This is a genomic window from Gulosibacter sediminis, from assembly GCF_014904065.1.
GTDB classification, from domain to species: domain Bacteria; phylum Actinomycetota; class Actinomycetes; order Actinomycetales; family Microbacteriaceae; genus Gulosibacter; species Gulosibacter sediminis.
Genome location: NZ_JACXJG010000017.1, coordinates 42,330 through 100,000, shown reverse-complemented (window position 1 = coordinate 100,000; position 57,671 = coordinate 42,330). Strand labels below are relative to the sequence as shown.

Annotated in this window: 45 protein-coding genes and 5 pseudogenes (1 of these 50 only partly in view); 30 read left to right on the top strand and 20 right to left on the bottom strand. The window is 67.0% G+C overall.

The genetic code is table 11. The features are described from left to right. Nucleotides 1-215: the beginning of a GNAT family N-acetyltransferase gene (locus ID132_RS09095; RefSeq protein ID WP_193128409.1), read on the bottom strand. It extends 865 nt beyond the left edge of the window; only the first 215 of its 1,080 coding nucleotides appear in the window; it begins with the start codon at nt 213-215; the stop codon falls past the left edge of the window. 59 nt (nt 216-274) lie between these two features. Between ID132_RS09095 and ID132_RS09090 the strand changes: the two genes are divergently transcribed. Next, the gene (locus tag ID132_RS09090) at nt 275-871 is read left to right on the top strand and encodes a TetR/AcrR family transcriptional regulator (RefSeq protein WP_311197682.1); all 597 of its coding nucleotides are present in this window, start codon (nt 275-277) and stop codon (nt 869-871) included. On the opposite strand, the gene ID132_RS09085 is transcribed toward ID132_RS09090, so the two are convergent. Together ID132_RS09085 and erm are read right to left on the bottom strand one after the other, a co-directional pair. Then, the gene (locus ID132_RS09085) at nt 852-1,331 is read right to left on the bottom strand and encodes a helix-turn-helix transcriptional regulator (RefSeq protein ID WP_235988441.1); all 480 of its coding nucleotides are present in this window, start codon (nt 1,329-1,331) and stop codon (nt 852-854) included. The two genes, ID132_RS09090 and ID132_RS09085, sit on opposite strands and share 20 nt — an antisense overlap. Then, entirely contained in the window at nt 1,328-2,155 is an 828-nt protein-coding gene (gene erm, locus ID132_RS09080; RefSeq protein ID WP_193128455.1) for a 23S ribosomal RNA methyltransferase Erm, read from the bottom strand. Before erm ends, ID132_RS09085 begins: the two co-directional genes overlap by 4 nt. Nucleotides 2,156-2,556: 401 nt before the next feature. Here erm and mobF point away from each other — a divergent pair. Then, a pseudogene (gene mobF, locus ID132_RS09075) lies at nt 2,557-6,068 on the top strand (MobF family relaxase). Nucleotides 6,069-6,206: 138 nt separating this feature from the next. On the opposite strand, the gene ID132_RS09070 reads toward mobF, so the two are convergent. Further along, a complete protein-coding gene (locus tag ID132_RS09070) occupies nt 6,207-7,889 on the bottom strand; it encodes a UvrD-helicase domain-containing protein (protein WP_193128407.1) in 1,683 nt (560 codons plus the stop codon). Further along, entirely contained in the window at nt 7,890-9,542 is a 1,653-nt protein-coding gene (locus tag ID132_RS09065) for an ATP-dependent nuclease (protein ID WP_211198357.1), read from the bottom strand. It abuts the gene before it with no gap. A 163-nt stretch (nt 9,543-9,705) separates the two neighbouring features. Here ID132_RS09065 and ID132_RS09060 point away from each other — a divergent pair, with 163 nt between their 5' ends. Genes ID132_RS09060 through ID132_RS09050 form a run of 3 tightly spaced genes read left to right on the top strand, consistent with a single transcriptional unit; the run spans nt 9,706 to nt 12,582 of the window. Beyond that, on the top strand, nt 9,706-10,359 hold the full coding sequence (locus ID132_RS09060; RefSeq protein ID WP_328744049.1) for an ATP-binding protein: 654 nt from the start codon (nt 9,706-9,708) through the stop codon (nt 10,357-10,359). A 20-nt stretch (nt 10,360-10,379) separates the two neighbouring features. Then, entirely contained in the window at nt 10,380-11,639 is a 1,260-nt protein-coding gene (gene dprA, locus ID132_RS09055) for a DNA-processing protein DprA (RefSeq protein WP_125107903.1), read from the top strand. A 37-nt stretch (nt 11,640-11,676) separates the two neighbouring features. Next, complete coding sequence (locus ID132_RS09050) at nt 11,677-12,582, top strand: tyrosine recombinase XerC (protein ID WP_125107904.1); 906 nt, start codon at nt 11,677-11,679, stop codon at nt 12,580-12,582. Between the two features lie 38 nt (nt 12,583-12,620). Here ID132_RS09050 and ID132_RS14890 read toward each other — a convergent pair whose 3' ends face one another. Together ID132_RS14890 and ID132_RS09035 are read right to left on the bottom strand one after the other, a co-directional pair. Further along, nucleotides 12,621-13,517, bottom strand: a complete 897-nt coding sequence (locus tag ID132_RS14890; protein ID WP_211198356.1) for an LPXTG cell wall anchor domain-containing protein — start codon at nt 13,515-13,517, stop codon at nt 12,621-12,623. 578 nt (nt 13,518-14,095) lie between these two features. Further along, on the bottom strand, nt 14,096-14,677 hold the full coding sequence (locus tag ID132_RS09035; RefSeq protein WP_125107906.1) for a M23 family metallopeptidase: 582 nt from the start codon (nt 14,675-14,677) through the stop codon (nt 14,096-14,098). Between the two features lie 299 nt (nt 14,678-14,976). Here ID132_RS09035 and rpsB point away from each other — a divergent pair, with 299 nt between their 5' ends. From rpsB to ID132_RS08995, 8 genes are all read left to right on the top strand, one after another. Beyond that, a complete protein-coding gene (gene rpsB / locus ID132_RS09030; RefSeq protein ID WP_125107907.1) occupies nt 14,977-15,852 on the top strand; it encodes a 30S ribosomal protein S2 in 876 nt (291 codons plus the stop codon). 19 nt (nt 15,853-15,871) lie between these two features. Further along, nucleotides 15,872-16,729: a translation elongation factor Ts gene (tsf, locus tag ID132_RS09025; RefSeq protein WP_125107908.1), complete on the top strand. Its 858-nt coding sequence runs from the start codon at nt 15,872-15,874 to the stop codon at nt 16,727-16,729. Nucleotides 16,730-16,846: 117 nt separating this feature from the next. Continuing rightward, nucleotides 16,847-17,578 (top strand): UMP kinase, encoded by a 732-nt coding sequence (gene pyrH / locus ID132_RS09020; protein WP_125107909.1) that lies wholly within the window; start codon nt 16,847-16,849, stop codon nt 17,576-17,578. A gap of 63 nt (nt 17,579-17,641) precedes the next feature. Continuing rightward, nucleotides 17,642-18,196, top strand: a complete 555-nt coding sequence (frr, locus tag ID132_RS09015) for a ribosome recycling factor (protein WP_125107910.1) — start codon at nt 17,642-17,644, stop codon at nt 18,194-18,196. After that, on the top strand, nt 18,196-19,200 hold the full coding sequence (locus ID132_RS09010) for a phosphatidate cytidylyltransferase (protein WP_193128404.1): 1,005 nt from the start codon (nt 18,196-18,198) through the stop codon (nt 19,198-19,200). Before frr ends, ID132_RS09010 begins: the two co-directional genes overlap by 1 nt. 12 nt (nt 19,201-19,212) lie before the next feature. Further along, nucleotides 19,213-19,779, top strand: a complete 567-nt coding sequence (locus ID132_RS09005; RefSeq protein ID WP_125107912.1) for a DivIVA domain-containing protein — start codon at nt 19,213-19,215, stop codon at nt 19,777-19,779. Nucleotides 19,780-19,880: 101 nt separating this feature from the next. After that, nucleotides 19,881-20,660 (top strand): aggregation-promoting factor C-terminal-like domain-containing protein, encoded by a 780-nt coding sequence (locus tag ID132_RS13175; protein WP_211198355.1) that lies wholly within the window; start codon nt 19,881-19,883, stop codon nt 20,658-20,660. A 6-nt stretch (nt 20,661-20,666) separates the two neighbouring features. After that, a complete protein-coding gene (locus tag ID132_RS08995) occupies nt 20,667-20,951 on the top strand; it encodes a hypothetical protein (protein ID WP_193128403.1) in 285 nt (94 codons plus the stop codon). A 34-nt stretch (nt 20,952-20,985) separates the two neighbouring features. Here the strand turns inward: ID132_RS08995 and ID132_RS08990 are convergent, their stop codons facing one another. Then, nucleotides 20,986-22,032: an AI-2E family transporter gene (locus ID132_RS08990; protein ID WP_125107915.1), complete on the bottom strand. Its 1,047-nt coding sequence runs from the start codon at nt 22,030-22,032 to the stop codon at nt 20,986-20,988. A 5-nt stretch (nt 22,033-22,037) separates the two neighbouring features. Next, nucleotides 22,038-23,651: a DivIVA domain-containing protein gene (locus tag ID132_RS08985; RefSeq protein ID WP_193128402.1), complete on the bottom strand. Its 1,614-nt coding sequence runs from the start codon at nt 23,649-23,651 to the stop codon at nt 22,038-22,040. Nucleotides 23,652-25,117: 1,466 nt separating this feature from the next. Between ID132_RS08985 and ID132_RS08975 the strand changes: the two genes are divergently transcribed. The 4 genes from ID132_RS08975 to ID132_RS08960 all read left to right on the top strand — a co-directional run bounded on the left by ID132_RS08975 (nt 25,118) and on the right by ID132_RS08960 (nt 29,420). Beyond that, nucleotides 25,118-26,260, top strand: a complete 1,143-nt coding sequence (locus ID132_RS08975; RefSeq protein ID WP_193128400.1) for a hypothetical protein — start codon at nt 25,118-25,120, stop codon at nt 26,258-26,260. 10 nt (nt 26,261-26,270) lie between these two features. Further along, nucleotides 26,271-27,236, top strand: coding sequence for a co-chaperone YbbN (locus tag ID132_RS08970; RefSeq protein ID WP_125107918.1), 966 nt, complete (start codon nt 26,271-26,273; stop codon nt 27,234-27,236). A gap of 190 nt (nt 27,237-27,426) precedes the next feature. After that, on the top strand, nt 27,427-28,332 hold the full coding sequence (locus ID132_RS08965) for a dihydrodipicolinate synthase family protein (protein WP_125107919.1): 906 nt from the start codon (nt 27,427-27,429) through the stop codon (nt 28,330-28,332). A gap of 116 nt (nt 28,333-28,448) precedes the next feature. Next, nucleotides 28,449-29,420, top strand: a complete 972-nt coding sequence (locus ID132_RS08960) for an ornithine cyclodeaminase family protein (RefSeq protein ID WP_193128399.1) — start codon at nt 28,449-28,451, stop codon at nt 29,418-29,420. Between the two features lie 60 nt (nt 29,421-29,480). Here the strand turns inward: ID132_RS08960 and ID132_RS08955 are convergent, their stop codons facing one another. Further along, entirely contained in the window at nt 29,481-31,058 is a 1,578-nt protein-coding gene (locus tag ID132_RS08955) for an alanine/glycine:cation symporter family protein (protein WP_125107921.1), read from the bottom strand. Between the two features lie 223 nt (nt 31,059-31,281). On the opposite strand from ID132_RS08955, the gene ID132_RS08950 reads away from it, so the two are divergent. The 4 genes from ID132_RS08950 to ID132_RS08930 all read left to right on the top strand — a co-directional run bounded on the left by ID132_RS08950 (nt 31,282) and on the right by ID132_RS08930 (nt 36,030). After that, nucleotides 31,282-31,953 (top strand): GntR family transcriptional regulator, encoded by a 672-nt coding sequence (locus ID132_RS08950; RefSeq protein ID WP_125107922.1) that lies wholly within the window; start codon nt 31,282-31,284, stop codon nt 31,951-31,953. Nucleotides 31,954-32,045: 92 nt separating this feature from the next. Then, the gene (locus ID132_RS08945) at nt 32,046-33,566 is read left to right on the top strand and encodes an FAD-dependent oxidoreductase (protein ID WP_235988439.1); all 1,521 of its coding nucleotides are present in this window, start codon (nt 32,046-32,048) and stop codon (nt 33,564-33,566) included. Continuing rightward, nucleotides 33,566-35,029, top strand: coding sequence for an NAD(P)/FAD-dependent oxidoreductase (locus ID132_RS08935; protein ID WP_125107925.1), 1,464 nt, complete (start codon nt 33,566-33,568; stop codon nt 35,027-35,029). Before ID132_RS08945 ends, ID132_RS08935 begins: the two co-directional genes overlap by 1 nt. Next, nucleotides 35,029-36,030 (top strand): proline racemase family protein, encoded by a 1,002-nt coding sequence (locus tag ID132_RS08930; protein ID WP_193128398.1) that lies wholly within the window; start codon nt 35,029-35,031, stop codon nt 36,028-36,030. Before ID132_RS08935 ends, ID132_RS08930 begins: the two co-directional genes overlap by 1 nt. Before the next feature lie 19 nt (nt 36,031-36,049). Here the strand turns inward: ID132_RS08930 and glgB are convergent, their stop codons facing one another. From glgB to ID132_RS08915, 4 genes are all read right to left on the bottom strand, one after another. Then, entirely contained in the window at nt 36,050-38,233 is a 2,184-nt protein-coding gene (glgB, locus tag ID132_RS08925) for a 1,4-alpha-glucan branching protein GlgB (protein WP_125107927.1), read from the bottom strand. 44 nt (nt 38,234-38,277) lie between these two features. After that, nucleotides 38,278-40,230 carry an alpha-1,4-glucan--maltose-1-phosphate maltosyltransferase gene (locus ID132_RS08920; RefSeq protein WP_125108053.1) on the bottom strand — a complete coding sequence of 651 codons (1,953 nt, stop codon included), beginning with the start codon at nt 40,228-40,230 and terminating at the stop codon, nt 38,278-38,280. Nucleotides 40,231-40,379: 149 nt separating this feature from the next. Further along, nucleotides 40,380-40,667, bottom strand: a complete 288-nt coding sequence (locus ID132_RS13980; RefSeq protein WP_235988438.1) for a hypothetical protein — start codon at nt 40,665-40,667, stop codon at nt 40,380-40,382. A 426-nt stretch (nt 40,668-41,093) separates the two neighbouring features. After that, on the bottom strand, nt 41,094-42,431 hold the full coding sequence (locus ID132_RS08915) for an alpha-amylase family glycosyl hydrolase (RefSeq protein WP_235988436.1): 1,338 nt from the start codon (nt 42,429-42,431) through the stop codon (nt 41,094-41,096). Between the two features lie 26 nt (nt 42,432-42,457). Here ID132_RS08915 and ID132_RS14885 point away from each other — a divergent pair. The 4 genes and pseudogenes from ID132_RS14885 to ID132_RS08900 form a co-directional block, all read left to right on the top strand. Next, nucleotides 42,458-42,637: pseudogene (locus ID132_RS14885) on the top strand (cysteine desulfurase NifS); the annotation flags it as partial. 106 nt (nt 42,638-42,743) lie between these two features. After that, nucleotides 42,744-43,673, top strand: coding sequence for a cysteine desulfurase family protein (locus tag ID132_RS08910; RefSeq protein WP_328744085.1), 930 nt, complete (start codon nt 42,744-42,746; stop codon nt 43,671-43,673). Nucleotides 43,674-43,737: 64 nt separating this feature from the next. Continuing rightward, a complete protein-coding gene (locus ID132_RS08905; protein WP_193128397.1) occupies nt 43,738-45,045 on the top strand; it encodes a uracil-xanthine permease family protein in 1,308 nt (435 codons plus the stop codon). Beyond that, complete coding sequence (locus tag ID132_RS08900) at nt 45,042-45,512, top strand: DIP1984 family protein (RefSeq protein WP_193128396.1); 471 nt, start codon at nt 45,042-45,044, stop codon at nt 45,510-45,512. The genes ID132_RS08905 and ID132_RS08900 overlap by 4 nt, the downstream gene beginning before the upstream one ends. A 228-nt stretch (nt 45,513-45,740) precedes the next feature. Here ID132_RS08900 and ID132_RS08895 read toward each other — a convergent pair whose 3' ends face one another. The 3 genes from ID132_RS08895 to ID132_RS08885 all read right to left on the bottom strand — a co-directional run bounded on the left by ID132_RS08895 (nt 45,741) and on the right by ID132_RS08885 (nt 48,331). Continuing rightward, nucleotides 45,741-46,187, bottom strand: a complete 447-nt coding sequence (locus ID132_RS08895; protein ID WP_193128395.1) for an SRPBCC family protein — start codon at nt 46,185-46,187, stop codon at nt 45,741-45,743. After that, entirely contained in the window at nt 46,184-46,537 is a 354-nt protein-coding gene (locus ID132_RS08890) for an ArsR/SmtB family transcription factor (protein WP_193128394.1), read from the bottom strand. Before ID132_RS08890 ends, ID132_RS08895 begins: the two co-directional genes overlap by 4 nt. Before the next feature lie 96 nt (nt 46,538-46,633). Beyond that, nucleotides 46,634-48,331 carry an amidase gene (locus ID132_RS08885; RefSeq protein ID WP_193128393.1) on the bottom strand — a complete coding sequence of 566 codons (1,698 nt, stop codon included), beginning with the start codon at nt 48,329-48,331 and terminating at the stop codon, nt 46,634-46,636. Between the two features lie 87 nt (nt 48,332-48,418). Between ID132_RS08885 and ID132_RS08880 the strand changes: the two are divergent. From ID132_RS08880 to ID132_RS08865, 4 genes and pseudogenes are all read left to right on the top strand, one after another. Further along, nucleotides 48,419-50,258, top strand: a pseudogene (locus ID132_RS08880) (ABC transporter ATP-binding protein). A gap of 34 nt (nt 50,259-50,292) precedes the next feature. Then, the gene (gene mnmA, locus ID132_RS08875) at nt 50,293-51,456 is read left to right on the top strand and encodes a tRNA 2-thiouridine(34) synthase MnmA (RefSeq protein WP_193128392.1); all 1,164 of its coding nucleotides are present in this window, start codon (nt 50,293-50,295) and stop codon (nt 51,454-51,456) included. A 471-nt stretch (nt 51,457-51,927) separates the two neighbouring features. Beyond that, nucleotides 51,928-54,227: pseudogene (gene ligA, locus ID132_RS08870) on the top strand (NAD-dependent DNA ligase LigA); the annotation flags it as partial. Nucleotides 54,228-54,648: 421 nt separating this feature from the next. Continuing rightward, nucleotides 54,649-55,026, top strand: coding sequence for a hypothetical protein (locus tag ID132_RS08865; protein WP_193128391.1), 378 nt, complete (start codon nt 54,649-54,651; stop codon nt 55,024-55,026). Here the strand turns inward: ID132_RS08865 and ID132_RS13170 are convergent, their stop codons facing one another. Continuing rightward, entirely contained in the window at nt 55,027-55,167 is a 141-nt protein-coding gene (locus ID132_RS13170; protein ID WP_211198354.1) for a hypothetical protein, read from the bottom strand. 1,230 nt (nt 55,168-56,397) lie between these two features. Between ID132_RS13170 and ID132_RS08855 the strand changes: the two genes are divergently transcribed. Further along, nucleotides 56,398-56,856, top strand: a complete 459-nt coding sequence (locus ID132_RS08855) for a peptidoglycan-binding domain-containing protein (protein WP_193128389.1) — start codon at nt 56,398-56,400, stop codon at nt 56,854-56,856. A 4-nt stretch (nt 56,857-56,860) separates the two neighbouring features. On the opposite strand, the gene ID132_RS08850 is transcribed toward ID132_RS08855, so the two are convergent. Further along, entirely contained in the window at nt 56,861-57,223 is a 363-nt protein-coding gene (locus ID132_RS08850; protein ID WP_193128388.1) for a hypothetical protein, read from the bottom strand. Nucleotides 57,224-57,263: 40 nt separating this feature from the next. Beyond that, a pseudogene (locus ID132_RS15575) lies at nt 57,264-57,671 on the bottom strand (transposase); the annotation flags it as partial.

Here is a 57,671-nt window from a genome sequence, read left to right as displayed (position 1 = left end):
AGGACTGCCAGCGTGCCGGACGACAGACCCTCAGCAACCTCGTCACGGATCATCCATCGCACGGACTCGGGGGTGTAGTCGGACTCGGGCAGGTGGCCGAAGCGCCGCACAGCTTCATCCTTGGTGCCGGCTGCATACGCGTCTGCGTCCAGCTCAGAGAGGGGGCGTAGGCGAGTGTTCTCAAAGGTGATCGGGAGGGTGGTGGCATCCAGCATGCGCTAAACCTAACATAGAATGGATAGCTAACTGAAGCGTGTTTGGTTAGGCTGGTGGGGTGAGCTACTGGGAACACCGCAAACCTGTGCGACGCCTCCGCGCAGTGGACATCGGGGAGGTTGCGAGGGCATCGGTGAGGCTGCTGGACGAAGGCGGGTTGAGGGCCCTCACCCTGCGATCTGTGGCGCAACAGGTGGGTGTCGCTCCAGCCAGCCTGTACTCGCGCGTCGAATCCGTCGACGATCTGTTCGACCTCGCCCTCGACACAGCGCTTGCAGACGATCCCGTGATGTCCGAGTCGATCCGCAACGCCGACCTGCCTGCCCTGATGCACGCCTTCTTCGCGCACCTCACGACCCACCGGTGGGCCGGTCAGGTCATCGGTATGCGCGCTCCCAGGGGCCCGGCGTACCTGGCCCTTTCCGAGCGGATGTGCGTCCTGCTCGAACAAGCGGGTACCCCGGATCCGCTGGGAACGGCCTACCGATTGTCCAACCTGGTGATCGGAGCCTCGCTGACCGCACCCATGGCGTCTGACGAGAAGCGCGTCGCCATCGACCCTGACCAAGCTCCTACCTATGCGCGGCTCCACGCGACGCACCACATCAGCCCACGCGAGATTCTCTCCGACGGCCTCACAGCACTCCTGTCGTGAGGGGGCCTTTTGATTCGGGGCTGCCCTGCGTTGCTGATGGCCACGGGCTGGTCTCCGTGAGAGTGCGCCCAATCGCAGTGCGCCGATATTCGGACGGGCTGATCCCGACGACGTCGGTGAACTGTCGTGCGGCATGCCCACGGCTGCGCCACCCGACTTTTGTCATGGCGACGCCGATTGGAAGATCAGTCTCGACCAAAAGGTGAGCCAGCCGATGGGCCCGAATGTGAGCCAGGTACCGCATGGGCGGCATCCCGAATCGTTGTGTGAACGCTCTGCCCAGCTGTGACACCGAGAGGTGAACCAGCGCGGCAAGGTCACGGAGTCGCCAATCCCGTTGAGGTGCTTCTGCGAGCAGCCGCGCTGCCAGTTCTGTGGAAGTTTCACCGGAACGGTGCTCCGTGGCACTCCTAGCTGTTGACGTGTAGCGGCAGGCCTGGCGCCGCGCTGCGATGGTCATCGACGGCGTCTCCTTGACTTCACCTGCTGCGTCTGCGCACGGTGTGCAGGCGGTGAAGAACCGGTGGTCTTGAACAAGTCCACCCATGCCTCGACGGGCAGGTCCTTCGGGAGTCCTGCAGCGGTCATGCCGTGGCGTGTCAGCCACGCCTGTGCGGTCTGTGGTGACCCGAGTGAGGTGGTGCGCGCGAGGATTTGGGCAAGCCCGCGGCCGGGGCCGGTGTAGACGCGGTGGACCAGGGCATGGAAGTGGCGTCGCCGTGTCGGGGACAGCAGCGGATGTTCGCGACGGTGGATGGTGAGGATTCCGCCGTCGACTCCCGGACGCGGGGTGAACGCGCGAGCGGGAACACGACTGTGCAGCGTGAACTCGAACCAAGGCGCCCATTGCGCGGTCATCATCGTGGCACCGCCGACGCCCGCTCTGCGCCGCGCGACTTCCCATTGCACGAGCACGATTGCATCGGTCCATGCCGGGGAGTGCAGGATGCGGCGCAGTATGGCCGTGGTCTGGTGAAACGGCAGGTTGCCGACGAGCACATGCGCAGATGTTGGAAGCCGGTAGGTCAGGAAGTCGTCGGCGACGACCTCCACGTGCGACGGGAGCCGTTGGGCCAAGCGTCGGGCGAGCCGGGTGTCGATCTCGACGGCTGTGACCGGTCGCCCGAGCTGGGCCAGCGGGGTGGTGAGTGCTCCATCACCGGGGCCGATCTCGATGATCGGGCCATCGGTGGCGGTCACGAGCCGTGTGATCGTGGCGATGGTGGATGGGTCAGTCAGGAAGTTCTGGCCGTGCTCATGACGGCCACCTTGATAGGTAGGCACTGTTTGCTCCGTGGTTGTTGCGGAGCCGGGCACGCTGAAAGAGCCGCCCGGCCGTGATCACCGGGGCGGGAGCAACAACCTGTGGAGGGTGCTCGCCGCTGTTAGCAGCTGCGCAGACGCAGCGAAGCAGTGCCGTAGAACAACATGCCCACCAGCGTAGGTGACCCCGCTGCCGGTCAGCGACTCAATATCCCGTCTCTGCTCAAAGACGCGGAGATCCGTATCAATGCTGGCCAGTACGAATCCCGAGCTAACCCACGGCCGCAGAGCCTCGGCATCATCGAGATTCGTTTCATGAGAGACCTCGACAGATCTGCCACGCGTCTTGCAGATCGAGGTTGGGAGGCTGCCAGCTCACCTGTGTGACGAGCAGGTGAGGGGTGGTTTGGGTGACGGTGTCGATGCGGGTGATGTCTGCTGGTGACGGCTACAAGTACCTGCTGCGCACCGTGGCGGCTGGCGATGGTGACCGGTCGCTGTCGACGCCGTTGACCCGCTACTACGCCGAGGCTGGAACCCCACCCGGACACTGGCTCGGCTCCGGCGTCACCGCTCTGGGGCACGGTGAACTCGCTCCGGGTGCGCAGGTGTCGGAAGCGCAGCTCCAGTTGTTGGTGGGGATGGGGCGGGATCCGATTACTGGTGTGCCGTTGGGCCGTGCTTATCCGGTGTACAGCTCGAGGGCGGAGCGTGTCGCGGACCGTGTCGCGCAGCTGGACCCTGCCCTGGGGGCGGTGGAGCGGGGGCGGGTCGTTGCGCAGATTGAGGCGGAGGAGGCTGCGCGGGGGTCGCGGCGTGCGGTGGCGGGGTTTGATTTCACGTTCAGTGTGCCGAAGTCGGCGTCGGTGTTGTGGGCGGTTGCGGACGCGGGGACGCAGGCGTTGATTGCGCAAGCCCATCATGAGGCGGTTGCGGCGGTGGTTGCGTTCGTGGAGCGCGAGGTTGCAGCCACCCGCACCGGTGCAACCGCTGGTGATGGCGCAGTTGCACAGGTCGACGTCACCGGTTTGATCGCGACGGCGTTCGATCACTTCGATTCCCGTGCCGGGGACCCGCACTTGCATTCGCATGTGGTGATCAGCAACAAGGTCCGCACGGTGTTGGATGGGAAGTGGCGGAGTTTGGATGGGCGTCCAATGCATGCCGCGGTGGTCGCGTTGTCGGAGCTGCACGAGGCCGTGTTCGCCGATCACATGACCCGCACCTTCGGCGTGAGCTGGGAGCCGCGGGAGATGGGCCGCGACCGCAACCCGTCCTGGGCAATCACCGACGTCCCCGAACAGCTGGTGGCGGAGTTCTCCACGCGGGCGCGGCAGATCGAGGTGGAGAAGGACCGGCTGGTGGCCGAGTACGTGGCCACCCACGGACGGCAGCCATCCGATGCCACCGTGATCCGGTTGCGCGCCCAGGCCACGCTCGCGACCCGCCCAGAGAAGCAGGTCCGATCCTTGGCGGAGCTAACAGCCGAGTGGCGCACCCGCGCCAGCCAGCAGCTCGGCACGGATGCCACCGCGTGGGCGCGGAGCGTCACGGCGGGGGAGCGGCAGTTGCTNGGCTGATGATGTGCCGTTGGATCTGACCGGGCAGGTGGGGCGGTCGGTGGTTGAAGTGGTTGGTGAGAAGCGTTCGACGTGGCGGCGCTGGAACCTGATGGCCGAAGCCGCGCGCCAGACGATGGGGTGGCGGTTCGCCACCGTCGAGGACCGCGAAGTCATCACCGCCATGGTTGCTGACGCTGCCGAACAGGCGTCCCTGCGCCTGACCCCACCCGAGCTCGTGACCAGTCCGGTGGAGTTCCGCCGTCCCGATGGCACCTCGGTGTTTCGGCCCAAGCACTCGACCGAGTTCTCCTCCGACACCCTCCTCGCGGCAGAGGACCGCCTCCTGCAACGGGCCCGCACCACCACCGGCCCGAGCATCGACCTCGCTATCGTCGAGACCATCACGAGCAAGCCTGATGCCGAGGGGCGGGTGCTCGGTCCCGACCAGGCAGCTGCTTTGGCGTCGGTCGCGGTGTCGGGCCGGGTGGTGGATGTGTTGGTGGGGCCGGCGGGGGCCGGGAAGACGACCGCGATGAACGCCTTGCGCCGGGCGTGGGAGGCCTCGCATGGTGCTGGGTCGGTGGTGGGGCTGGCGNGTCGGCGGTGGCGGCGCAGGTGCTGGCCGATGATCTGGGGATCGCCACGGAGAATACGGCGAAGTGGTGGACCACCCACCAACACACCGGCGCTACCTTCCAGGCCGGGCAGCTGGTCATCATCGACGAAGCCTCCCTCGCCGGCACCCTGTCCTTGGATCGGATCACGCAGGCAGCCGAGGAAGCGGGGGCGAAGGTGCTGTTGGTCGGTGACTACGCACAGCTCCAGTCCGTCGACGCTGGCGGTGCGTTCAGCCTGTTGATCCACGACCGCGACGATGCCCCCGAACTGGTCGATGTCCACCGCTTCACCCACGTCTGGGAGAAGACCGCGTCCCTGGAGCTGCGGCACGGCCGCACCCCGGTCATCGACACCTACCTCGACCACCATCGCATCCATGACGGTGACGCCGAGGCCATGACCGATGCCGCCTACACCGCCTGGCACCGAGACCGACAGCAGGGTTTGGCGTCGGTGCTGATCGCCGAAACCCGCGAGAACGTCACCGCCCTCAACGTCCGCGCCCGCGCCGACCTCATCCTCGACGGCACGCTGAAGCCCGGCCCCGAAATCACCCTGTCCGACGGATCGGCAGCGGGCGTGNCACCCGCCGCAACGACCGGCGGCTGCGGAACCGGCACGGCTGGGTCCGCAACGGCCAAACCTGGACCATCACCGCCGTGCATGACGACGGGTCGGTCACGATCCGCCCACCCGGGGCCCGGTTCGGCAACAGCATCGTCCTGCCCGCCGACTACGTGGCCGAGCACGTCGACCTCGGCTACGCCGTCACCGCCCACCGCGCCCAAGGCATCACCACCGACACCGCCCACGTCCTCGTCGAACCCACCACCACGAGGGAGAACCTGTATGTCGCGATGACGCGCGGACGCGAATCGAACCATGCCTACGTCATCCTCGACCGCTCCGACGACCACGCCACCGCGCATCCGGGCGACAACCCGGACGCGACCGCCCGCACGGTCCTCTACGGCGTGCTCCAACACAGCGGTGCTGAGCTGTCGGCGCACGAGACCATCACCGCCGAGCAGGACCGGTGGGGCTCGATCGCCCAACTCGCCGCCGAATACGAAACCATCGCCGCCGCAGCCCAACACGACCGCTGGACCACCCTCGTCACGACCAGCGGCCTGACCACCGACCAAGCAGACGCCGTGATCGACTCCGACGCCTTCGGCGCGTTGACTGCGGAACTGCGCCGGGCCGAAGCCAACCACCACAACGTCGACACCCTCCTGCCACGCCTCATCAAGGCTCGCGGATTCGCCGACGCCGACGACATCGCCTCCGTCATCCACCACCGCCTCACCCACGCCACCACCCGCCCCGCCGGCTCCGGCCGCACCCGCCAGGCCCCGCGCCTCATCGCCGGGCTGATCCCCGAAGCCACCGGCCCCATGACCCCCGACATGCAACAAGCCCTGACCGAGCGCCGACACCTCATCGAAACCCGAGCAGAAGCCGTCCTCGACACCGCCCTCCACACGCAAGAGCCATGGACAACGGCACTCGGTCCGATCCCAGCCGATGGGCGGGGGCGGCAGCAGTGGCGACGCCGCGCCCTGGTCGTCGCCGCCTACCGTGACCGCTACCAGATCACCGGCACCGAGCCGCTCGGAGCCCCGCCGCAAGGCACGGCGCAGAGAATCGACCACGCCCGGGCCGAAACAGCACTACGAACACTGACCCGCCCGACCACCGAGGACGTGCGTGAGCGCCCCGCCGTCCAAGCGACTCACCAACTCGGCCTGTAATGGCAGTGCACAAAGAACCGTAGTCGCGCCATCCTCGTGGTCAGTTGGATATCGCGAGGGAGCGTTGACCAAAATTGAGGTGATTGAGAGATAATAGAGATCGAACACCGCGGCGTCCTGGGACTCCGTTCAAGATCCCTACCTCGCTGCTATTGCGTTCCAATCTGCGTCGCGTAGCCAGTCCCAAAGGTCCTGCCCGCCAAGCGGTTTAGCAGCCGACAGTTCATTAAAATAAGGCGATGCGTTCTGAGATTTGCGCCACGTCGGCGTGATCTGAACCTCGTTGGCGTATGTGACGAATACTCCATGCCGGGCGCGGGAAATCATAACCGACAAAATTCTCGCCTCTTCGGCCCGCTCCTCTGCCGTCTTTGCGAGGTAAAATGGTATTGAACCGTCCTCTGCGCCGACGATCATCACCCAGTCGAACTGCTGCCCTTTACCTACGTGTCCATTGAGCACATGCACACCAGGTTTGGTGACTAGCGTGTCGCCATTGCCAACCTTGATGCGCGCGAGAATCTCGCTTGGAGGAATTCCGTCACGGAGTAGCTCGTAACACCAACCAAGCGCCTCGCCGAGACTTTGCCGCGTAGAGGACTCCGCGATCTCCTCTAGGCCGGACGATTCCCGGAGAAAAGAGATCTTGCTTTCTGCCCGCTCGTAGGCCGTCAGGTTGAAATGGCCGAGCAGCGACCTCATCGCCCGGGCTGTGTCGGTGTCGAGCACCCCATCGTCCCAGCGCATGTAGTCGACACCTATACCGTCCAGGGCCGCCTCAACGAATTTACGCCGCTTCTCGGTTCGCGCCATGATGCCGATTCGGTGGTGCGGAACCTTCGAAGTGAGCCTCCCAGTTAGGTTTGCGATCCAGTCGGCTTCATCCTCTGCAGTTTTGAATCGAGCAGTGGCAAACAGGCCACCACCGGGCCACGAAGCTTCGTCAGCAGCTGTAAGAGGAGTGCCGCCGGTCAGCGGAATTAGCGAGTTGACCGCGGCCAAAACGGCGGGCGACGAACGATGCGACTCGGCGAATGTCACTGTTGTCGTGCATTCTTCTGCGATACGCCGATGTATCTCGGTCGGTTTCGCGCCGGTGAAACCGTAGATGCCCTGCGCAAGGTCACCCGCATAGGTGGTGCGCCTGTATCCGATTCTGTTGACGATCCGGAGTTGCTGCGGTGTTAGGTCCTGAAACTCGTCGACGATGAGGGCGCCGAAGTGCTCTCGATAGAGGTCGGCGACGCGGTCGTCTGCCAATATCAGCTCGGCGACACGGGGCAGGTCATCGTACGTCAATCGAGCATCGGCGACCCGATCCCGCTCAATTTCCAGCGCGTTGATTTCGCGGTTCTGTACTAGGTATTCTTCGATGTCTGAATCCGTGCGGGGTTCGAGTTTCGCAGCGCGGAGTGCATCTTGAGCTCGCTTAGCTGCCGGGTATTCAAGGCCTTTGCGATTGCATTCTTCTCTTACCCAGTCGCTCTCGGGGAGAGTCATGCTCGGGTTGAGACCGATGGCGTTAGCGTGCGCTTTGAATATGCGAGCTGAAAGCCCGTGGAAGTTCACAACGGTGACGTGGTCACGGAGATGCGTCGCGCCGAGATAAGCACGTAGCCGATCGCGGATGTTGTCCTTTGCGCGGTTCGAGAACGTCACTACTAGGATCTTGCGTGGCAATTCCACATCGCCTCGCCGCAGGAGGCCATCGATGCGAAGCGCGAGTGCTTCGGTTTTACCGCAGCCCGCAGGCGCAACCACGAGGAGGTCGCGGGCCATGTGGTCTCGAATCTTGATTTGGGAAGGCGTGGGCGTAATCATCTATGACGTGATTTCGCTCAGAAGGGATTCAATGCTTTCGATCGAGGATGCGTTCTCCGTCGTCAGGAGCGGAAGTACAGCAAGAGCGGAACGCACCTTGTACTTGTTCTTTCGGCAGAATTGAGCAACGTCGGCATTGGTCGGCTTTCCGTCGGTGCCGGTTGCTTTGATGTTAGCGAGCTCGTTGCGGCTGAAATGGCCGCAACCTTCCAATGCGCTGTGCACGGCGGTTGCGCCGAGCGCTGAAACGTATTCGTCTTCAAGATCGATCATTGAGACGTGCACTGAGTGCTTGTCGAGGTCTTCTTCCGGCACCTCCAGTGCATCCGCAAGCTTGGCAGTCGCATCGTTATCAATGAGGCGGGAAACAGGAATCCGGAAACCATCTGGGCCGAATAGCTTCGCGATCGGCTTGATCTCAGCGCTACCATCCGTCTCGATTACCGAGATCCCTAGGCGATCCAAGTGGCGGTCAGTCAACTCGGCGACCCGTTCGACCAGAATCCGATCAGAAAGACCTTCTACCGTCACGATCCTTCTTGACGTCAACGGCTCCAATTTGTCTCGCACCCACCAACGGACCATCGTGCGCTCATCATCGCTGAGAAAGTCGCGGTTTGACTGCACGGCCTCGCCGCCGGCGCGCATAACGACGACATCTGAAACGTCGAATGCGCCGACGATGTCGGACGAGTGTGTCGCAATAACTTTCTGACTCCTGCTTTCACGGAGGAGTCGCGCCAAGCTACGCTGCGAAGTCGGGTGGAGATGGATCTCCGGCTCGTCAATTCCAACGACGTTCGCTCCGACGCTCATCAGGTCGTACAATGCAATGGCATAAAGTGCGCGTGATCCATCTGACTGCTCCGACAGATTATGCGGGGTTCCTGCCTTGGTTACCTGCAGACGGACATCACTCAGAACGTCGTCATCGGCTTCTGCGCCGCTAACAAAGGCGAGGCTATCCGTAGCTACTTTCTGTGGCAAGGCCTTTGAGAGTTGACCGGCGAGTTGCTCTCGGAGATTCTTCAGTAGCTCTGAACCATCCAGCTTCTGTTGGAATAGCTCTGCGACGGACGCGAAGGCCTCCTGTTCGTCACCGAGTTCGAGTGCCCCGAGCATCTCGTTGACTGGGTTTCGGCGATCGTCCCGCAGGTCGCGTGTCTGCGCTGTTGCGCTGAGGAATTTCCAACCTAGTGCGGCGAGCTGGTCACGAGAGAGCTGACGCCCGGTTCCACCTTCGGGAGCCACGCGGTCAATGCTGACCGTTTCCTTCTCGTCTACGTCTACGCGAAGCTGAATCATTAGGGAGTCCGTGACGGCGTTGATCTCATCGGGGAAGAGAGCGCGGTCGTCGGCGCTAAACCCGGTCAGCTCAATCTCGACTACCATGGGCTCCGTTGTATCGCGAAGATCGTCGACCGACAGGGATGCATAAAGTTGGGCGACACTTGCCCCGAGGGTCAAATCGATGATACGAAGCAGCGACGATTTACCGACATCATTGGCGCCAACCAGGACGAGATGAGAGCGGATATCGATCTCGAAATCCTGGAGGCGCCGATAGTTTTCGACCTTCAGCCGTGAAAGTTTCAATGGCGCGCTCTCTTTCGGTGCCGGATCTGAACGACGACCTTTGGCTGCGCCGCCCAAGCCCTACTGTCCCCAGCATAGCCGCCCCGCAAGGCTCTGGGTGTGCCGAGCGGGCGTGGGCCCAGCCGTCAGTCAGAGTGTGGTGGAACCGCTCAGTCTTGCCCTCGGAGGATGCATCCTGGCTTATCTGCGCAGTTCCGTTATAATAGACCCTTCCGTAGGGGTGTGCTTTCTATCCGGCGACGAGGCCCCCGAGTTTCCCCGCCGGGTGCTCGACTCGCTGCGACAGCCGCTCGAGTCGGGGTCGATCACGATTCACCGCGTGCGCAGCACTGTGACCTACCCGGCGAACCCGCAACTCGTGCTCGCGGCGAACCCGTGCCCCTGCGGCAACGCGGGAGTGCGCGGGCTCGAGTGCCACTGCACCCCGACGATGCAGCGCAACTACTTGCAGCGGCTCAGCGGCCCGCTGCTCGACCGCATCGACCTGCAATTGCGCGTCGAACGCGTCTCGACCGCGACGGCGCGACTGGCTGCCGCTGGCGAGCGCGGCAGCGTCACTACCGAATCGGCGGCGGCCGATGTTCGCGCCGCCCGCGATAGGGCTCGGCATCGTCTCGCCGCGTTCGGCGTGCGCGCGAACGCGCAACTCGACGGCGCGCTGCTGCGGCAGGCGAGCCTGCGCTGCGAGCCGGGTGCCTCCGAGCCGCTCGACCAGGCGCTGAGCCGCGGTCAGATCACGATGCGCGGTTACGCCCGCGCGCAGCGCGTCGCGTGGACCCTCGCCGACCTCGCGGGCGTGGCCCGCCCCGACCGCGGCCATATCGCCGAGGCCCTCTTCTACCGCACCCGCGTCGCGTCGTCGGTCGACGCGTAATCGCACGTCAAGGAGCCCCTATGTCCAATGCCTATCGCCGACTTGCACCGCTCGTGCGCGAACTCCGCTCCGCGCAGAACGATGACCTCGCCGACATCACGGCACGCATCTGCTGGAGCTGCATCGTCGAGCCGGGTGACGGCGACGCCGGCGTGCTGCGCGACACCCTCGGGGTCGAGTGCATCTTCGACCTCATCGCGGGGTGGAGCGACATGGTGCTGCAGCGGATGCACGCGGCCGACCCGCTCGAGGCCCGCTCGCGCAACTGGTCGGGCGCCATCGCCCGCTGGCGACCCCGGCTTACCTACGAGCACGTCGTGCCGCTCGTGCGCGCGGCGACCAAGGTCGGCGCCCGGTTCTTGGTGCCGAGCGACCCGAGTTGGCCAACGCAGGTCGACGATCTGGGCGTGCACACGGCTGTTGGGCTCTGGACGCGCGGCCGGCTCGACGCCCTGCACCGGGATGCGCGCAACCTCGCCGTCGTCGGCTCGCGGGCGAGCACCGAGTACGGCAACAACGTCACCGGCGAACTTGTCGTCGCGGCCGCCGGCGCCGGGCTGTCGATCGTCTCGGGCGGTGCCTACGGCATCGACGCCCAGGCGCATCGCGTCGCGCTCGCGAGCGAGGCCGACACCGTCGCCGTGCTCGCGGGCGGGGTCGACCGCTTGTATCCGGCGGGCAACAGCGAACTATTTCAACGGTTGCTCGCCCAGGGCGGGCTCGTCGTCTCGGAGGCACCCTGCGGCCAGGCGCCGACCAAGTGGCGATTTTTGCAGCGTAACCGACTCATCGCGGCGCTCGCACCTGCGACCATCGTCGTCGAGGCCGGGGCGCGCTCCGGTGCACTGAACACCGCGAACCACGCGAGCGCGCTCGGCCGCGAGCTTGGTGCGGTGCCCGGCGCCATCACCTCGGCGACGTCGGTCGGCTGCCACCGCCTGATCCGCGAGGGCGCCGCCACCATGATCTGCTCGGGCGACGATGCGGTCGAGCTATGGCGCCTCGGCTGCTCCGATGGTGGGCTGTTTCCCGGCGGCGAGAACCAAGTCGGTGCGTCGGATTCCCACGTGCCGCTTCTCGAGGTAGTCGAACTCTCACCGCGGCTCAGCGACGAGGCGGTACGGGTGCTCGACGCGCTTCGGCCCCGACGCGGCAACGGCGAAGCCGAGCTCGCGGCGCTCGCTGGCCTTAGCCTCACCGACACCCGGGCCGGTCTCGCGGAACTCGAGCTGCTCGGTCGCGCCGACCTCAGTGACACCGGCTGGCGGCGCGTGTCCTAGCCCCGGGCTGCCATGCCGCCACAACTACGATGGCGGCATGGCAGAACTCCGGGAGGCGATCGAGGACTACGTCCTCGCACTTGACCGCGAGTTTGGCCGGTCGCCAAACACCTGCCGGGCCGCGCACGGCGACCTCACTCGCTTCGCTGACTCCGTCGAGGCCGCGGGGCCGGTTGACACGAGCGAACTCACGCTCGAGGACTTTCGCGACTGGCTCTGGCGCGAGAATGAGCAGGGGCACGCCGCCGCGACGATCGCGCGCCGCGCATCCGTCGCTCGTCGGTTCACCGCTTGGTGTCACTCGACTGGCCGCGGCGACGACGTGGCCCGCCGGCTGAAGTCGCCGAAGGTGGGCCGCTCGCTGCCGCGTCTCGTCAGCGAGGGACAGATGGACGACATCTTCGCGTCGCTGCGTGACCGGGCCGACTCAGACGAGCCGAGCGCGCTTCGCGACCTCGCGATCGTCGAACTGCTCTACGCGACAGGCATGCGTGTCTCTGAACTCTGCGCCCTCAATCTCGACTCGCTCACCCCGTCGGCGAGCCTCGTGCGGGTCATCGGCAAGGGCAACGTCGAACGAGTCATTCCCTACGGACAACCAGCGGCCCGGGCCATCGACGCCTGGCTCGACCGAGGACGCGCTGCGCTCGCGGTCGAGTCATCGGGTGATGCGCTCTTTCTCGGTGCCCGCGGGGGCCGCCTCAACTCGCGCAGCGTGTACGAGCTGAGCCGCCAACTCTTACAGCTCGCCCCGGGCCAGGGGCCGTCGGGGCCCCACACGTTCCGGCATACGGCGGCGACCCATCTGCTCGACGGCGGCGCTGACTTGCGCGGGGTGCAGGAGTACCTCGGCCACGCCGATCTCGGCACGACGCAGATCTACACGCACGTCTCAGCCGAGCGACTCCGCGAGACCTATAAGCGGGCGCACCCTCGCGCCTAAGCGCAGGGGATGCACCCGCCTGGGTCAGTCGAACGCTGCTACCAGCTCGTCGCCTCGCGCCGCTGCCGGTCGCGGGCGATGAACCAACCACCGAGCCCGATCAGCGCGAGCCCGGCACCGGCCACACCGAACCAGATTCCCGGCTTCGTGCCGGTCTCGGCGAGCCGCGGTGTGTCGTCTTCGGGTGCGGGCGCTGGCGTTGTCGCGTCATCGTGAACCTCGGTCGGTGACGGCATGGGCGAGCCTGTCGGTGCGTCGCTTGGCGTTGGCGTCGGGGTGGCTGTCGGTGTTGGTGTTGCCGTAGGCGTCACCGTGGGAGTTTCAGTCGGCGGCGTTGCTGGCGTCTCGACCGGCGCGGGTGGCGCCGGGGGAGCCACCGGCGTCTTCGTGGGTGTTGGAGCTGGAGTCAGAGTGGGGGTTGGGGTCGCCGTGGGCGGCTGTGTGCCCGGCGCTGCGGGGGTCGGCGCAGGCGTGGGTGTGGCGGTGGGGGTTGGGGCTACCGTGCTCGGTTTGCCAACAAGCGAGGGCTTCGTCGTCGAACCGCCTGGGGCGGGCGAGGTCGTCTCGGGCACCCTGGTCTTGTTCGTAATCACGCCGATGCCGAGGCGGTCGCTCGCTTGCGGCCACGCGGCCTGGCTCGCCTGAATCAGCAACTGCCGGCCCTCGGTGACGAGCACACGCAACTCGGAGGTCGCGTAGCCCGCGGCGGGCGCGGTGCTCACGTCGGCGATTACCTCGGGTTTGCGGGTGTCGTGCTTGACGAGGAGGTCGTGCGATCGCCCGCCATCGAGTGCGACGACCGAGGCGCCGTCGACACTTGCGGCTTCGAGCGACAGCGTCACGTGCACGCCCGTGCCCACTTTCGGCACTTGCACGTGAACACCATCATCGAGGCGCACGACCGTAACCTGCACCGCTGTGGGGCGCTCGATCACCTGCACCTTCGCGAGCTCGGNCGAAGTTGCTCGAGCTGTTCGGCGACCGCGGCAGCGGTGGCCTGTGGCATCTTCGCGTAGTAGTGCTGGTCGCCGGGATAGTGCCTGTCGTCGGCGACCGACCACACGAGCATCGCCACTGCGGTTGTCACGGTCGGGTCGCTCGAGGTGCCGGAGTTGCTGACCGCCCAGTGCAGTTGGGCACGCTCGGTGGCCGAGAGTGACGAAACCGCAGCTGGCACAGGCTCGTCGCGTCCGAGCGGGCGCGTGGGCTTGCCGACTGGCCGGGGCTTGCTGAGTTCGATGCAGTAGGCATTTTCGTCGTCGTAGCGCATCGCGCCGATGAAGGTGCCGTTCGAATTGGAATACCCGGCGCCAAGTTCGGCGGCGGAGGCGGCACGCATGCCAAGGGGAATCAGCAGTGCGACGATCGCCGCGAGCAGCACGAGCGCGAGCCCGAAGCGGAGGCGGGGCGAGGGGAATTCGGGCGGGGACACGCGGCGCGCGAGGCTGCCGGGCGGCGGGGACGGAAGAGTGGGCATGAGCGGCCTTTCGTGTCAGGTGAAGATCGGCTGGAGTTACGGCGAGATGGGCAGGAGGATCGCGCGCGGCACCTCGCCGAGCAGCGCGAGCGGGTCGAGGTAGTCGTCGCCAAGCCGGGCGCCAAGATGCAGCCCGCCCGACGGTTCGTGCGCGGGGGAGTCGGCGACGTGGCCGATGAGTTGCCCCCGCGTGACCGCGTCGCCCTCGGCGACGGCAGCATCGACCGGCTCGAACGTTGAGCGAATCCCGTTCGCGTGCTGAATCGAGAGCAGGGGGCGGTCAACGACCCAGCCGACGAAGTGCACCGTGCCGTCGTCGGGCGAGTAGACGGCGGTGCCCGCGGGCACCGCGAGGTCGATGCCGCGGTGACCCGCGCTGTACCGGTGCTCGAGGTCGAACAGCCGACTGATCTCGGGCCGAGGCTGCACCGGCCACGACCAGATCGCGTCGCCCGGCGCATCCGACTCGACCGGCGCATCCGTCTCGGCGGAACGCGCCGGCGAAACGAGCGACGAGACCGCGCTGGCGCTTGCCGGGGCTGCCGACAGCGCAGAGAACAGCAGGCAGGTCAGCGCAAGAGCGGCCAGGATGCGCGGCCCGCGGCGTCGTGAAATCATGGCCCCAGCGTCGCCGGGTTGCGCGCGCGCCGCCCGGCGAAGGGCACGACCGGTGGACAGCCGCTCATCCACAGCCGGCGCGGTAGGCGCCTCGGGGTGCCGCGCAAGGGCAAAACGCGCTAGAGTTATCGATTGCAGTCCGTCACCGGGCTGACTTCGCGTGTCCACTATGCGATCAACTTCGACGGTCTCACCTGATCGGTGAGCGGAGTTGTGACCGGACACCAGGATTGCCGCCACGCGGCAGTAGTAACCAAAACCGCACGCCTCAGGTGTGCCCTACCCAAGGAGATACGACCATGGCAGTCGTCTCGATGCGTCAGCTGCTTGACGCAGGTGTCCACTTCGGTCACCAGACCCGCCGCTGGAACCCNAAGATGAAGCGCTTCATCTTCACCGAGCGTTCGGGCATCTACATCCTCGACCTCCAGCAGTCGCTCGCCTTCATCGACAAGGCCTACGACTTCGTCAAGGAGACCGTGTCGCACGGCGGTTCGGTGCTCTTCGTCGGCACCAAGAAGCAGGCGCAGGAAGTTATCGCAGAGCAGGCGCTCCGCGTGAACCAGCCCTACGTCAACCAGCGCTGGCTCGGTGGCCTTCTCACCAACTTCCAGACCGTGCAGAAGCGCCTCAACCGCCTCAAGGAGCTCGACCTCGTCGACTTCGAGGACACCTCAACCGGGTACACCAAGAAGGAGCTCCTCATTCAGCGTCGCGAGCGCGACAAGCTGGAGAAGACCCTCGGTGGTATCCGCAACATGTCGCGGACGCCTTCGGCGCTCTGGGTGGTTGACACCAACAAGGAGCACCTCGCCATCGACGAGGCCAAGAAGCTCGGCATCCCGGTTGTCGCGATCCTCGACACCAACTGCGACCCCGACGACGTTGACTACCCGATTCCGGGCAACGACGACGCGATCCGTTCGGTCGGCCTCCTCACCCGCATCGTTGCTGACGCTGCCGCTGAGGGCCTCATGACCCGCCACCAGAAGCCCGCCGAGGGCGCTGGCGAGACCGCTGAGCCGCTGGCTGAGTGGGAGCTCGAGCTGCTTAAGCAGGGCGAGGCCAAGACTGAAGAGGCCGCCGCCCCCGCCGCTGAGGCTGTTCAGGAGCCGGCAACCGACGCCGCGCAGACTGAAGAAGCTGCGGCTACCACCGCCGACGAGACCAAGTAACCAAGAGGAGACTCAGTCAATGGCAAACTTCACCATCGCTGACGTGAAGGCGCTGCGCGAGCAGCTCGGCACCGGACTCATCGACACCAAGAAGGCCCTCGAGGAAGCCAACGGCGACCTCGAGAAGGCCGTCGAGTTGCTCCGCCTCAAGGGCGCGAAGGGCAACGCGAAGCGCGCTGACCGTTCGGCTGCCGAGGGCCTCATCGCCGCCAAGGCGAACGGCAACGGCACCGCAACCATCGTCGAGCTCAACTGCGAGACCGACTTCGTCGCCAAGGGTGAGAAGTTCATCGCGCTCGCCGACGTCGTGCTCAACGCGGCCGCTGCCGCTGGTGCGACCAACGCCGAGGAAGCGCTCAAGGCTGACGCCGACGGCGAGACCGTGGCAGAGCGCATCGACGCTGTTGCCGCGGTAATCGGTGAGAAGTTCGAGCTGCGCAACGTTCGCCTCGTCAAGGGCGAGCAGTTCGACATCTACATGCACCTCACGTCGAAGGACCTCCCGCCGCAGGTTGGCGTTGTCGTCGGTTACGCCGGTGGCGACGAGGAGACCGCGCACGGTATCGCGCAGCACATTGCGTTCGCGAACCCGTCGTACCTCAACCGCGAGGACGTCCCCCAGGAGGACATCGACAAGGAGCGCAAGGTCGTCGAGGACATCACTCGCGCCGAGGGCAAGCCCGAGGCCGCGCTGCCGAAGATCGTTGAAGGCCGCCTCGGTGCGTTCTTCAAGCAGATCGTGCTCAACGAGCAGGAGTACGCGCGCGACCCGAAGCACTCGGTCAAGCAGATCGCCGAGCAGGCCGGTCTGACGATCGTCGACTTCGCGCGCCTCAAGGTGGGCGCCGGCGTCGAAGCAAGCGACGACGCCGAGTAGTCTCGCCGCGGATACGCGCAACTCACGCCGAGGGCGGCCCATGCACAGCATGGGCCGCCCTCGGCGCACTAGTGTGGATCCTCGACCCGTATCGACCTCGCCTCCCAAAGGAGCCAGATGACCTCGTCTGTCAGCAAGCCTCGCCGCGTTCTACTCAAACTCTCCGGAGAGGCCTTCGGAGGCGGCAAGCTCGGGGTTGACTCCGAGGTACTCACGAGCATCTCGAACGAGATCGCCCGCGCTGCCGAGAAGGTCCAGATCGCCGTCGTTGTTGGTGGCGGCAACTTCTTCCGCGGTGCTCAGCTCGCCAACGCGGGCATGGACCGCTCGCGCGCCGACTACATGGGCATGCTCGGCACCGTGATGAACGCCCTCGCGCTGCAGGACTTCCTCGAGCAGGCCGGCGCGAGCGCCCGCGTGCAGTCAGCCATCGAGATGCGCCAGGTCGCCGAGCCCTATATTCCGTTGCGCGCCGAGCGCCACATGGAGAAGGGCCGTGTCGTCGTGTTCGGCGCGGGAGCCGGCCTGCCATATTTCTCGACCGACACCGTTGCTGCCCAGCGCGCCCTCGAGGTGCACGCCGACGTACTCCTCGTGGCAAAGAACGGCGTCGACGGCGTCTACACGGCCGACCCGAACCGCGACGAAACCGCAGAGATGATTCACGGCATCTCCTACCAGGATGCGCTCCGCCGCGGCCTGCGCGTGGTCGACTCGACCGCGTTCAGCCTCTGCATGGACAACGGCATGGACATGCGCGTGTTCGGCATGAGCCCCGACGGCAACATCGAGCGTGCCATCCTCGGCGACGACATCGGCACGCTCGTCTCCAATAGCTTCCGCAGCTAGCGGCATCCGCCCGCATCTCAGCCCTGCGTAGGATGGGGCTGATACGCACCGAAAGGAACCCCTGTGATCTCCGACGTCCTCGACGACACCAAAGAGAAGATGGAAAAGGCGCTCGAGCACGCCCATGAGGAGTTCGGGAACATCCGAACCGGGCGCGCAAACCCGGCGCTGTTCACCAAGCTCCTGGTCGACTACTACGGCACCCCCACCCCGCTCGGCCAGCTCGCTTCGCTCCAGCAGCCCGAAGCCCGCATGCTCCTCATTACGCCCTACGACAAGGGCGCGCTGAAGGACATCGAGAAGGCAATCGTTGCTGCCCAGCACCTCGGTGTGACCCCCTCGAACGAGGGTCAGATCATCCGTGTCACCATGCCGGAGCTCACGAAGGAGCGCCGCCAAGAATACGTGAAGATTGCTCGCGACAAGGCCGAGGAAGCGCGCGTCGCCGTGCGCAACATCCGCCGCAAGGGCATGACCGACCTTTCCGCGCTCGAGAGCGAGTTCGGTGAGGATGAGGTTGGCCGCGCCGAGAAGGAACTCGACAAGATCACGAAGGCGTACGTCGACCGCGTCGACGAGGCATTCAAGAACAAGGAAGCCGACCTGCTCGAGGTCTAGTGCCTACTACCTCCAGCGAGCACGAGGACGGGCGGGACGCGCAACAAGGCGCTACCCCGCCCGCGTCGCGCTCCCTGGAAATCGAGGCGGCACGCATCCGTCGCCAGGTGCGGCGCATCAACGATCAGGTCAACGAACGATCGGGTCGAAACCTGCTCAGCGCGATCGGCATCGCCGTTGTACTCATCGGGGCCGTGCTGCTCTCGCTGCTCATCGACAAGCGGCTGTTCATCCCGCTCGGCATGGCCATCGCCGTGCTCGTCGTCATGGAAGTCACGATCGCCATGCGGCGCGTGGGTCGTCGCGTGCCGCGCGTGCCCTCGGCCATCGTCGCGCTCGCGACCGTGCCGATTGCCTACTTCTTCCCGCCCTCGGTGTTCTGGGTCGCGTGCCTCGCCGGCGTCATGTTCGTCGTCGGCTGGCGGCTCGTCGAAGCGGGCATCCACCGCCTACAGCGCGGTCACATCGTGACCTCGAAGCGGCAACTCGCCATCGATGCGTCATCGACCGCCTTCGTGCACTTCTACGTGACGTTCCTCTCGTCGTTCACCGTGATGCTGCTCTCGCAGCCGCTCGGCGAGTTCTGGGTGCTCTCGTTCATCGCGGTCGTGGTCGCGGTCGACACGGGCGGCTATGCAGCCGGCCTGCAGTGGGGCCGCACGAAGCTCGCGCCGCGCATCAGCCCGGGCAAGACCTGGGAGGGCATCGCGGGCGGTGTTGTGCTCGGCACGCTCGTCGCCATCGCGGCCTGCGTGCTGCTGCTCGGTCTGCCGTGGTGGTTTGGCATCATCATGGGCGTCGCGCTTACCGTGACCGGTGTCTGTGGCGACCTCACCGAATCGATGATCAAGCGCGACCTCGGCGTGAAGGACATGTCGAACTGGCTCCCCGGACATGGCGGGTTTTTCGACCGGGTCGACTCGATGATCCCCTCTGGAGCCATGGCGTTTGCACTCTATTTCTGGTCAACGCCGCTAATGGAGTTTGCGCAGCGGCTCGGCTGAGGCAAAATAGCAATGATGAAGACTGAGGCGCCTTTCCCCCGAGCCCCGCGAGGGGAGTACGGTTATGACCCTGAAGAGGTCGACCGGGCTCTGCGCGTCGCCCGTGAGCGGTACGAGAACTTTGACAATGGCTCTGAGGGCAAGCGCCTGACGGCCAAGAGCATCCGCCACACCGCATTCACCATGCGCAAGCGCGGGTACTCCGCACCCCACGTCGATGCCGCGCTCGAGCGGCTCGAAGACGCCGTGGCCGTGCGCGAGCATGAGGAGCGCATCGCGCACCGCGGCCGTGACGAGTACATGGCCGAGATCAAGGACGCCGCACGCGCGGTGCTGAAGCGACTCGAGCGCCCCTCGGGTGACCGCTTCCGCCGCGTCTCGCTGCTGCAGCGGGGCTACTCGGTGGATGAAGTGGAGTCGTTCTGCAATCGCGTTGACGACTTTCTTCGCGGCAAGGCGTCGATGACGCTGCGCGAGGCCCGGGGCGTCGCGTTCACGTCGAAGCGTCGCGGCTACGAAGAGGGTCAGGTCGACCTGCTCATCGACGCCGTGGTCGATGTCATGCTCGCGATTCGCTAACGATTCCTGACCGCAAGCTGAACGCGCTATACCATTCCGTTGTCCCTTCGTAACCAATCCGTTATCGTAGACGGGTGCCAGTTACGAATGGAGAGCAGCAGATGACGGAAATCACGCGATCGGGGTCAACCCGAGCCGCCGTGCCGTGGGCAGTTCGCTCGTCGCGTCGCAACCGCAAGGTCACCTCGGTGGTCGCAGGATGCGCGCTGGCCGCAGTCGCCGCAGTGGGTATCGCGCAGCCGTTCCTCGCGGCGCCCGCTGCCACGCAGGCCGCTGAGTCGTACCAGCCTTCGCTGGCCGACATCACGAAGGCGAACCCCCAGAGCTATGTTTCGGAGCAGCCGACTTCCGGCGACTCCACCGACAAGGGCGACGACGCCGGTACCTCGACGTCGATCACCTCGGGCCGAAGCGACGTCACCGTCGAACTCGAGCCCGAGCCAGAGCCAGAGCCAGAGCCCGAGGTCGTCGAAGAAGACACGACGACCACCGACACCACGACCGAAGACACCACGACGAACGACTCGACGTCGACCGACACCTCGGGCGCAAGCGCCGACTACGTCGCGCCGTCCGCGGGTTCGATCAAGGAGACCGCCGCGTCAATGGCCTCGTCGCAGTACGGCTGGGGTTCCGACCAGTTCGCGTGCCTCGACAGCCTGTGGACCAAGGAGTCCAACTGGAACCCGAGTGCGTCGAACTCCTCGTCGGGTGCCTATGGCATTCCGCAGGCGCTGCCCGGCAACAAGATGGCGACCGCCGGTTCTGACTGGGCCACCAACCCCACCACGCAGATCGCCTGGGGCCTCGACTACATCGCGGCGCGGCACGGTACGCCGTGTGGCGCGTGGGCTCACTCGCAGTCCGTCAACTGGTACTAAGCAGACATGGGGCGCCGCAACTCCCGGCGTGACCGGGAGTTCGTCCCGCTCGACCTCGACCGCATCCGGGGCGGCCTTCGCCGCACCGAGGCGCGGCGAGGTCGTGAGTACACCGTGCAACAGGTGAGTGCCGAGCGAGCGCTCAAGGTGTACACCTGCCCCGCCTGCAACCTCGAGATCCCCATTGGCCAGGCACACGTTGTCGTGTTCAGCGCCGACAACATCATGGGTGACGATGCCGCCATCGCCGACCGCCGTCACTGGCACAGCCACTGCTGGCGCATCGCCTAGCACTAGCCCCGTCGCGGCACTGCCGCGGGCGGGGCTAGCGCTCGTTCTGGCGGGGGATGAGCACCTCTTTGATGATGATCATCAAGCTGGCCGCGACGGGGATCGCGACGAGTGCCCCGAGCAGGCCGAGGAGCGTGCCACCGGTAAGGGCGGCGATGACGACGATGGCGCCGGGGACCTGCACTGCGCGCGACATGACGCGCGGGGTAAGGATGTACGCCTCGACCTGCATGTAGACGACGTAGTAGATCGCGGCAATCCACCAGACGGGGGAGCCGGGTTCGAGCAACAGGAGCTGCGCGAGCACGATGATTGCCGAGGCCGAGATCGTACCGATCATCGGAATCATCGACCCGATGAACGCGATGACCGCGAACACCATTGGCATGGCCGCGCCGACGATCGACAAGAAGATGAACGTCAGCACGCCATTGACGAGCGCGAGTGTGACCATGCCGAGCACATACGCACCCACCGAGCCCGTGATGCGCTCTGAGAGCTCCGCGACGCGCGGCCGCGACGATGCCGGGCTGAGCTGGTAGAAGGCCCGCTTGATGCTCGGAAGGCTCGCTACAAAGTAAATCGTGAGGATCGTCACGATCATGGTGGCAAACAGACCGTTCACGATGCCGACACCGACCTGAAAGACGCCACCGGTGATGGCGCCGAGGTTGCCCTGCAGCCACGACGCGGCCTGCGCCACCATCGCCTGCACGTCGAGCGCCGGGAAAGTGACGGTGAGCCACTCGACGGCGTTCGAGTTGACGATGTCGCCGATGATCGCGCCGTACCGGGTCGAAATCTCGTTGACCTGCGCCGTGATCGAGGGCACGATCGCCCAGACCACGAGCGCGGCGACGACGATGACTCCGACGATCAGCACAAGCACCGCGGCCCAGCGGGGCCAGCGGCGACGCTCGAGCCACGAGATCGCCGGGTCAAAGCCGAGGGCGAGGAAGAGCGCCGTCGCGATGTACGTGAGCACCGTCGACAGCGACTCGACCATGCCGCCGAGCGTGAGCGCAATGAGCGCACCGAGGGTGGCGAGGAAACCGATCTTGAACGGATTCTCGATGCGCATCGTCGTTAGCCGTTCTGCGAGCGCGGGGCGCCGGTCTTCGGCGCAGAGTTCTGCTTAGTGCCAGTGCCCTGCTTCTGGGTGTTGCCCTGCGCGGGTGCCTGCGGCTCCTGGTTCTTCGACGACATGAGCGGCATGCGGCCGACGAGCTCGCGCATCTGCTCAAGGTAGGCCTCGATCTGGTCGCGCTCATCGCGCACGGCTGTGAGGCGCTGCTCAGCGGCCTGCTGCTCGGCGAGCGTGCGGGTCTCGAGCTCGCGAGCGCGCTCGCGGGCCTGCTTGTTCGAGTTCTCGAGCAGGTTGGCGGCCTGGCGCTCGGCGGCCTGCACGGTCTCTTGGGCGCGCTTGCGTGCATCCGCCGTGATCTTGCCGGCCTCGCGCCGCACCTGCTCGCTGCGCTGGTTGAGGTCGGCGAGCTGCTCAGTGGCCTCGTCGATCATGCGCTTCGCCGCGGCTTCGNGGCCGGCGACGACGAGCTGCTGCTCGAACTCGTTGCGCTTGGTCGTGAGCTCGACCTCCTGCGTGCTGCGGGCCTCGGCCAGCTCGCGCATGGTGGTTTCGCGCAGTTCGGCAAGTTCGGTAGTGATGCGCAGGCGCTCGGCCTCGAGTTCGCGTCGCTGGATGCCGGCGAGCTCGGCCGCGGCCACCTCGGCCTCGGCGCGGGTCTGCTCGAGCTCGCGGATGTGGTTCTCGCGCGCCGTCGCCAGCTCACGCTGGTGGGCCGACTTCGTCGCCTCAATCGAGTCGGCGAGTTCGGCGCGCTGACGCGCAACCTCAGCCGAGAGCGACTCGCGCTCGGCCGTCGTTTCGCGTGCGAACTTCGCCCGGGCCTCACCGAGCTCGTTCTCCTGCTCGGCGCGCTGCTTCGAAAGTTCGTTCTCGAGCGCGCCGCGGCGCTCAACCATCTCGCGCTCGAAAGCCTCGCGGCGCTCCTCGAGGTCCTGCTCGGTCGCCGAGCGGTGCGCTTCGAACTCGCGCTGCTGCTCGGTGAACTTGGCGAGCGCATCCGCCAGCTCGGTCTCTTGACGCTGGCGCTTCGTCGCGAGCTCCTGCGCGACGTCGGCGCGGTTCGCCTCGATCTCGCGGTCGACCGCGTGTCGACGCTCACGCAGCTCGCTCGTGACCTGGTCCTTCACGGAGTCGATCTCGCGCTCCTGGTTGATTCGCGTGAGCTCGGCCTCCTGCTTGGCATTCTCGACGAGCTGGTCGGCCGACGACTGCGCCTCTTGTGCGACCCGCTGCGCCGACTGGTCGGCCTCGCGGGTGACGCGCTCGGCGTAGTCGTTCGCGTCTTCGTGGATGCGCGCGGCGTTCTTGCGGGCGTCCGACACGAGCTTCTCCGACTCGCGCTGCGCATCCGAAACGATGCGCATTGCCTGCTCTTCGGCGGTCGATAGCGTCCCCGCGAGCTTGGTGCCGAGCCCGGCGTAACTCGGTGCCTCGGCTTCAGCGAGGTCGGCTTCGGTCTTCTTCAGGCGCTGCTCGAGCTCGGTGGTGCGCTGCTGGGCACGCTCGTACGCGGCCTGCGCCTGCGAAAGCTGCTGCTGGAGGTCGTTCAGCGCCTGGTCCACCTCTTCGCGCTGGTAGCCGCGCATTGCAGTGGTGAAGTTGAACGATTCCACGTGCGTGATCCTCCAAGGAGTAGTGGGTGCTGGCCCGAACCAGCAAGCATGACGTGATGAAAGTCTAGAGCGGCGCGGTTGAGAGCTCTGCAGATTCGTGCGAGTTCATGCGCGTCGCGAGCGTTCGCCCTGAACGAAGCCTGGTAACAATAGGGTCACAAATTGGTGAATGCGCTAGGCTGGACGCTTGTCCGTTTGCTGATTGCTGGTAGTTCGCGCGTGGCGTGCCCTCTCCATGCCGCCCGCGCACCTACGCTGCCGATAAGCAGTGGGCAACGAACGTTATCCGTGTATCCGAGACCCGAGGAGCCTCTCCGTGCGCTTCATCCTTGCGGCCGTAGCCTTCGTGGCGAGCGTGGTCGCGCTTGTCGTCGGAGGAATTCAATTCGTTGGCGCCGCGCAGGCGACGACCGTGACTGCCGACGGCACCACCGACAGCGGTGCTCCCGTCATCGTCATCAACGACGACGTCTTTTCGTCACGAGCCGGCCTGCAGGACATCCGGATCGAGGGCGATGGCGCGATCAACGTGATCATCGGTCGCACGAGCGACATCGAGGCCTGGGTTGGTGACGCGCGGCACGACGAGGTGACGCTCGACGAAGATTCGACTCACTCGCGCGAACACATCGGCTTGAAGTTCACCGAGTCGGGCACCGAGGAAACGGTGCCGAATCCCATCGGCAACGACCTTTGGTACGAGGAGCACGAGGGCGAGGGCTCGGTGCAGCTCAGCACGGTCGTCGCGCCCGGCTACTCGATGCTGATTACCTCTGACGGCGACAATCCTGCGCCCTCGACAGTTTCGGTGACCTGGCCCCTCGGTGGCTACGCCCCGATGTCGGGTCCGCTGCTTGTGATTGGCGCCGTACTGTTTGTGCTCGCACTCGCACTGCTGTGGTGGGCACTCGCGCACCGCCGCCGCGTCAAGCGTCAGCTCGCGTCGGCGACGCGCAAGCGTGGTCGTTCGGCAGCGGTCGCGGCCGCCGGCGCGGATGCGAATGGTGAATGGTCGGTCGTGCCCTGGGACGACGAGGTTGCCGAGGCTGCGCAGCTTCGNCCGACAACGTCGCGGCCGGCGGTGAGCTCGTCGTCGACGAGGATGCGCCGATCGAGTTCCCTGTCGAGCCCGCGACCGCGCCGGTGCCGGTATCGCCTGAGCCCGTCGTGACGGAGCCGGTTGCGTCGGAGCCGGTCGTGGAGGCTGTTGAAGAGCCCCCCGTCGAAGCGACAGCCTTCGACGAGCCGTCCGATGTAGCAGCGTCGACCGAAGAAGTCCCCGTTGTCGAGGACACTGCGGAACCCGTCGAGCCGGTTGAGCCCGAGCTGGCCGACGCGCCGAACTCGGCGTTCGCGCCGCCGAGCGAGGCATCTTCGGATACTTGGACCGCCGCCGAACTCGGCGATGCGTCGGAGCCGGTGGTTNCGAGCCCGAGCCCGAGCCCGAATCGGCGCCCGCGCCGGAAGTGCCAGCGGCGCCCGCATCCGACGACGATTCGAAGTGGCGCCGCCCGCGCGGTCGCAACCGTTCGAGCGCGCCGCGGCGGTCATTCCTCATTGCGCCCGTCGCGATGGTGGTCGGCTTGACCCTCGCCGGTTGCGCGCCGCAGTACTGGCCCGCTGAGTGGACGAACGCCGAGCTGCAGCCCACTGGCACCGCGACGTCGACGGTCGACGCGGCCCTGCTCGACGAGGGGGCACATCCGCCCGCACTCAACATGGAGCAGATTCAGAACGTTGTGACGGAGGCGGCAGACCTCGCGAACCAGGCCGACGGCGAGCTCGACGCATCGGTGCTCGAGCCTCGGTTCGAGGGCGACGCCCTCGCCGAGCGCATTGCCCTCTACAAGGCGAAGAAGGCTGACAGCGAGCTGCCCAGTCCGGCAGCGTTCCCGACCGGAGATGTCGTGTACGCCGTGCCGGAGTCGACCGACGAGTTCCCGCGCACGATCTTCGTGGTCGTCAACGCGAACGCTGACGCCTCGGAGGCGCCGTTCGGTGTCATGCTCGTCCAGGACACCGCTCGTGACAACTTCAAGGTCGCGTCACTGACGCAGCTCGCGGCCAACGTGAGCCTGCCCGAGTCTGCCCCGACGAGCATCGGCTCGGCGAGCATCCGCGATCTGCCGGGCGACCTCGTCGTTGCCCCAAGCGACCTGGCGGGCGCGTACGCCGATGTGATCGCCAACGGCAGCGACTCGCAGTACGCGTCGCTGTTCTCGGCCGAGAACGACACCCTGCGCTCGCAGGTGAACCAGGAGTACCGCGACGCGCAGACCGAGGCACTCGACCCCGAGGCGACCGACGTTGAGTTCAAGTACGAGGGCACCGACACCGCGCCTCTCGGCATGGTGAGCCTCGACGACGGCGCGATCATCGCCGTGTCGATCAACGAGATCGAGACGGTCAGCGCGGCGAACGACCGCGCACGCATCACCGTGTCGGGTGCGACTGCCGCGTTGTCGGGTATCGAGACAACCGAGTACGGTTTTACTCGCACCTACACCGATCAGCTGCTGTTCTACGTGCCTTCAGCCGAGACCGGTGGCGAGGTGCAGTTCCTTGGAGTCTCGCAGGCGATGACCAGCGCCAGCGAGCTCAGTGAGTAGGAGGATGTAAATGACCCAGCCGAACGCCGCCTCGTCGCAACCCCAGCCCGAGATTTCGCTGCAGGGTGCCGTTGATCTGTCTGGCCTCGGCCAGGCACCGGGCGCCGCGCAACCGCAGCAGCAGGCCGGCCCGCCCGCGGGCGAGGCGCTGCTCTCGCTGCCGGACGCGGTCGTGAACGGTGGCGAGGCCGACCTCGAGCAGTTTGCGGCGCTATCGCAGCGCATGCCGGTGCTCGTCGAGATGCACTCGGCATCGTCACCCGACTCGCAGGCGCTCTCGCCGGTGCTCGCGGAAATCGTGCGGTCGGCGGAAGGCCGCCTGGTCTTGCTGCGGCTCGACCTCGACGCGCATCCGACGCTCGGCAACCAGGCGCAGGTGCTTGCGCTGCTCGGTGGCCGCCCCGCGCCGTTGTTCGCGGGAAACCCGCCGAAGGACCAGCTCGTGCAGGTGATCAGCGAGGTCCTCGCGGTCGCCGCGCAGCAGGGACTCACGGGCTACGTCGAGCTCACCGGTGAGGGGGAGGACGCCGCCGAAGAGGCTGCGCCAGCCGAGCCGCCGCTGCACCCGCTGCACCAGGAGGCGAAGGATGCGCTCGAGCGCGGAGACATCGCCACCGCGAAGGCGGCGTACGAGCGCGCGCTCGCGGACTCGCCCGCCGACGACGACGCCAAGGTAGGCCTCGCGCAGGTGAGCCTGCTCGAGCGATTGCAGGGCAAGACACTCGAACAGATCCGATCGGCCGCGGCCGAGAACCCGAGCGACATCGACGCGCAGTTCGACGTCGCCGACCTCGACCTCTCGGGCGGGCACGTCGACGACGCGTTCAACCGGCTGCTCGGCCTGTTCACCAAGGTCGACGCCGATGACAAGACGCGCGTGCGGGAACGGCTCATCGAGCTCTTCGACGTCGTCGGGGCTGACGAGCCTCGCGTCGTGCGCGCTCGCCAGCGGCTCACGAGCCTGCTCTTCGCGTAGTCGAACCGACACTAAGGCAGGAGGGTGTGGCCAGGAGGTCACACCCTCCTGCTCCGTTGATCGGGCATTTTCTGCAATTTCTGGCTGTGGGTAGCGGAAAGCGGATCAGTAATATATTATTCAAAGCGTTAGGTAATATATTACTGAGCGATGGTCGCCACGCGCCTTGACAGCTCGGAAAGGAACCCACATGTCTGAGAACAAGAAGCCATGGCACGGAGTGCTCGTCGCTTCGGCGCTGCCCCTCAACGAGGACCTTTCGGTGAACTACGACAAGTTTGCCGAGCACGTCCAGTTCCTCGCCGAAAACGGTTGCGATGGCATCGCGCCGAACGGCTCGCTCGGTGAATACCAGAACCTCACCGCGGAAGAGCGCGCAAAGGTCGTCGAGGTTGCCATCGACGCCGCTCCCGAGGGATTCGTCGTCATGGCCGGCACCGGTGCCTACGGCTCCATGGAGAGCCGCCGCTGGGCCGAGCAGGCCGCTGAGGCCGGCGCCCAGGCCGTGATGCAGCTGCCCCCGAACACGTACCGCGCCAACGACGAGCAGGTCTTCGCGCACTACGAAGAGGTCGCCAAGGCTGGCCTGCCGGTCGTCGCCTACAACAACCCGCAGGACACGAAGGTCGACCTCAAGCCGGCCCTCGTGGCTCGCCTCCACGAAGCTGGCTTCATCGTCGGCATCAAGGAGTTCACTGGTGACGCGCGCCGCTCGTACGAGATCAAGGAGCTCGCGCCCGAGATGGACATCCTCATCGGCACCGACGACTCGGTGCTCGAGGTTGGCATTGCCGGCGCCGTCGGCTGGGTTGCCGGTTACCCGAACGCGATCCCGCAGAGCACCGTTGAGCTCTACCGCCTCGCGACCTCGGGTAAGCCCGAGAATTGGGCGAAGGCCCGCGAGATGTACGTCGACCTCCACCCGCTGCTGCGCTGGGACACGAAGACCGAGTTCGTCGAGTCGATCAAGCTGTCGATGGATGTTGTGGGCCGCTACGGCGGACCCAGCCGTCCGCCGCGCCTGCCGCTCGCCGACGAGGTGCGCGCGAAGATCATCGCCGACACCGAGGCCGTGCTTGCCAAGGGGTACAAGTAAGCCCTGCCGCTTGACCTTTCGGAGCCCGTCAACCGCCTCGGTTGGCGGGTTCCGTTTTGTCGTTCGGCGAGGTGTGTGATGCAGTCAGTCAGAACAACCGAAGGAGAGATTTCACGATGAGCAGCATTCCCTATGTCTCGGGGCCGGATGTGCGCGAAGCGCTTCCCTGGGACGTCGCGATCGAGGGTGTCNAAGCCGCCCTTCGCGGCGGCGTTGACCCGGAGGCGGATGGGCCCCGCATCTTTGCTCCCACGCCCAACGGCGAGTTTTTGATCATGCCCGCGATCGCCCCCGAGGTGATGGGGGTGAAGGTGCTGACGGTGTCGCCCGACAACCCGGCACGCGGGCTCGAGAAGATTCAGGGCCTTTATCTGCTCTACGACGCCGACACCTCCGCGCCCCTGTGCGTCATGGACGGCATCGAGGTGACGGCCGTACGCACGCCAGCGGTCACGCTCACCGGGCTGCGCGCACTTGCGGCCGCCGCGCCCGCGGGTGACGAATTGCCCGCGGCGCCCACGGTGCTCGTGTTCGGGGTCGGCATCCAGGGCATCAACCACATCCGTGCCGCGAAATGGGCGTGGCCCGACGCCCGATTCCAGGTCGTCGGCCGTCGACCCGAGCGTATCCAGACCGCGATCGACACTCTCGCCACCGAAGGCATCGACGTAGCCGATGCGAGCGGTGACGTCGACCCCGCGGTGCGCGCTGCCGACGTCATTATCACGGTGACGTCGTCGAGCACTCCGGTGTTCGACGGCAGCCTCGTGCGCGGGGGAGCGCTCGTCGCCTCGGTGGGGCAGCATGGGCTCGATGCCCGCGAGGTCGACGCCGAGCTCGTGCGGCGGTCTGACGTCATGCTCGAGAGCCGCGCCGGCATGTTCCGCGAGGGCGGCAACATCATTCCGGCGCGCAGCCTCGACGAGTGGGAGCAGCTGCAGCCGAGCAACATCCGGGATGCGGTGCGGGGGGAGTTCACGCGCACGACCGGCAAGCCCGCGCTCTACACCGGAGTTGGAATGTCGTGGGAGGACCTCGTGCTCGCGGGCATCGTCTACCGCGGCCAGCAGTCCGAGTTGGCTGAGTAGCCAAGTCGGATGAACAAACGTAANTGGCCAACGCATCCGAGCCCCCTAATGTTGTTGTCGCTAGCTGTCGCCTGGCTTGCGGTCAGACAAGCCGGCCTTGCCCTGCTCGAGCTCGTCTTGCAGCTCCTTGGTGAGGTGCCGACGCTCTTCGGTCGGGATGGGGGTCGTGGCGCTCGGGGCCAGCCAGAAGTCGGCGCCGGTGATGCCGTGGTCCTCGGGGTGGAAGACCGGATCCTTGCCCGCCCTGCGCTGTCGTTCATAGTCGCGGTAGACCTTCCGCACGACGGGCAGCAGCAGGACGATGCTCGCCATGTTGATGAAGCCGAGCACGACGTAGCCGATGTCGCCCGCGGCCCACATCATGTCGGCGGAGATCACGCCGCCGACGAACGAGATGACGAGCGAACCGATCTTGAGTACCCACAGGGCAGCGTTGTTCACCTTCTCCTTCGTGAGGAAGATGAGGTTCGACGAGGCGATGTAGTAGAACGCGACCTGGCTCGTGAAGGCGAACAGGAAGATTGCGACGGCGACGAATGCCGAACCGAAGCCGGGGAAGACGGTGTCAATCGCGGCCTGCGCATTCGCGCCGCCGGTCACGAGGTCGGCCGGGATGCTGCCCTGGTGGATCAGCTCGCCGGCGGGGGTGATGACGTTGAACGAGTCGGTCGCGACGATGAGCAGGCCAGTGGCCATGCAAACGAACAACACGTCGACGTAGATCGAGAAGGCCTGCACGAGGCCCTGCTTGCCGGGGTGGCTGACCTTGGCGGCGGCCGCGCCATATGTGCCCTCACCGACGCCCGCGACCGAGGTGAAGATCGCGCGGCGGATGCCCCAAGTGATTGCGAAGCCGAGGATGCCGCCGAACACTTCGTGCGCGCCGAATGCGCTCGAGAGGATCACGCCGACGGTCTCGGGGATCGCCTGGAAGTTCCAGAAGATGACGACGAGCGCGACGATGATGTAGCCGGCTGCCATGAACGGCACGATGAGCTGTGCGACGTTGACGATCCGCTTCGTGCCGCCGATGATCACGAGGCCGAGCAGCACGGTCACGATTGTCGCGGTGATCCAGGGTTCGACGCCGAAGGCGTACTCAACGCTCGACGAGATGTTGTTTGACTGGATGCCCGGCACGAGGAAGCCATAGGCGAGGAACGCGACGAGGGCCGCGACGACCGCGAGCCAGCGCAGCTTGAGGCCGTGGTAGATGTAATACGGAATGCCGCCTCGGTGCTCGCCGTCAATGCGACGCTTGTACACCTGGGCGAGGGCCGACTCAGCGTAGGAGCTGGCCGCGCCGAGCAGGCCGGTCACAGCCATCCAGAAGATGGCGCCGGGGCCGCCGGCCGCGATGGCGGTCGCGACGCCCGCGATCGCGCCGACGCCGACGCGGCTCGAGAGAGTGAGCGAGAGTGCCTGGAAAGAGGAGACGCCGCCGTCCTCGTCCTTGTTTCCGCCGCTCGTGATGAGGCGGATCATGTCGGGGAAGCGGCGGACCTGTGTGAACTTGAAAACGATGGTGAATAGCAGGCCGAGCGCGAGCGCAAGATATGCGAGCCACTCCCAGCCGATATTGCCGATGGTCTGGAGTACGCCCGTGAGCGACTCCATGAATCCTGATAGCCCGTCCATTTGGTTCCTTCACGTCGTCGTGGTGTGCCTGGAGTCGGAGCCGTCATGCCACTGGGTGAGCAGGCGGCTTGCTGATTAATATGTGACATATTACAAGTGGCTGTCAAGTTGTCGAGGGTTTTTCCGTGAATTTCTTTACGTTCGAAATTGCTCGAAGTGGGCGGTGCCGTGTCACGCGGTACCATTGGGCAGCCGCGTGGACAACCTGAAGGAGCGTGATCGCATGGCCTTTTCTATTGCTGCCGATGTTGCGAGCCGCCCGAGTCTGCGCGCGCAGGTCGAGCGAGCGCTGTCGGCCGCGATCGTCTCTGGCCAACTGGCGCCGGGGGAGTTGCTCACGGTGCCCACTCTGGCGGTAAAATTCGAGGTCTCGGCGACGCCCGTGCGCGAGGCGCTACTCGATCTTGCGCATCGTGGGCTCGTCGACCCGGTGCGCAACAAAGGTTTCCGCGTTACTGAAGTGTCGGATGCGGAGCTCGAGTCGCTCGCGAAGATTCGCCTATTGCTCGAGCCGCCGAGCATGCGCGACCTCGCGCCGAAGTTTGACCTCGCGCGCGAGGCTGAGATGCGCGAGCTCGCCGACCGCATTACCCAGGGTGCGAAGGATGTCGACCTCAAGCTCTACCTCGAGGCCGACGTCGAGTTTCATTCGCGCCTGACGTCGATGCTTGGCAATGCGATGCTGACACAGCTCGTCGACGACCTGCGCACGCGCGCGCGACTGTCAAACCTGCAGCGCATGGCTGAATCGGGACACCTCGATGCCTCGGCCGCTGAGCATCACGAGCTCGTGGATGCCCTGGTCGCGCACGACATGGACCTCGCTGAAGAGATCATGCGCCGTCACGTCGGCCACACGGTCGGTATCTGGGCTGGGCGCGACGAAACCGAGTAGCCCTCTGCTCGGTGGGGCTGCTTGCGAAGCGTGCATCCCACGCTTTAATGTGTGACATATTACTCACGCAGAAGTGACATCAGGGAGCGAATATGGCTTTTGACGTCGTCGTCATTGGCGCGGGCATTGTCGGCGCTGCCTGCGCCCACGCACTCGCGACCCGCGGCGCATCCGTCGCCGTGCTCGATCGCTCGCTCCCCGCATCCGGCACGAGCAGCCACTGCGAGGGCAACCTACTCGTCTCAGACAAGGGGCCGGGTCCGGAGCTCGACCTCGCCCGGCACTCGCTCGCGATGTGGCCGACGCTTGCGCGCGAGATCGAGGATGAACTCGGTCCGGGCATGCCATCGCTCGAGTTCGAGCCGAAGGGCGGCATCGTCGTGACGACGACCGAGTCGGGCGCGCAGCCGCTGCTCGAGTTCGCGGGGGAGCAGCGTGCGGCGGGCATCGACGCGCGCGTGCTGACGATCGACGAGGCGCTCGAGCGCGAGCCGTGGCTCAACCCGGAGTGCACCGCCGCGGTGTACTACCCCGAAGATGCGCAGATCCAGCCGACCATCGCGACCGAGGGCTTGCTCGCGGTCGCGAAGAAGCACGGCGCGCAGGTATTCGCGCGCACCGAGGTGACGGGGCTCGTTCGCGACGCCGCGGGCGCGGTCGCGGGCGTCGAGACGAGCTCCGGCCAGATCGCCGCAAAGTCGGTCGTCGTGGCCGCGGGACCGTGGACCGGGCAACTCTCGCAGCGGCTCGGCGCGCCCGTGCCGATCGCGCCGCGTCGCGGCAACGTGCTCGTCACCTCGCGCATGCCGCACCGTGTGTTTCACAAGGTCTACGACGGCGACTACTTCGGCGCGACGCAGTCAGCCGACGCGGCGCTGCAGACGGCCGCGGTGATCGAATCATCGCAGGCCGGCACCGTGCTCATTGGCTCAAGCCGCGAGCAAGTCGGCTTCGACGAGTCGATGCGGGCCCGCGTGCTGAGCGAGATGGCGCAGAAGGCGCTGCGGGTGTTTCCATTCCTCGGGGAGGCGAGCATCATGCGCAGCTACGGCGGCTTCCGCCCCTACATGCCAGACCACCTGCCCGTCGCGAGCGACGACCCGCGCGTGCCGGGACTCTTCGTCGCCTCGGGTCACGAGGGCGCCGGCATCGGCCTCTCGGTCGTCACCGCCGAGATCNCTCGCCGCGCGCATCCTCGGTGGCACCCCGCGCAGCTCGTTCGGTCCGATCGAGACTGCGCCCTTCGATCTGCGCCGCCCCTCGCTCGCCAGCTACCTCAAGGAGGCCGCATGACCGCTCGGCTCATCCGCGCCGAAGACGATCCGATCGAGCGCCGTGCGTCCGCGCGCCTCACGGCGACGTTTGACGGCAAGCCACTCGAGGGTGAGGCGGGCCAGACCGTGGCCGGGCTGCTGCTCGCCAACGGCATCGATTCGTGGCGCACGACGAGCGTCAACGGCCGACCCCGTGGCCTCTTCTGCGGTATCGGCGTCTGCTTCGACTGCATCGTCACGGTGAACGACGAGCGCGACGTGCGCGCGTGCCAGCGCCGGGTGCGGGATGGCGACGTCGTCTGCCCGCAGCACGACGAACTTCCGGAGGTGAAGCACTGATGGCGGGGGAACACTCACGCAATCGGCACGTGGTGGTTGTCGGTGGCGGGCCGGCGGGTCTTGCCGCGGCCGCGGCCGCGATCTCGGCGGATGCTCGGGTCACCCTGCTCGAGGCGGGCGACGAACTCGGCGGGCAGTTCTGGCGGCACCTGCCCCAGGAGCGCGCCGGCGCGCAGGAGGCGCGGCTGCACCACAATTGGGCGACCTACACGCGGCTGCGCGAGACCGTGCTCGGCTCGGCGAGCTGCAAGGTGCTGACGAACGCACAGGTCTGGTCGCTCGAGCACGACCCGACCGGCCACATTGTGCTGAACATCGCCCGCGGCACGGTTGACTCCGGCAACCGAGAGACCTTCCAGTTGGAGCCGGATGCGCTCGTGCTCGCGACCGGCGCGCACGACCGCACGCTGCCGTTCCCCGGCTGGACGCTCCCCGGGGTTTTCACTGCGGGCGCGGCGCAGGCGTTCGCGAAGAGTGAGCGCATCGCCCTCGGGCAGAAGGTCGTCATCGCCGGTGCTGGGCCGTTCCTGTTGCCAGTGATGACCTCGCTCGTGTCGGCGAACGCGAACGTTGTCGGCGTCTTCGAGGCGAACCCGGTCCGCAACCTGGGCGGCTGGGTTGTCGACCGCCCCTGGAAGCTCGCTGGCGCATCCCACAAGGCGGGCGAACTGCTCGAGTACGTCGGCGCGCACGTGCGCCACCGTGTGCCGTACAAGACCGGCCGCGCCGTCATCGAGGCGCATGGCACCGACCGCGTTGAGGCCGTCACCGTTGCGAAGGTCGACCGTAGTTGGCGCCCGATCAAGGGTACCGAGCGGTGCTACGAGGCCGACGCGGTCTGCGTGAGCCACGGCTTCACGCCGCGCATCGAGCTCGCGATCGCCGCCAGCTGCGACATCTCGCCGCAGAAGTTCGTGCGCGTCGATGACACTCAGCGCTCGAGCGTCGACGGCGTCTACGCCGCGGGTGAGATCACCTCGATCGGCGGCAGCGACGCGGCCCTCTACGAGGGGCAGATTGCGGGCCACTGCGCTGCCGGCGGCGACGTCGTCGACCCCGAACTGCGTCGCGCGGTGCGACAGCGCGCCACCTTCACCCATTTCGCCGGCCGCCTCGAGGCCGCCCACGGTATCCGCCCCGGATGGACTTCATGGCTCAGTGACGACACGACGCTCTGCCGCTGCGAAGAGACGAGCGTGAAGAGCTTCCGCGACGCCGTCGCGGTGACGGGTTCGGCGGGCATCCGATCGACGAAGCTCACGACGCGGGCCGGCCTCGGCATCTGTCAGGGGCGCATTTGCGGCCGCAACGTCGAGGCGCTGCTCGTGGAGGCGACCGGCGATGCCGTCGGCGACGGCGCACGCACCGACCGGCGCCCGATCGTCGCGCCCATCCGCCTCGCCGACCTCGCCACCGCTGGCGCCGCGGCACCCACCAACAGCACCGAAGAAAGCGATAGCTGATGCGTTCGAAACTCCTGTTCTCTGCCGTTGACTCACACACCGAGGGCATGCCGACGCGCGTCGTCACGGGCGGATTTGCGCCGATCCCCGGCGAGACGATGAACGACAAGCGCCTCTACTTCCAAGAACACCTCGACCACCTGCGCCGGCTGCTCATGACCGAGCCGCGCGGCCACGGCGCCATGAGTGGGTCGATCGTCATGCCGCCGACCCGTGAGGACTGCGACTTTGGCGTGCTCTACATCGAGGTCTCGGGCCTATTGCCGATGTGCGGACACGGGACGATCGGTACCGCGACGGTGCTCGTCGAGACCGGCATGGTCGAGGTCGTCGAGCCCGTCACCACCATCCGCCTCGACACCCCCGCCGGCCTCGTCATCGCGCGCGTCGCGGTGTCCGACGGCCACGCCGACTCGGTCACGATCGAAAACGTGCCGAGCTACACCGAGCGGCTGGATGCGCAGGTCGAGNTGCCGGGGCTCGGCACGGTGCCGTACTCGCTCGCGTTCGGCGGGAACTTCTACGCGATGGTCGACCTCAACGACGTCGGCATCGAGTTTGATCGAAAGAACCAGCAGCAGATTCTGCAGGCCGGCCTGAAGATCATGGACGCGATCAACGCGACGCAGCCGCCGAAGCACCCGACGATCGAGGGTCTCGACCACGTGCACCACGTCGAGTTCATCGCACCCGGCTCGACAGCCGAGTACTCGCGCCACGCCATGGCGATCTACCCCGGCTGGTTCGACCGCTCGCCCTGCGGCACCGGCACCTCGGCCCGCATGGCCGAGCTCTACAGCCGCGGCGAGCTGCCGCTCGAAACCGACTTCATCAACGAGTCGTTCATCGGCAGCCAGTTCACCGGCCGCCTCATCGCCGAGACCAAGGTCGGCGAATACGACGCGGTCATCCCGACCATCACCGGCCGCGCGTGGGTGACCGGCATCGGCCAGTACCTGCTCGACCCGAGCGACCCGTTCCCCGAAGGGTTCGAGTTCTAGTTGTTCGTGTGCTGCGCGGCTATTCGTCGCGCAGCAGGAACGTCGCGCCCAACGGCGGGATGCGCAGTGCGGCCGAGTGCGAGAAGCCGTTGCAGCCGTCGGCCTCGAGGCGTACCTCGCCGTTCGTGACGCCGCCACCGCCGAACGCGATGTCGTCGGAGTTGAGCACCTCGCGCCAGTTACCCTCGGGCAGCCCGAGGCGGTAGTTCTCGAGCGGCTGGTTCGAGAAGTTGTGGATGCACGCGATGACGCCGCCCGAGCGGTCGCGGCGCAGGTAGGCGAGCAGCGAGTTGTCGCTGTCGCCGCCGCTGATCCACTGCAGGCCCGAGGGCTCGTTGTCGAGTTCCCAGAGTGCCGGCACGTCGCGGTAGAGCTGGTTGAGCTCGGCGACGTAGCGCTGGATGCCCGAGAACGTCGGGTTGTCGAGCAGCCACCATTCGAGGCCGCGGGCCTCGCTCCACTCCTGCGTCTGGCCGAACTCCTGGCCCATGAACAGCAGCATCTTGCCCGGGTGGCTCCACTGGTACGAGTAGAACGCACGCAGGTTCGCGGCCTTCTGCCAGTCGTCGCCCGGCATCTTCGTGAACATCGAGCCCTTGCCGTGCACGACCTCGTCGTGCGAGATCGGCAACACGTACTGCTCGCTCCACGCGTAGACGAACGAGAACGTGAGCTCGCCGTGGTGCCACTTGCGGTGAATCGGGTCTTTCTCGAAGTAGCGCAGGTTGTCGTTCATCCAACCCATGTTCCACTTCAGCCCGAAGCCGAGCCCGCCCATGCTTGTCGGCTTTGTAACGCCGGGGAAGCTCGTCGACTCCTCTGCGACCATGACGATGCCGGGGTTGCGCTTGTAGGCGGTCGCGTTGACCTCCTTGAGGAAGTCGATCGCCTCGTAGTATTCGCGGCCGCCGTCCTTGTTGGGTAGCCAGTCGTCGCGCGAGTAGTCGCGGTAGAGCATCGAGGCGACCGCGTCGACGCGCAGGCCGTCGATGTGGAACTCCTCGAGCCAGTAGAGCGCGTTCGCGACCAGGAAGTTGCGCACCTGCGAGTTGCCGAAGTCGAAGACGTGCGTGCCCCAGTCCTGCTGGTCTCCGAGGCGCGGGTCGGGGTGCTCGTAGACCGGCTGGCCGTCGAAGCGGGCGAGAGCAAACGCATCCTTCGGGAAGTGCCCGGGCACCCAGTCCATCAGCACGCCGTAGCCCGCCTGGTGCAGGCGGTCGATGAGGTAGCGCAGCTCGTCGGGCGTGCCGAGGCGCGACGTCGGCGCGTAGTAGCCCGAGACCTGGTAGCCCCATGAGCCGCCGAAGGGGTGCTCGGCGAGCGGCATGAACTCGACGTGGGTGAAGCCCATCTCGTCGAGGTAGTCGATGAGCTCGTCAGCGAGCGAGCGATAGCTCAGGCCCTGGCGCCACGACATGGCGTGCAGCTCGTAGACGCTCATGGGGGAGTTGTGGGGGTCGCGGGTCGCCCGCGAGGCGAGCCAGTTGTCATCGCCCCACTCATACTGCGAGGCGGCGGTGATGACGGATGCGGTGTTCGGCGGCACCTCGGCCGAGCGGGCGAGCGGGTCGGCCTTGTCGATCCACGTGCCCTCAGCGGTGCGGATCTGGAACTTGTACGAGTGCCCCGCGGTGACGTCGGGAATGAACAGCTCCCACACGCCCTGCTCGTTGAGCTTGCGCATCGCGTGTCGCGCGCCATCCCAGTCGTTGAATGAGCCGACGACGCGAATCGCCGCGGCGTGCGGGGCCCAGACACTGAACGCCGTGCCGCGCACCGCATCCATCACCCGCTCGTGCGCTCCAAACGAGCGCCAGAGCTCCTCGTGCCGGCCCTCGCCAAACAGGTAGAGGTCGGTGTCGCCGAGGGTGGGTAGGAATCGGTATGGGTCTTCGGCCACGTCGGTCGTGCCGCCGCCGTAGCGGGCCTCGATGCGGTAGGGCTGCAGCCCCTGCTCGTGCACGCCCGCCCAGATGCCGTGCGCGACGTGGGTGAGCGGCACGCGCCCACCGTCGGCGAGCAGCACCGTGACCGAGTCGGCGAGCGGGCGGCGCACGCGAACGCACACGCCGCCGCCGTCGAGCTCATGCTGACCGAGCACGCCGTGCGGGCCCGAGTGGCGCCCCTCCGAGAGTGCGAGCAGCTCCCCGTCGGGGATGATCGGCCCGAGATTCGGCTGGGTGGATGCGGTTGGCGTGCTCATGACTGCGGCGTCTCCTGTACGGGGTGGATCGGGCGAGATTCGGGTTAGCGCTGCACGTGCAGCACGTGCGCCTGGCCGGGGTCGAGTCGCACGTAGTTCGACGAGCGCCACGTCCACCGCTGGCCGCTGAGCAGGTCGACAACGCCGAAGGCGCTCGCGGCGGGCAGTCCGAGCTTCTCGAGGTCGAGGTGCACGTTCGCGATGTTCGTATTCGCGGTGTCGAGGTTCACGACGACGATGATCGTGTCGTCGATGCCCGTGGGCGTGTAGGTGCCGGAGAGGTGCTTGGAGAACGTGAGGATCTGGTCGTAGTCGGCGTCGTGCACCTCGAAGTTGCGCAGCTGCGCGAGAGCCGGATGCGCGTGGCGAATCTCGTTGAGCTTCGTTATGAGCGGGGCGAGTGACGAGCCGTCGGCCTCGCGGGCGGCCCAGTCGCGCTCCTTGTACTCGTACTTCTCGTTGTCGATGTTCTCTTCCGAACCGGGGCGCGCGACGTTCTCGACGAGCTCGAAGCCCGCGTACATGCCCCAGTTCGGGGCCGCGGTCGCCGCGATCACGGCGCGCGCCTCGTATGCGGGCCTGCCGCCGTGCTGGAGGTACTCGGTGAGGATGTCGGGGGTGTTCACGAAGAGGTTCGGCCGCATGAAGTGGCTCGTCTCGTGCGACACCGAGGTGAGGAACTCCTCGAGCTCCTCGCGGGTGTTGCGCCACGTGAAGTATGAGTAGGACTGCTGGAAGCCGGCCTTCGCGAGCGAATGCATCACCGCGGGGCGCGTAAACGCCTCGGCGAGGAAGATCACCTCGGGGTGGCGTGCGTTGATCTCATGGATCAGCCACTCCCAGAACTGCAGCGGCTTCGTATGCGGGTTGTCGACGCGGAAGATGTGCACGCCGAGGCCGATCCAATACTCAACCGTCTCGAGCACCTCGCGGTAGATACCCGCACGGTCGTTGTCGAAGTTGATCGGGTAGATGTCCTGGTACTTCTTCGGCGGGTTCTCGGCGTAGGCGATCGTGCCGTCGGCGAGCGTCGTGAACCACTCGGGGTGCTCGGCGACCCACGGGTGGTCGGGCGTCGCCTGCAGCGCGAGGTCGAGCGCGACCTCGAGGCCGAGCTCCTCGGCGCGCTCGACGAACGCAGTGAAGTCATCGATCGTGCCGAGGTCGGGGTGCACCTCGCGATGACCGCCCTCGGCGGCGCCGATCGCCCAGGGCGAGCCCGGGTCGTTGGGGCCTGGGGTAAGCGTGTTGTTCGGGCCCTTGCGGTTGGTGCGGCCGATCGGGTGGATCGGCGGCAGGTAGACCACGTCGAAGCCCATCGCCGCGACGCCGTCGAGGCGGGCGGCGGCAGTGCGGAAGTTGCCCGAGGCCCAGCTGCCGTCGTCCTTTCGGCTCGCGCCCTCGGAGCGGGGGAACAGCTCATACCAGGCGCCGAAGCCGCTGCGCTCGCGCTCGACGCGAATCTCACGGGTGTCGGACGGCGTGACCAGGCTGCGAACCGGGTGCTGCGCGATGAGCTCGAGCACCGCATCCGAAGTCGCGGCGTCGAGGCGCGCCTGCGACGGGCGCGAGGTCTCGCGGGCGACGATCGCGGCCTGCAGGAGCGTGTCGCGCTCAGCCGCGGTGAGGGCGGTGTCGGCGGCCGCGCGCTCGAGCACGCGGGCGCCCTCCTCGAGCATGAGCTCGACGTCGATGCCCGCGGGCACCTTGATCTCGGCGTTGTGCTGCCAGGTGGCGAAGTCGTCGCCCCAGGCCTCGACATGCCAGCTCCAGGTGCCGGCGCTCGTGACCTGCGCCGCGGCGACCCACTCGTCGAGGCCGGGGCGGCCGGGACGCATCCGGATGCGCTTGGTCGCGCCCTCGGGCGACGTCAGGACGAGCTCGGTGCCGATGAGGTCGTGGCCCTCGCGAAACGCGACGGCCTGGAACGGGACGACCTCGCCGACCGAGGCACGGGAGGGGAAGCGGTTGTCGTCGAGCTGCGGTTGCAGCTGCATGACGGGGATGCGCCCGTAGCGCGGGGTGTAGTCGCTCGGGAACTCGTGGGGGTCATTCGCGTTGATGCCAGCTGTCGTTGCCACGCATCCGACGCTAGCAACCGCGCCCAAAGCTTGTCTGTACCCGCGCGGCGGCTGAGCGAGTTCGGTTACAGGGCAGCGTAGATGCGCATCGAGGGGCCGACCATGCGCAGGCGGTCCCCGGGCACCAGCACGCTCATCGCATCCGAGTCGATTTCGGCCACGTGCTCGGCGCTCGAATCCCAGAGCAGGCGGTAGCCGTCGATCTTCGGGCCGCGGGGGATGCGGAACGGCGCCGGGTCCTCGACGCCATGGATGAGCACGAGTACGCGGTCGCGGCCGTCGCCGGGCAGTTCGGTCGAGGCGAGGAACTGCAGCGAGCGCAGCGTCGGCGTGTGCCACTGCCAGTCGTGCATCGGCTCGCCGAGCGGGTCGAACCAGCTCAGGCGGGCGGCCTCGGAGCGCGTGGTGTCGGTGTGGTTGAAGCGGCGCGGCCGCANCCGGATGCTCCTGGCGCAGCTGAATGAGTCGGCGTACGTGCGGAATCAGGGCTTCCTGCGGGCCGGTGAGGTTCCAATCGACCCAGCCGAACTCGGCGTTGTCCTGGTTGTACGGGTTGTTGTTGCCGCGCTGCGTGCGCCCGAACTCGTCGCCGGCGACGAGCATCGGCACGCCGGCCGAGATGAGCAGCGTGCCGAGCAGATTGCGGATCGCGAGCTGGCGGCTGCGGTCAATCAGCGGGTCGGCGCTGTCGCCCTCGCGGCCGAAGTTGAACGAGCGGTTGTCGTTCGTGCCGTCGCGCCCAAGTTCGCCGTTGAGGAGGTTGTGCTTGACGTTGTAACTCACGAGGTCGCGCAGCGTGAAGCCGTCGTGGGCGGTGACGAAGTTGATCGAGGCGAGCGGGCCGCGGGCATCGTTGAAGCGATCGGATGACCCCGCCATCGCGGTCGACAACTCGCCGAGGCCCTGGCGGTGCTGGCCGGTGATGCGCGCCTGCGAGAAGCTGTGCACCCAGAAGCTGCGCACGCGGTCGCGGAACTCGTCGTTCCACTCGGCCCAGCTGAACTCCTCGTCGCCGGGGAAGTTGCCGGTCTGCCAGCCGCCGGTGCCGACGNCCACGGCTCGGCGATGAGCTTTGTTTCGCGCAGCACCGGGTCGTTCGTCATCGCTTGCAGCAGCGGGTGGTCGCGGTGGTAGGCGTGGTCGGCGCCACGGCCGAGTGTCACGGCGAGGTCGAAGCGGAAGCCGTCGACGCCGAACTCCTCGGTCCAGTACCGCAGCGAGTCGAGCACGAGGCGTTGCGCGGCTGGCAGGTTCGTGTCGAGCGAGTTGCCGCAGCCGGTGACGTCGAGCAGCTGCTCGCCGTCGAGGTGGCGGTAGTAACTTGCGCGGTCGATGCCGGCGAACAGCACGGGCTCGCCGGTGTCGCCCTCGTCTGCGGTGTGGTTGTAGACGACGTCGAGCAACACCTCGATGCCCGCGTCGTGCAGCGTCTGCACCATCGACTTGAATTCGCGGGCGACTGCCTCGGGCCCGGCGGCCCGCGCATCCGCCGTCGCATACTCGGCGTGCGGCGCGAAGAAACCGAGCGTGTTGTAGCCCCAGTAGTTCGTCGTGTCGGCGCGACGCAGATGCGTCTCGCTCGTGAACGACTGCACGGGCAGCAGCTCGACTGCGGTGATGCCGAGGCGCTGCAGGTGGGCGATGATGTTCGGATGTGCGAGGCCGGCGTACGTGCCGCGCAGTGGTTCGGGCACGAACTCGGCGAGCTTCGTGAAGCCCTTCACGTGCAGTTCGTAGATGACCGAGTCCTGCAGCTTCGTCGCGGGCTTCGGCGACCAGTCGAACGCTTCAGGCTCGGTGACGACCGCGACCCAGCGCTGCTCGCGCGCGTCCCCGAGGTTCTCGACCGAGCGGGCGTACGGGTCGAGCACGAAGCGCTCGGGGTCGAAGCGGTGCACGCCGCCGCTTGGGCCATCGACCGAGAGCGCGTAGCGGCGGCCGGGCGTCAGCCGATCGCAGGTGACCGACCAGATATCGCCGTCGCGGCGCATCCGCAAGCGCTCGGCAACCTGCCCGCCGTCGTCGAAGAGCACGAGCGCCATGTCGCTCGCGTGGTGGGACCAGACCCGGAGCGTGCCCGTGTGGAGTCCGAGTGGGGGAAGGTCGTGTGCCTGCATCGGTCACCGATTTTACAATTAGGAGTATGCCGATCTATTTGGATCATGCGGCGACCACGCCGATTCGCCCCGCAGCCCGCGATGCCTGGCTTGCGGCGCACGAACGCGTCGGCAATCCCGCCTCCATTCACGCCCACGGGCAGAGCGCCCGCGCGAGCCTCGAGTCATCGCGCGAACGCCTCGCGCGGCACCTCGGCGCGCAGACGATTGAGGTCGTACTGACCTCCGGCGGCACCGAGTCGATCAACCTCGCGATCAAGGGGTTTTGGTGGGCGGCGAACCCGGTGCCCGGCGCGCCCGCTNCGGCCGCGCATCCTCACCACCCGGGCCGAACACCACGCGACGCTCGACGCGGTCGAGTGGCTCGTCGCGCACCAGGGCGCCGAGGTCGGGTTCGTGCCGGTGGATGCGCGGGGGCGCGTCGACCTGGATGCGCTCGAGCGGCTGCTCACGGACGGCGCCGATCGCACGGCCGTGATCTCGGTGCTGCACGCCAACAACGAGGTGGGCACGGTGCAGCCGGTCGCCGAACTCGGCGAACTCGGGCGGCGGTTTGGCGTACCGGTGCACATCGATGCGGTGGCGTCGCTCGGGCACGAGGATGTTGATCTGCGCGGCTGGGGTGTGCAGGCGGTGAGCGTGTCGGCGCACAAGGTCGGCGGGCCCGTCGGCGTGGGCGCGCTCGTGGTGTCGCGGGATGCGACGCTCGAGGCGCTCGTGCACGGCGGCGGCCAGCAGCGCGGGCTGCGCAGCGGCACACAGGATGTTGCGGGCGCGGCGGCGTTTGCGGCGGCGCTCGACGAGGCAGTCGACCCCGCCGAGCGCGAGCGCCTACGCGCGCTGCGCGATGCGCTCATCCAAGGAATTCGCGAGGCGATTCCCGAAGCGCGGCTGCGCGGGGCCGACCCGGCCGGCGGTGCGGCTGCGCGGCTCGTGAACAACGTGCACTTCACGTTCCCGGGCGCGCAGGGCGACTCGCTCCTCTATCTGCTCGACATGGCGCAGCTGTCGGCGTCGACCGGCTCGGCGTGCCAGGCGGGCATCCCCGAACCGAGCCACGTGCTGCTCGCGATGGGCGACGACGAGGCGACCGCCCGCGGTGCCCTGCGCTTCACCCTCGGCTGGGACTCGACCTCCGCCGACGTCGCCGCCCTCCTCGAGGCCCTCCCCACGGCCTACAACACGGCCCGCCGCGCCGGCCTCAGCAACCGCCNACAAAAAACGACCACTCAACCTAAGTAGGGCGGCAACATAGGGGGTTGCGGTGGGGGAGAATTGTCGGGTCTGGTTTGAGGATGGGGAGCGCATGTTGAGTTGGAAGCTGCACGGGAATGGCCGCACAGTACAGCCGGGTGAGGTGGTTGCGCCCGATGAGCGGCTCGCGTGGCCCGTCACGATCGGTATCGGTGCCCAGCACGTCATCGCGATGTTCGGCGCGACGTTCCTCGTGCCGCTGCTCACCGACTTCCCTCCGTCGACGACGCTGCTGTTCTCGGGCATCGGCACGCTGCTGTTCTTGCTCATCACGCAGAACAAGGTGCCGAGCTACCTCGGCTCGAGCTTCGCGTTTATCTCGCCGATCCAGGCCGCGACCGCCTCGAACAACATGGCCGTCGCCCTCGGCGGCGTGCTCGTCACCGGCGTCGCCCTCGCGCTCGTCGGCCTGCTCGTGCAGGCCGTCGGCACCCGCTGGATCACGGTGCTCATGCCGCCGGTGGTCATGGGCTCGATCGTCGCGCTCATCGGCTTCAACCTCGCGCCGACCGCGTATGACAACTTCGAGCAGTCGGCCCCGACCGCCGTCGTCACGCTGTTCGCGGTCGTGCTCTGCACCGCGCTGTTCCGCGGCATCCTCGGCCGCGTCTCGGTTCTCCTTGGCGTCATCGTCGGCTACGTCTTCGCGATCTTCCGCGGCGAAGTGAACTTCGACCGCGTCGCCGATGCGGCCTGGATCGGCCTGCCCGAGTTCCACACCCCCGAGTTCAACCTCTCGGTGCTGCCGATGTTCCTGCCGGTCATCCTCGTGCTCATCGCCGAAAACGTCGGCCACGTCACCTCGGTCGGCCAGATGACCGGCCGCAAGCTCGACCACATGGTCGGCCGCACCCTCGCCTCCGACGGCGTCGCGACCGCGCTGTCGGCGACATTCGGCGGCTCGCCGACGACCACCTACGGCGAGAACATCGGCGTCATGAGCGCGACCCGCGTCTACTCGACCGCGGCCTACTGGGTCGCCGGCATCGCGGCGATCCTGCTCGCGATGAGCCCGAAGGTCGGCGAGGTCATCTACTCGATCCCATCCGGCGTGCTCGGCGGCGTGACGTTCGTGCTCTACGGCCTCATCGGCATCGTCGGCATTCGCATGTGGGTCGACGCGAAGGTCGACTTCGCGAAGGCAAAGAACCAGATGACTGCCGGCGTCGCCCTCGTCGTCGGCATCGCCAACGTCACCTGGGACTTCGGCGGCATCATCTTCAACGGCATCGCGCTCGGTACGCTCGCCGCCCTGATCATCTACCACTTGATGCACCAGCTCGGCCGACTCACGGGCACCGAGCCGCGCGAGGCCGCACCCGTTAGCAGCCACGACAGCCCGGCGAAGGGGGCACGATGAAACTTGCCGAAGCGTTGATTGAGCGGGCGGCGCTCCAGGTGCACCTGGGTGAACTGCGCACGCGCATCCGTGCCGCTCAGTACGTACAGGAGGGCGATACCCCGCCGGTGGACCCGCCGGAGTTGTTGCGCGACCTCGAGGCGTCGCTCACTCGACACACCGCACTGGTGAAGGCGATCAACCACACGAATGTCCACACGCCGTTCGATGACGCCCGCACCATCACGGATGCGATCGCCGATCGTGACGCCGCCGCCACGCGGCACCGCACCTACCGCGATATTGCCGATGACATGAGCGCCGGAACCGGCCCGCGGCAGTTGCGCAGCGAGATTCGCTACGTGGCGACGATGGATGCTCGCGAGCTCCAGCGGCTCGCGGACGATGCGGCCCGCGGCTACCGCGAGCTTGACACGAAACTCCAGTCACTGAACTGGACGACGGAACTGATCGAACCGGGCAGCTAGCGAATCCGCGCGTGAGTCGGTAACGGCACGCAGCGAACACCAAACCCGTGCCTGCCGGGAATTGCAGGCGTCTAGTTCGGAAGGCCCCGAACATCCGGTTATCGGGCAGGCCGAATTGGGCACACGTGCATCGCGCACAATGCATTGTGAATCACCAGGTGTTGGGCGTACCGCGAGGGCGGGTATGGGGACCTCACGCGCACAATCTGGTTCGCGCCCGCGCCCGCATCAACTGGCGAGCGCGGTGTCGAGCTCTTCGAATGCCTCGGTCCAGCCGTCATAGACGCCGTGCTCATCGCCACTGTCGTTCGCGATGCCGAGCAGGTGGAAGGTCATCTCGCAGCGATCGCCCGCGAGTTCGCGCAGCGAAACCGTCACGACGGGCGCGTCGGCCTCGTTGTCGCCGGGGTCGGCCCAGGTGAACTTGAGCAGCTCGGGCGCGCGCACTTCAAGGTAGGTGCCGCCGGTTGGCCATTGCTGCCCGTCAGCTTCGAGCACCATGTTGTAGGCGTAACTGCCGCCCTCGCGCAGGTCGATCTGCACGCTTTCGGCGGGTGTGACGAGCCCGTGCGGGTGCCACCACTTCGCGGCCAGGGTGGGGTCGGTCCATGCGCGCCAGATCGTGGTGCGTGGCGCATCGAATTCGCGAACGATGGTGAACTGCTTCTCGGTCATAATTCCTCCTCAGGATGCGCGGGCAACTGTTGCCCACGAATTACCTCGTCGAGTTGGTCGAATCGGGCCTGCCACAGGGCGCGGTGTTCGATGACCCAAGCTTCGGCTTCGCTGAGCCCCTCGGGGCGCAGCTCGCAGGTGCGATACTGCCCGGCCTTCGTGCGTGAAATGAGCCCCGCATCCTCGAGCACCTTGAGATGCTGCGAGATTGCGGGACGGCTCATGTCGAACCGCTCGGCGAGTTCGTTCACGCTCGCCGTGCCGCGTCCGAGCAGTTCGAGCAATCGCCGGCGCGTGGGGTCGGCGAGCGCGAAGAAGCTGCGGCTGAGCGGATCGGTGGCAATGGGCATCGCGTCTCCCTCGACGAATGCGTAAGTAATTACTTACATATTCGCGCGAAGCCGAGCCAGCGTCAATGGGTGTTGCCTGTGAATGCGTGCGACGTGCTACAGCCGCGGCGTCAGGCCGGGCTCTGTGCGCCGTGGCCGCAGTGACTCGAACGCTGCGCCGAAACCGAGCAGCGCCGAGTCGTCGTAGGCGCGACCGGCGAAGGTGAGACCCACGGGCATCCCAATGTCGGCCATGGTGCCCATCGGCACCGTCACGGTCGGGATGCCGAGGTGCCGCGGCACGAGGTTGCCGTTCGCGACCCACACACCGTTGCGCCAGCCGAGCTCGGCCGAGGCCGGGTTCACATCCATGTCGGCCGGCCCGATGTCGGCGACGGCGGGGAATACCACGGCGTCGAGGCCGAGCGCCTGCAACCAGTTCTCGAGGTCGATGCGGCGCGTCGCCTCGAGGCCCATGAGCCCCTCACCGATGGTCGGGATGTCCTCGAGCGCCGGGATGCCGTGCTCGCGCGCGAACCAGACGTAGCGGCGGATGTCGAAGTCGAGCGAGCCATACTGGTCGGGCAGCGCGCCGGCCGGCTGAGGGAAGATGAGCTCCTCGTCGACGGCGGCGAGGCGGTTGAGTCGCGGGTCGCCGTTCGCGTCGAGAAAGTCGTGCCACGACCAGAGCGAGAGCTCGAGAATCTCGTGGTCGAGGTAGCCCTCGGGCAGCAGGCCGCGGGTGCCGATGGTCGGGGTGCCGGGGCGGTCGCCCTCGTAGTTGCTCACGACGGGGAAGTCGACCTCGACGACCTCGGCGCCGGCCGCCTCGAGGTCGGCGCGGGCGGCACGCCAGAGCTCCATGATCGACTCGCGGGTATCGATGCGCGTGCCGGTCGGCCCGCCGAAGCGGGGCTGCTCGCCGGTGCCGGCCGCCTCGTCGGCGTTGATGTACATGCGCGGCACGCCGAAGCGCTTACCCTGCAGCGATGCCGATTCGGCGAGCGCCGGGTACGACGCCGGCCGCACCTCGGAGGCGGCGGGGATCGTCACCCAGGGCTGCACGCGCCAGAAGTCGCCGCGCGCCTCGGCGTCGTCGGCGACGACGGCCTCGAGCACCTCGAGCAGGTCGGCCATGCTGCGGGCGTGCGGCACCGCCACATCCATCGTCGGCACGAGCGGCCAGTTGCCGCGCATCGAGATGACGCCGCGCGAGGGCGTGTAGGCGCAGAGCGCGTTGTTCGAGGCGGGCGCACGGCCCGACGACCACGACTCCTCGGCAAGGCCGAACGCGGCGAACGACGCGGCGGTCGCCGTGCCCGAGCCGTTCGACGACCCCGAGCCGAATGCCGAAGTGAGCCACTCGCGCTGGTACGGGCTTTCGGCGCGGCCGTAGACGCCCCGCTGCATCCCGCCATTCGCCATGGGCGGCATGTTCGTCAACCCGAGCAGCACGGCGCCGCCGGCGCGCAGCCGCTCGATCGTGAACGCGTCGCGCTGCGCGACGAGGTCTTTGAACGCGGGGGAGCCGGCGGCGACGGTGAGGCCGCGCGCCATGTAGCTGTCCTTCGCGGTGTACGGGATGCCGTCGAGCGGCCCGAGGGTTNCGCCGCGGGCGCGGCGCTCGTCGGATGCGCGGGCCTCGGCGAGCGCGTCGGGGTTGCGCACGACGATCGCGTTGAGCGCGCCGTCGTAGGCGTCGATGCGGGCCAGATAGGCCTCGACGAGCTCGACCGCGGTGGCCTGGCCCGTTTCGAGGGCCTCGCGAAGTTCAGCGATGCTCGCTTCGACGACGTCGACTGGGCGTTGGGTCACGGCGACCTCCTTGTGTCCGGCTGCAACGGCGCCAGCTTAATCGATTCAGTACCCGAAGTGTAGGCCCGGCCCACCTACGCTGGTCGCATGACAATGATGCACGGGCGAGGCACCGGTCGGAACATTCCTGACGAGTCGGTGATGCGCGAGCAGAACAGCTCCTCGCCCGAGGTGCCGCACCTCTGGCGCCGCATCGGCACCCTCTTCGTGCCGTACCGCGCGCCGCTCGCCGTCGCGCTCATCCTCGTGCTCATCACCGCGGCCCTCGGCGTCGCGCCCGCGCTGCTCACGCAGCAGGCGTTCGACCGCGGCCTGTTCCCCGTCGCGGGTGGCGGCCCCGACCTCGTCGCCCTGTGGTGGATCGTCGGCGCGATGGTCGCCGTGCTCATCGTGAGCGCCGGCATTTCGGTGTGGCAGACGTGGCTCACCGCGAAGGTCGGCAACTCGGTCACGGCCGATCTGCGCATGCGCCTGTTCGAGAAGCTCCAGTCGATGGAGCTCGCGTTCTTTGCCCGCACGAAGACGGGTGAGGTGCAGTCGCGCCTGCAGAACGACGTCGGCGGCGTCGCGAACGTGCTGCAGAACACCTTCACCTCGATCGTCGGCAACATCGTCACGACCATCGCCTCGATCGTCGCGATGTTCGTGCTGAGCTGGCAGCTCGCGGTGCTCTCGCTCATTATCCTGCCGCCGCTGCTCCTGCTGCAGCGCCGCGTCGGCCAGCGCCGCGCGCGCATCGCAACGAAGACGCAGCAGTCGCTCGCGAATATGACGGCGATGACCCAGGAGCAGCTCTCCGTGTCGGGCGTGCTGCTCACGAAGACGCTCGGCCGCGAAGACGCCGCGACCGCCGACTACCGCGCCGCGAACGAGCACCAGGTGGGCCTGCAGATTCAGCAGGCCATGGCCGGCCAGCGCTTCTTCGCCTTCGTCAGCGTCGTCATGGCGCTCATCCCCGTCATCATTTACGTCGTCACCGGCTACCTCATCACCGGCGGCGCGACGCTCACGGCGGGTACGATCGTCGCCTTCACGAGCGTGAACACGCAGCTGCGCCGCCCGCTGCTGGGCCTCATGCGCACCGGCCTCGACGTGCAGACCTCGAAGGCGCTGTTCGCGCGCATCTTCGAATACCTCAACCTCCAACCGGCCATCGTCGAGCCCGAGCAGCCGCAGCCGCTGCGGCCCGAGCGCGTCGGCGACATCGAGTTCCGCGACGTCGTATTCCGCTACCCCGACCAGCGCGACGACGAGCCGGCGACGCTGAGCGGCGTCTCGTTCTCGGCGAAATCGGGCGAGTTCGTGGCGTTCGTCGGCCCATCCGGCGCCGGCAAGTCGACCATCGCCTACCTCTCGGCGCGGCTCTACGACGCGACGGATGGGGTGGTCGCCTTCGCGGGCACCGACGTGAAGCAGCTGCGCCGGGCCGACATCGTCGCAAACGTCGGCATGGTGAGCCAGGAGTCGTACCTCGTGCACGCGAGCATCGCCGAGAACCTCCGGCTCGCGAAACCCGACGCGTCGCTTGAGGAGCTCGAGGCCGCGTGCCGCAAGGCGAGCATCCACGAGCAGATCATGACGTTCCCCGACGCCTACGAGACGATCGTGGGGGAGCGCGGCTACCGCCTCTCGGGCGGCGNAGCGCGTCGCGATCGCCCGCGTGCTGCTGAAAGACCCGGCGGTGCTCGTGCTCGACGAGGCGACGAGCGCCCTGGATGCGGTGAGCGAGCGGCACGTGCAGGCGGCGATTGATGAGGCGAGCCGGGGCCGCACCGTGGTGGCCATTGCGCACCGGCTCTCGACGATCCGCGAGGCCGACGTGATTCACGTCGTGAGCCACGGCGAGATCGTCGAGCGCGGCACCCACGACGAGCTGCTCGCGGCCGGCGGAGCCTACGCGACCCTGTACGCCGAGTCGGGAGAGTAGCGCATCCAAGCGACCCTCGTAAACTAGACGGGTTATGAAGGTTCTTGCAGCAATGAGCGGCGGCGTTGACTCGTCGGTCGCGGCGGCCCGCGCGGTCGACGCCGGCCACGAGGTGGTTGGCGTGCACCTCGCGCTTTCGCGTGCGGGCGGCACCCTGCGGCAGGGTTCGCGCGGCTGTTGCACGATCGAAGACGCGATGGATGCGCGGCGCGTGTCGGACGAACTCGGCATTCCCTTCTATGTCTGGGACTTCTCGGAACGCTTCAAGCTCGACGTCGTCGACGACTTCATCGCCGAATACGCGCAGGGTCGCACCCCGAACCCGTGCCTGCGCTGCAACGAGAAGATCAAGTTCGCGGCGCTGCTCGACAAGGCGCTCGACCTCGGCTTCGACGCGGTCGTCACCGGCCACTACGCCGAGGTCGTCGACCGCGAGGACGGCCAGCGCGAGCTGCACCGCTCGTCGGAGGAAGCGAAGGACCAGTCGTACGTGCTCGGCGTCCTCACCGCAGAGCAGCTCGAACACTGCTGGTTCCCGCTCGGCGCGACGCCGTCGAAGGAGCTCATCCGCGAGGAGGCGCGCGAGCGCGGCTTCGTCACCGCGAACAAGCCCGACAGCTACGACATCTGCTTTATTCCCGACGGCGACACGCGCGCCTGGCTCGGCGAGCACATCCCGATGCGCCCCGGCGCGATCGTCGACCGCTCGGGCGAGGTGCTCGGTGAGCATCAGGGCGCGAGCGCGTACACGGTCGGTCAGCGCAAGGGGCTGAACCTCTCGCGCCCCGCCGCCGATGGCCGCCCGCGCTTCGTACTCGGCACCGACCCGGCGACGAACACCGTCACGGTCGGGCCGAAGGAGGCGCTCGCGGTCGGCGAGATCGCGGGCCAGCGCTTCAGCTGGGCCGGCGCCGCCCCCGACATCACCGAGTTTCGCTGCGACGTGCAGATTCGTGCGCACGCCGACCCGCAGCCCGGCACCTGCCGCATCCGACGCGCCGCGCGCTCGACCCGGCCCGACGCGACCGAGCCCGGCGTCGAGATCTCGGTGCGGGTCGACACCCCGCTCGTCGGCGTCGCGACCGGCCAGTCCGCCGTGATCTACGTCGGCAGCCGCGTGCTCGGCCAGTTCACCATCGACATCGCAACCTCGCAGCTCGACCTCGAGCCCGCATCCCTCGCCAAGGAGGCCAGTTGACCGGCGCAGCCGCACCCCAGCTCAAGGATGGGCAGGCGCTCGATCGCCTCAGCGAACAGGCCGAGCGCTGGGGGCGCTCCTACAAGCACATCGATGACGAGACGAAGCTGCGCGCCGACTTTGACGCGAAGTTCCGCCACGAGGCCGGCCAGCTCGCCGCGCGCTGTACGCAGCCGGCGCGGCGATTCGGCGGCAAGGACTGGATTCTCGCCGTGCTGCTCTGGCTCATTATTGCGGGCGGTGTGCTCATGGCCTCGATCTTTCTGATGCAGCCCGACGTCACCTGGTTCTGGATCTTCGTCGCGGTCGCCGTCGTCATCTTCGTGCTCGGCGTCGTGCTCGTCTACCGCGACACGACGAGCACGGCGCGAGCCGAGAAGCGCCTGCACGACAAGACCGAATGGCTCCTCGGAGCCTCCCNCGCACCGCCGAGTCGGTCGTGCGCGAACGCCGCGCCAAGAGGAGCTAGCTATGGCCGACCGCGATCCCGCCCTGGAATTCGACGAGGCTCGCGCGGAGGCCGATCGGCTCACCGATCAGCTCACCCAGTGGTCGGCCGCGTACTACGAGGGCGACACGCAGCTCGTCACCGACGCCGAGTACGACGCCGCGATGGCGCGCCTGCGCGAGCTCGAGGCCCAGTTCCCCGAGCTGCAGTCGCAGGACTCGCCGACGCAGGTCGTCGGCGGTGGCGCCTCCTCGCTCTTCGCCGAGGTGACGCACCGCGAGCGAATGCTCTCGCTCGACAACGTCTTCTCGGTCGAAGAGCTGCGCACCTGGCTCGGGCGCACCGGCGAGGCGGCCGGCGGCACCGTGCGCTGGCTCAGCGAGGTGAAGATCGACGGGCTCGCGATTTCACTCACCTACGAGCGCGGCGCCCTGACGATCGCCGCGACGCGGGGCGACGGGCGCACGGGTGAGGACGTCACCGAGAACATTGCCGACATCGCGGCGATCCCGCAGCAGCTCACCGGCGAGGGCATCCCCGAGCTCGTCGAGGTGCGTGGCGAGGTGTTCTTCCGCGTCGACGATTTCCGCGCGCTCAATGCCGAACAGGCCGAGGCGGGCGAGCCGCTGTTCGCGAATCCCCGCAACGCCGCATCCGGCTCGTTGCGGCAGAAGCGCGAGGGTAAGACCGGCACGAAGCTCGACCTCATGCGCAGGCGGCTCGGCCGCCTCAGCATGTACGTCCACGGCATCGGCGCGTGGGAGCAGGGCGCGAACGCGAGCCCGCGACTCGAGAATCAGTCGGACTACTACGAGCTCTTCGCGAGCTGGGGCCTGCCGACGAGCCCGCACACGCGCGTGCTCGACTCGGCGGATGCGGTGGTCGACTACGTCGCCGAGTACGGCGAGCGCCGAGCATCGATCGAGCACGAGCTCGACGGCATCGTCGTGAAGGTCGACAACCTCGCGCAACACGACGAGCTCGGCGCGACCTCGCGCGCCCCGCGCTGGGCGATCGCCTACAAATATCCACCCGAAGAGGTGCACACCAAGCTCATCGACGTGCGCNTCGGCGTCGGCCGCACCGGCCGGGTGACCCCGTATGCCGTGATGGAGCCGGTGCGCGTCGCCGGCTCGACCGTGACGTTCGCGACGCTGCACAACCAGGATGTCGTGGTGGCGAAGGGCGTGCTCATCGGCGACACCGTCGTGCTGCGCAAGGCCGGCGACGTGATTCCCGAGGTGCTCGGCCCGGTGCTCGCGGAGCGGCCCGACGACGCTCGCCCCTTCGAGATGCCGACGGCGTGCCCCGAGTGCGGCACCGAGCTGCGCGCGATGAAAGAGGGCGACGTCGACCTGCGCTGCCCGAACGCCCGCAGCTGCCCGGCGCAGGTGCGCGGCCGCGTCGAGCACATCGGTTCACGCTCGGGTCTCGACATCGAGGTGCTCGGCGAGGTGACCGCCGCGGCGCTCACGCAGCCCGATGAGCCCGAGACGCCGCCGCTCGTGACCGAAGCCGCGCTGTTTGACCTCACGCTCGACGAGCTCGTGCCGATCGTCGTGACGGTGCGCGACGCCGACACGGGCGAGCCGAAGGTGGATGCGGACGGCGCCTCGCGCCAGCGCACGCCTTTCCGCGTCGTCAAGGCGAAGACCTACGCGCCCGAGGCCGAGGGCATGACCGCCGCCGAGCGCCGCAAGGCCGGGTTCAAGAAGGATGTGCCGGTGTACGGTGCGTCGACGCAGGCCCAGAAGCTGCTCGACGAGCTCGAGAAGGCGAAGACGAAGGAACTGTGGCGCCTGCTCGTGTCGCTGAACATCCGCCACGTGGGGCCGGTTGCAGCGCGCGCGCTCGCGGACTGGTTCGGCTCGCTCGACGCGATTCGCGCGGCCTCGGTCGAAGAGCTCTCGGCCGTCGAGGGCGTGGGCCCGATCATTGCCGAGTCCATCGCCGAGTGGCTCCAGGTCGACTGGCACCTCGAGATCGTCGACCGCTGGACCGCCGCCGGCGTGCAGTGGGCGACTCCCGGTCACCCGGGCCCGGGTGCTCGGGAGGAAGTCGAGGGGCCGCTCACCGGCCTGACGATCGTCGCAACCGGCACGCTCGAGGGCTTCACGCGCGAGGGCGCGAAGGAGGCGATCATCGCAGCCGGAGGCAAGGCGGCGGGANGGTCTCGAAGAAGACCGACTTCGTTGCGGCGGGCCCCGGCGCGGGCTCAAAGCTTTCGAAGGCGGAGGAGCTTGGCATCCCGGTGCTCGACGCCGACGGTTTCCGCCTGCTACTCGACGGCGGCCCGGATGCGGTGGCAGGACTTGCTGCCGACANGCCGACGCCGACGCCGACGCCTGACGCCGCCGCCTGCGCCGCAAGTGGCGCTGTGAGCGACGACCGGCGCCGTCAGGATCGCGCCACTCGTCGCTCCTGTCGGCACTTCGTCGCGCCAGGGTCGCTTGGTCACTCTATCGTTGGTATGGTCCGATCGGCCCATCTGTGAGTGGCCGCAGACGGGGTCCGAAACTCGCGCGAGACGGCCCGATGCGGTCGCACGCAAGCGTTCGATGAGCTTCAAGCTTCTAGAGAAAGTGGCTGATGGGGCCCATTTAGGGGTGCCTTCTGTCGAAGCTTCCAGTCAACGATACGTTGGACAACTTGTCGTGCCCGCTCGTGACATGGGCAGCCGTCGTCCTAGCTCAACTGCGTCAGGTTCTCTCACGGCTTGTCGGAAACCTGCTTAGCATGCACACATGCGCCGAATGATCGTTCTTGCCGTCTTTTCCGTCATCCTTCTCGCGGGTTGTGCAACTGGGAGTGCCGGGGTCTCCGCAGGCACGAAGACTCCGGCCCCAACCTCCACCACCTCCACGGATCTGGAGGCTGTCGTTGACGACTGCCGCCAGGCTGCCCTCGATGACGTCCTCTTTGGCTTTGAGGGGTCCGGTGGGAGTGGTGCTACTACGCCTGCGGAGGTGTTCGATATGAACTACGACGTCGACAACGCCCAGGTGGAACCCGCGGAGGGTGGCTGGGAGGTCACCTTCACTGACACCGGGAACCACGATCCGGGCGCGGTTTCGATCTTGTGCAGCTGGGTCGACGGCGACGCTACTGCGAGGACGGAATAACTACATGCCGGACTTGCCCTGCGAGAGGCCATCGCGGAACTCACCCCAGAACAGGTTGGTGGCCTTCGCAAGCGAGTCGACCGCGAGGTTTTCCTGGGCGAGCAACATCCTGGTGGAGACCGGTACACTCAAGGGCTTCACGCGCGAGTGGACGAAGGAGAGCATCATCGCTGCGGGCGGCAAAGCCCCCAACNGGTCTCGAAGAAGACCGACTTTGTCGCGGCCGGCCGGCCGGCCTGGCTGCCGATGCCGACGACTGACGCAGTCGCCCGCACCGCAAGAGGCGCCGTGAACGACAACCGGCGCCGTCAGAATCGCGCCACTCGTCGCTGACGGCGCCACTTCGGCTGGGATGGCCCTATCGGGTGATATGGCAGGTGCGGTTCGGCTGCCAGGATCGATGGCGTCCGCAACCGTTCGGTCGAGGTCTGTCGCGGAGGTGGTGTCGTGGAGGAGCCGCAGCTTTCTTGGGCGTCGAGAGGCTGGATCGCGCTCGGCTGGGTCTGCGCGCTTGTCGTGACCGTGGCCTCGATTGTCGCGACGGCGCAACCGTTAGAAGATATGCCGATCATCTGGAGAACTTGTCAGCCGCTACTCGCCGATGAACGTGCCGCGCTCATCTGGAAGCTCGTTTCCCATGTGGTTTTGCTTTGTCTAGTTGTGGTGCTGCGGTGGTCGGTGTTCGCGTCATCGCCGTGGCGGCAGCCGAAACGGCAGGTGAAAAGTCAGGTCGTCTTGATCGTGGTGATGTCGTTGGCCGTGGCCCTGCTTGCGGCGTTCTTTTATTGGTTCCTGATGGGTCTGACTTGGGGTTTGGAATGGAAGTCCTTTCGCGCGGAGCCGCTGTATCCGTCTCCTGAAGAGGTGTGCAATACGGGCTGGAGTCGGTGGCCGATCGTGAACATGTATTGGGCGACGCCGGGGCTCGCTGTGGGTATCGACGTCGTGGTGGGGTGGTTCCGGTTCAAGGCCGGGAAGCGTCAGTTAGTTCCGTGGGCAACTGTCGTATCGTTCGTGATTCAGGTTGTCGNGCGCTAGTTCCGCACCTGAACGCGCCCCTCCACCCGTTTGGTCCGATCGGGCCATTCTTTGGGCCGGGGGCGTCGAGAGGGGCGGCGCCTGCACCGACGAGTTCCGGTGATCTCAAGTCTGTTGTGGCCGACTGTCGTCAGGGCGTGCCCGATGGCGTCCTCAGGCGTCCTCAACGGTATGGGCTACTCGCGCGTTTGCGTCGGGCCCGGTCGTTCGCAATGGCGTGATCGCCTGGCTTGGCTGTTTATGAGATGCATCCAGGATTGTCGCCCGCAGCTCAGCGGACGACTCACCACGCTCCCGAACCTCTGAGGCGTTCTTCGTTAGGAATAGAAACAAATGGTCTACAACAGCAAGGCATTCGGATACACCGTCGAGAAGTCGGCGCGTGGCACCGCAGGCGGCCCCTATTACGACTTCTGGTGGTGGGAGCCTGGCTTGGAACTTCGCAAGCGCATTCAGCAGACCCTTAAGGACGACCTTTGGTACACGGGACCGGTAGACGGCGCTTGGGGCCCCAATACTATCAAGGGGCTCCAGGCCAAGTTTGCAGCAGATTGGGGCATTGGTGGCGACATCCAGCTCTACTCCGGACCCATCGACGGCGCTCCCGGTCGAAACCTGGTCGCGGCCGTAAACACTTTCGCCATGGAGTGGGCGCGCGGCTCTAAGGGTGACCCAGCGGAGTACCAGACACTCCTCGCAGGCGCGGGCCGTGGCGAGAACCTGCGCAAGTACCCCGCGATGGTGTGGCGCAACGTCGCCGCGCGTATCGCCGTGGAGCCAAAGAAGAAGTAGCGGGCTAGAGCGCGGTCGCCGTCTGCTCTGCGCTCCAGTGGCAGACGTAGGCGGCGTCCGTCTCGTCGCGCGCAGGGAACGTGACGTTCCACTCTCCGGCGTCGATGCGCGCCTCGGCGGCGTCGGCGTCGTAGGCGGCGTGGAATGCGTCTCCCGCAGCCTCCGCACTCGCGTACTTCGCAGCATCGGGCGATTCCATCCATGCCTCCGCGCACGCCTCCAACGCGAGAGGGCGCTCCCACTCTGGCATCTCGTCGACCGGGTGCCACCCGGAGGACGGGCCTGGTGCTCGCGTGCCCTCCGCTGCGCATCCGGCGAGGGTGGCGACGGCGGCGAGGGCGAGGGTGGCGGCTGCAAGTTTGCGCATGCTCTCGACCATATCGGGCTCTTCGGACATTGGGTGGGGGTCATGGGGTGAGTGCGCCGGCGGCGAGGAGCATCCGAAGTCGGTCGTTGTCTCGGTTGCGGTAGCCGCGGGCGAAGGCGACGGTGGAGTTCGATGGTCCCGTTCACTGCCTCGGTGCCGCCGTTGTTCGCGCGGCCGCGGTGAAGTACGCGAGGAATGCTTCGCGCCAGCGGCGCAGGGTGGGGCCGAANGCGTGCGATCTCGGGGATCGGGCAGGTGCGGAACGCGTCTCCGCGGCCTTCGAGCCGGGACGCGGAGGCTTTCCCGACCTGCCGGGCACGAGATCGAGCAGCCTGGCCGGAGTCTTTCCGTGGCCGTCGCGGCTCAGGCCGACCATCCCGGCCAACTCCTTCGGACCGCGCTTACAAGGGANACGTGATGCCAGATGTGCTCGGCGACACCGAGGGTG

Excerpts from the sequence above, each read along its gene's own strand:
- ID132_RS09085 (WP_235988441.1), bottom strand. The coding sequence starts at position 1,331 with ATGACCATCGCAGCGCGGCGCCAGGCCTGCCGCTACACGTCAACAGCT.
- ID132_RS09070 (WP_193128407.1), bottom strand. The coding sequence starts at position 7,889 with ATGATTACGCCCACGCCTTCCCAAATCAAGATTCGAGACCACATGGCC.
- dprA (WP_125107903.1), top strand. The coding sequence starts at position 10,380 with ATGTCCAATGCCTATCGCCGACTTGCACCGCTCGTGCGCGAACTCCGC.
- ID132_RS09050 (WP_125107904.1), top strand. The coding sequence starts at position 11,677 with ATGGCAGAACTCCGGGAGGCGATCGAGGACTACGTCCTCGCACTTGAC.
- ID132_RS09035 (WP_125107906.1), bottom strand. The coding sequence starts at position 14,677 with ATGATTTCACGACGCCGCGGGCCGCGCATCCTGGCCGCTCTTGCGCTG.
- tsf (WP_125107908.1), top strand. The coding sequence starts at position 15,872 with ATGGCAAACTTCACCATCGCTGACGTGAAGGCGCTGCGCGAGCAGCTC.
- pyrH (WP_125107909.1), top strand. The coding sequence starts at position 16,847 with ATGACCTCGTCTGTCAGCAAGCCTCGCCGCGTTCTACTCAAACTCTCC.
- ID132_RS09005 (WP_125107912.1), top strand. The coding sequence starts at position 19,213 with ATGATGAAGACTGAGGCGCCTTTCCCCCGAGCCCCGCGAGGGGAGTAC.
- ID132_RS13175 (WP_211198355.1), top strand. The coding sequence starts at position 19,881 with ATGACGGAAATCACGCGATCGGGGTCAACCCGAGCCGCCGTGCCGTGG.
- ID132_RS08995 (WP_193128403.1), top strand. The coding sequence starts at position 20,667 with ATGGGGCGCCGCAACTCCCGGCGTGACCGGGAGTTCGTCCCGCTCGAC.
- ID132_RS08990 (WP_125107915.1), bottom strand. The coding sequence starts at position 22,032 with ATGCGCATCGAGAATCCGTTCAAGATCGGTTTCCTCGCCACCCTCGGT.
- ID132_RS08970 (WP_125107918.1), top strand. The coding sequence starts at position 26,271 with ATGACCCAGCCGAACGCCGCCTCGTCGCAACCCCAGCCCGAGATTTCG.
- ID132_RS08965 (WP_125107919.1), top strand. The coding sequence starts at position 27,427 with ATGTCTGAGAACAAGAAGCCATGGCACGGAGTGCTCGTCGCTTCGGCG.
- ID132_RS08955 (WP_125107921.1), bottom strand. The coding sequence starts at position 31,058 with ATGGACGGGCTATCAGGATTCATGGAGTCGCTCACGGGCGTACTCCAG.
- ID132_RS08950 (WP_125107922.1), top strand. The coding sequence starts at position 31,282 with ATGGCCTTTTCTATTGCTGCCGATGTTGCGAGCCGCCCGAGTCTGCGC.
- ID132_RS08935 (WP_125107925.1), top strand. The coding sequence starts at position 33,566 with ATGGCGGGGGAACACTCACGCAATCGGCACGTGGTGGTTGTCGGTGGC.
- glgB (WP_125107927.1), bottom strand. The coding sequence starts at position 38,233 with ATGAGCACGCCAACCGCATCCACCCAGCCGAATCTCGGGCCGATCATC.
- ID132_RS08920 (WP_125108053.1), bottom strand. The coding sequence starts at position 40,230 with ATGCAGCTGCAACCGCAGCTCGACGACAACCGCTTCCCCTCCCGTGCC.
- ID132_RS13980 (WP_235988438.1), bottom strand. The coding sequence starts at position 40,667 with ATGCACGACTGGCAGTGGCACACGCCGACGCTGCGCTCGCTGCAGTTC.
- ID132_RS08905 (WP_193128397.1), top strand. The coding sequence starts at position 43,738 with ATGTTGAGTTGGAAGCTGCACGGGAATGGCCGCACAGTACAGCCGGGT.
- ID132_RS08900 (WP_193128396.1), top strand. The coding sequence starts at position 45,042 with ATGAAACTTGCCGAAGCGTTGATTGAGCGGGCGGCGCTCCAGGTGCAC.
- ID132_RS08895 (WP_193128395.1), bottom strand. The coding sequence starts at position 46,187 with ATGACCGAGAAGCAGTTCACCATCGTTCGCGAATTCGATGCGCCACGC.
- ID132_RS08890 (WP_193128394.1), bottom strand. The coding sequence starts at position 46,537 with ATGCCCATTGCCACCGATCCGCTCAGCCGCAGCTTCTTCGCGCTCGCC.
- mnmA (WP_193128392.1), top strand. The coding sequence starts at position 50,293 with ATGAAGGTTCTTGCAGCAATGAGCGGCGGCGTTGACTCGTCGGTCGCG.
- ID132_RS08865 (WP_193128391.1), top strand. The coding sequence starts at position 54,649 with ATGCGCCGAATGATCGTTCTTGCCGTCTTTTCCGTCATCCTTCTCGCG.
- ID132_RS08855 (WP_193128389.1), top strand. The coding sequence starts at position 56,398 with ATGGTCTACAACAGCAAGGCATTCGGATACACCGTCGAGAAGTCGGCG.
- ID132_RS08850 (WP_193128388.1), bottom strand. The coding sequence starts at position 57,223 with ATGCGCAAACTTGCAGCCGCCACCCTCGCCCTCGCCGCCGTCGCCACC.